Raw genomic sequence first — 57671 nt, forward strand, 5'->3', positions numbered from 1 at the left:
CTCACGCCTAACCTAGCCACCTTACTCACCGAGCAATCGCAAGCGCTGTGTTTAACGCATCAAGCCAAATACTTTGAGGATAGCGATTTATACGGCTGGTTTTTAGTGCTGGCGGCAACGAATCAGTTTGAAGTGAATCGTCATATTGCCGAATTGGCGATGGCACGCAATATCTTGGTTAATGTAGCCGATAATCCAGAAGCTTCCAGCTTTATTATGCCCGCCATAGTGGATCGTTCTCCGGTTACGATTGCCGTCTCTACCGGAGGTGCCTCTCCCGTATTAGCGCGGCAATTAAAAATGAAACTAGAAACCCTCATTCCTTCTAGTTGTGGACAATTGGCAGCGATTACTGAGGAATATCGCGACAAAGTTAAACAGCATTTTGCTACCCCAGAAGAGCGCAAACAATTTTGGGAGCAGGCGCTAAAAGGTGTGGTCGCCGAACTAGTCTACGCGGGGCAACTCACCCAAGCACGGGCGCAATTAGATCAAATGCTAGCCACACCTAGCACTAAACCCGATCTAGGTGAGGTATACCTAGTGGGTGCAGGGCCGGGGGATCCTGATTTACTCACATTCCGTGCATTACGCCTCATGCAGCAAGCCGATGTGGTGATTTATGACCGCTTAGTAGCCAAGTCGATTTTAGCCATGACTAATCCAGAGGCTAAACGTATTTATGTCGGTAAAGAAAAAGCCAACCATGCTGTAGGTCAGGACGGGATTAATGATTTACTGGTGCAAGAAGCCAAAGCGGGGCGACGTGTCCTACGTTTAAAAGGTGGTGATCCCTTTATTTTCGGACGCGGTGGGGAAGAAATTGAAACCCTCGCAGAGCATGGCATTCCCTTTCAGGTCGTCCCCGGTATTACCGCCGCCTCCGGTTGTGCCTCTTATGCGGGTATTCCTTTAACCCATAGGGATTATGCCCAATCCTGTACCTTTGCCACCGGGCACTTAAAAAATGGCAGCATTGATTTGGATTGGGACAAACTCGCCCAGCCTAAACAAACGGTGGTGTTTTATATGGGCTTAACGGGTATTGAAGTGATTAGTCGTGAATTGATTCAGCATGGTATGCCTGCTGATATGCCTGCCGCTTTAATCGAACAAGGCACTACACGCAATCAGCGGGTTCATATTGGCACCCTAGCCACTTTGCCTCAATTAGTACAAGAGCGGGATGTGCATGCTCCTACCTTAACTATTGTCGGTGAGGTAGTACGTCTACATGACAAACTCCATTGGTATCAACCGGAGCGCCATGTCACCGCGAGTGAATTTAGCCGCAATACCGCACGGGAATAAGTTGATGAATGAAGTACGCCTGAGTGTTGAGCAAGCTTTTAAACAGCATGATTTAATCCAAGGCCTCAGTGAGGGCAGTAGTTGCTCCGAGGCTGAGCCTTTTGCTCTACAGGTACTCGATGATAGTATGGAGCCGGAATTTAATACGGGTTGCATTATTATTATTGATCCTAGCGGTCATGCTAAAGAAGGCGCTTTTGTGTTTGCCAAAGATAATCAGGGTGAATATATCTTTCGGCGCTTACGCAGGATGAATAATGAATACTTTCTAGAGCCGCTTAATCCAGTCTATGAGACGCTTAAAATAAGCGGACTAAACCAAATTTCAGGCGTGATTACCCAACGAGCAGGTAAACGACGCTCCTATCACAAATGGTATGACTAATGATCAAACTCTACGGCATTGCAAATTGCGACACCATGAAAAAAGTCCGCCAATGGCTGACTGATCATGGTGTTGACTACGAATTTCACGATTATAAAAAACAAGGGGTGAACCCGGTACTGCTGCGTGAATGGGTAGCAGAATTAGGTTGGGAAGCACTGATTAATCGCAAAGGGACGACTTGGCGCAAATTACCAGACAATACACGCGAGCAAATGGATGAGACCCTAGCTATTGCCGTGATGGAAGATCAACCCAGTATTATTAAGCGCCCATTGTTAGATAACGGTAAGGAGCGGGTATTAGGTTTTGATGTGGAACGTTACCAACGCTTATTTTTGCATTAAACTACGCCGCCTCATTAACTAGCGAATGATCACTATGTCTGCCACCTTAGAACTGACTCAACAGCTCATTGCCCAGCCCTCCGTTACCCCGAATGATGCGACTTGCCAACAGATACTCGCCGAGCGCCTACACTCAGTAGGCTTTCAAGCCGAGCACCTACGCTTTCAGGACGTGGATAATCTGTGGTTACGCCGTGGTGAGGAGCGCCCCCTCTTTTGTTTTGCTGGGCATACCGATGTGGTTCCTACCGGCCCTTTAACTGAATGGAATAGCGAGCCTTTCAAACCTGAAATTCGGGATGGCCTACTCTATGGACGCGGTGCAGCGGATATGAAGGGTAGTATAGCTGCTTTCACTATCGCCGCAGAACGCTTTGTACAAGACTATCCTCACCATAAAGGCTCGATTGCCCTGCTATTGACTAGCGATGAAGAAGGGCCTTCGATTAATGGCACGGTTAAAGTCGTGGAAACACTCGAAGCTCGCCAAGAAAAAATCGATTGGTGCCTAGTGGGTGAACCCTCTAGTAATGAACGTTTAGGCGATACCATTAAAAATGGGCGGCGGGGTTCACTGTCTGGCTATTTAGTCGTAAAAGGTAAACAAGGGCATGTCGCCTATCCACAACGCGCTATTAATCCACTCCATAAACTCGCCCCCGCGATGGCTGCGTTAGTCGCTAAAACCTGGGATCAAGGCAATGCCTTCTTTCCGCCTACGACCTTTCAAATATCGAATTTACAATCCGGCACGGGGGCTAATAATGTGATTCCGGGTAAGGCGGAGGTATGGTTTAACTTTCGCTTTTCTACTGAAGTCACTGCTGACTATTTAAAACAAACCGTAGAGACACTACTCACTCACTATGGTTTAGAGTATGAACTGACTTGGACGCTATCGGGTCAGCCTTTCTTGACCGCTACAGGTGATCTAGTGAGCGCTACTCAAGCAGCCATTCGCGAGCATTGTGCTCTTGAAACCGAGTTATCCACTTCCGGTGGAACCTCCGATGGTCGCTTTATTGCCCCAACGGGAGCGCAAGTACTAGAACTAGGCCCTATCAATAAGACCATTCATCAAATCGATGAGTGTGTACCCGTACAAGATTTAGAAACACTGACCCAACTGTATTACACTATTCTCAAACGGCTATTAGCCTAATTAATCATTAATCCTATCCACTCTCTAGCTAGAGTCACTCCATTACGGTATCGGTTTGGATACTCTAGTTAGTCATTGACTCACTTACTTCAATGTTTTGCGCGGACGGCCTCGTTTACGTTTATAGACCTCTCCCTCTTGTAACTCAGCCGTTGCCCAATCTAATAAGGTCGTATGTAAATGGTCGGCTACCTCATGGAGTCGATCTTTAAGCGCGATACGATAGGATTCTTCACGTTTACGCGTAATATTAAGCGCCTCACGTAACTCCTCTAATTCTCTTTGATAATGCTCCTCGACCTCTTGTAATTGCTGGCGTAAATCGGCAATTTTCTCCTCTAAATGATCACGTAACTGCCGTTTTTCCTCTGCCGCTTGAGCACGTACCTCAGACAAAGAGGCTGAAGTTGCACCCTTAGGCCGACCACGCCGCCGTAATGGGATATTTAGACTAGGATAGTAATCAGTATTATTACCATCAACCCGCATTTGCTCAGACTGTCTCATTTTTTCAAACCACTCTACTTATTAGAATACTTCCACCTTGGAAATTCCCTCTTAACGAATAAATACTATACAAATTAAAAACCATTGTAAAATATCTTAAGTATTTCAAACCTTAATTATTGAGTGAAATTTACACCATTAATAGGTATTAATTATAGATAGTATCGATAGACGAAGCCCTACAACTCTTGAAAAAACTTAATCATCTAGCAATCTTTTTTCAAAATAATCATTTATATTGCTATAAAAAACTTTTCAGGCAGAAGACTAAATAATAAACTATGCAAAACTTCAGCAAAAATGAAGTAACTTTTTACAAGTGACCGTCACATTATTTTTTCAAATAACGTTTTAAATAAAAAATATTTATAATCAGTTAGTTATAATAGTGCTTATTAAATATTCTAATCAATAGGTTAAGCAAAACTTAACACAAAATTAATATAGCTATAATTCATCAAAAACAGCTTAATTTTCAACTAGTTTATGTGGTTTTATTCACCTAAAATTCAGTATTAGTGATCAATGACTCGCATTTAAGTCACATCGCGTCACATAAACAGAATTGTTAGGCAATTAAGATCCTTTTCAGCCAGTTAAAGTTAAGCTGCTCTTGGCATGGGCGTTGTCTGTCTAACGAGAGTATGAGAAGGTTAGCACCTTATTGATAAGGGGTTGTGATGGGTTAATCCGCCCGATCAATGGATCTAAGACGACTTATCCTAGGTCGATTTATAATGGAGAATAATATTGCCGCTCTCATCCTTGCGTTACTTAGCCTTGAGCTTAGCGATTAGCCCAGCGCTTACCTTGGCTGCGACTCCTGATAATTGGAAGGTGTGCCCACCTACGCCACGCGCTAATACTATTCCCAAACCCAGTCAGCTTGATCCCGAAGCCACTTACGTGGAAGCCGATAGTGCGCTTCTGCAAGAGCAAGGCGATTCCGTGCTAGAGGGCGATGTTATTATTGCTCAAACCAAACAAGCCCTACGCGCAGGCAGAGCCACCTATAACAAGCAAACTCAGCAAGTGAATGCTAGTGGTAAAGTACGCCTCGAAAGTGAAAAACTCGAAATCAATAGTGAGCGTATTAATTACAATCTAGGCACCGAGGCAGGGGAAATTTTTGATGTTTATTATCGTTTCCCTAGCTCCGATGCGCGGGGTCGTGGCGCTAAAATGATTCGTGAAGGTGAGCGTCTCACGCAACTCAACGCTGCTTCCTATACCACTTGCCCACCCCAAAATGAAAGCTGGCGCATTGAAGCCGATCAGATTGAACTGCATCATCAAGAAAATCGTGGGGTTGCACGTAAGGTCAAATTTAAAATTAAAGATATACCAGTTTTTTATTTCCCTTATTTTTCTTTTCCTTTGGAAAATAAGCGTAAATCCGGTTTTTTAGTCCCTGAATTTAAAAGTGATGATAACTCAGGGTTACAAATCAGCTTTCCCTATTACTTTAACTTAGCGCCTAATTATGATTTAACAGTGGCTCCCGCCGTATTAAGTCAACGTGGCTTATTAGTTAAAAATGAATTTCGCTACTTACAACCTCAGTATAAAGGCAAGTTTATTTTTAACTTTCTGCCTAGTGATCGTAAATATGAGGATAAGTTACGCTATCAGTTTGATATTGATCATAGTATGCAATTCGATCAAGGCAAAAAAGGCTCTCTGACCCTAAAAGCAGGCGGTGTCTCGGATAATGATTATATTGATGATTTTGGCGGCTCACTAGCGGCTACTAGCACAGTCAATCTTGAGCGTAAATTGACTTATAACTTAAACGGTAGGAATTGGTCATTCAATGCGGTAGCACAAGATTTCCAAATTTTAACTACCGATACAGATGCTTACACTCGCTTGCCGCAATTCACCTTTAACTTTACACCCAAGCAAAAACCTTTGGGTTTTCAGCTACAAACCGCTACCGATTACACTTATTTTTATAGTAAAAACCAACCTAAAACCCAACGCTTTCATACCAAAATAAAAGCGACTAAACCTATTGAAAAAGAATGGGGGTTTATTCGTCCGAGTATTAGTCTAGATCATACTAGTTATGCTATTGATCGCGATGATAAAAGTAATATTAGCCGTACACTACCGACTCTTAGTTTAGATAGTGGTTTAATTTTTGAAAAACGCCGGGCGGATAATATTATTCAGACCTTAGAGCCTCGTTTATTTTATACTTATACCCCCTATAAAAATCAGGCTGATATTCCTATTTTTGATACCTCAGAAAAAACCTTAACTTATGATGAGCTATTTACTGAAAATCGTTTTACGGGGAAAGATCGTATTAATGATGCCAATCGTTTAGCAACTTCACTGACTACCCGCTTTCAAGATACTAAAACCGGGCGTGAAAAATTACGGGCGAGTATTGGACAAATTACTTATTTTGATGATCGTCGAGTCACACTACCCGATCAAGACGCTCAAACGGGTAAACGCTCTGAAGTAGTCACAGAGTTATCCGGTGAATTAAATGCGCGGACGCGTGTGACGAGTAGTGTGTTTTATGATACCAAGACAGGCTCGCTGACTGCCTCCCAAGCCGAGCTGAACTATAAAGACCCGCGCGGGCGTTTATTGAATCTGACTTATGGCAAGCGCAAGGATAATTATGAGGCACTAGGCTTCACCACCCTGACGCCCATTAATAATCGCTGGAAGGCGGCAACAGGTTGGGATTATGACCTTAAAAATCAGCGTACCTTAGAAACGGTAGGCGGTGTACAATACGAAAGCTGTTGCTGGAAAACGCGCATCGCTGCCCATCGGTACTTACAAAGCGACTCTACCGACTATGACCAAGCTATTTTTCTAGAATTTGAGCTAAAAGGTCTAGGGAATTTTGGCAGCAGCGCACGAACCCTATTACAAAATCGTGTTACTGGCTTTGAGTAACCCTATATCACTTTGTCGTAAAGTATTGGTGAGTATTTAGGCTTTCGAGTACTTTATTATTAATCGCAACTCTAATTTTTTTGCGCCTTGAGTGCCCATTAAAACATTAGGAACTGTTATGAGTGTACGTCCGCGTATTGCCCTCACCTGTGGTGAACCTGCTGGTATTGGTCCAGATATTATTGCAACCCTAGCTAGTCGTATGACTTGGCCTGCCGATATGGTGGTAATTGGTGATCCTGATGTACTCGCTTCTCGTGCTAAGCGCTTAGGGCTTAATTTGCGTCTGCGCCCTTATCAACCCCATGAAGCTGTACGCCCCTGTCGAGCTGGCGAAATTTTTATTGATGCTGTGGATTGTCCGGCTCCCGTGATTGCTGGGCAGTTGAATGTGCAAAATGCTAAAGCCGTGTTACAAACTTTAGACCGTGCCACTCAGGGTTGTTTAAAGGGTGAATTCGCTGCCATGGTAACCGCCCCCCTCCATAAGGGGATTATTAATGATGCGGGTATCCCCTTTACGGGGCATACTGAATACCTTGCCGAATTAACTCGCGCCCCACTGCCGGTGATGTTATTGCTAGCAGGACGTTTACGGGTCGCTTTAGCCACCACGCATTTACCCCTTAAAGCCGTGAGTGAAGCCATTACTTATCAGGGCTTACAACAAGTCATTACTATTTTGGCTCATGATTTAGAGCGCCGCTTTGGCATTCCCAATCCCCGTATTTTGGTGTGTGGCCTGAATCCCCATGCGGGCGAAGGCGGACATTTGGGTCGGGAAGAGATTGATACCATTATTCCGGTGATTCGTGATCTGCAGCAGCAAGGTTTTAATGTAACAGGCCCTCTACCTGCGGATACCTTATTCACTCCACGTCATTTAGAAACTACTGATGCGGTATTAGCCATGTTTCATGATCAGGGTTTGCCGGTATTGAAATATGCTGGATTTGGGCAAGCGGTGAATATCACTTTAGGTTTGCCCATTATTCGTACCTCGGTTGATCATGGTACAGCATTAGATCTCGCTGGTACGGGTATGGCTGATACAGGAAGTATGTCAACCGCTATACAATTAGCCTTAGAGATTACGCAGCGGCAGGTAATGGCGCTATAATACCCAGAAATTAAAAGGGGCATCACTTGCAGATGCCCCAACCGCTAGGAGGATATGTGAAACCCACTGTGTTCAGCAGACTTCCTCTATTCCCCTCATCAATGCTATGACAGCTTCCTAAACCAAAAATTCCCTATTAAAATTAGAATTTTATAATATACTACTTAAGATACCGATTTTAGTCCTATTAAGCAATACCGTATACCCTTAAAATTACTCGGATTTTCCCACGATATTCCTAATCATTGCCCTTAGTTAGTGTATTTGAGATTAGGTTAACTTCTATCTTTTATGTCAGAATAACGCGCCTTAAATGAAAGCAAGCTGAAATTTGACATTCCTCAATGGTGAATATTTCAATAATTTTTATGATGACCCATAATGACTGATTATCTCCTCATTTTAGTTAGCACCGTGTGGGTGAATAACTTTGTGCTCTCCCAATTTCTGGGATTGTGTCCCTTTATGGGGGTATCACGCCGCCTTGATACTGCTATGGGTATGGGGTTAGCCACGACCTTTGTACTGACTCTCGCCTCTACCCTGAGTTATATGGTAAGTACTTATTTACTAGCGCCTTTTGGCTTAGACTACTTACGTACTATTAGCTTTATTTTAGTCATTGCCGCCATAGTAGGTTTCACCGAAATGGCCATTCGTAAAACCAGTCCTGTACTGCATAATGTGCTAGGTATCTATCTCCCATTGATTACCACCAACTGCGCAGTATTAGGTGTTTCGCTACTCAATGTACAAAAGCAACATAGCTTTATTGAGTCTGCACTATATGGAATGGGAGCCGCGTTAGGTTTTACCTTAGTGATGATTTTATTTGCCGGTATCCGTGAGCGTATTGCGGTCAGCGATGTACCTGAAGTCTTTCGAGGTAATGCGATTGGTTTAATTACAGCAGGTCTTATGGCCTTAGCCTTTATGGGCTTTTCAGGATTAGTTAAAACTTAATATGATCAGTGCGATTATTATTATCGGGAGCTTAGCCGCTATCTTAGGCTCCTTATTGGGTTATGCTGCGCTTAAATTTAAGGTCGAAGGCGATCCACTCGCGGATAAAATCGATAAGCTCTTACCCCAAACCCAATGCGGTCAATGTACCTTTCCGGGCTGTCGTCCCTATGCGGAGGCTATTGCGAAAGGCGAGGCGGATATTAATCAATGCCCCCCCGGCGGCGAAGATACGATGCAAGCACTCGCTGAATTATTAGGGGTAGAGCCTAAGCCTTTGGGTGAGGAACATGCCTCTAAACCGATCCCCCTCGTTGCCGTGATTGATGAGAACATTTGTATTGGTTGTACTTTGTGTATTAAAGCCTGCCCCGTGGATGCCATTGTAGGCACCTCTAAACTCATGCATACCGTTATTGAGAGTGAATGTACTGGCTGCAAACTGTGTTTACCGCCCTGCCCCGTGGACTGTATTAGTATGGAGCCTCAAACTATTGCCCCCGATACTTGGAAATGGCCTTATCCGGTCTATGAGCTACACCCTACGACGCCCACTCTCCCCGTGGAGCAAACCACATGAGCATCTGGGCTTTACCCGCCGGTTTGAAGCTTGCCGATTATCATAAAACCGCTTCTAGTCAGCACACGACTCAAACCCTCATTCCACAACAGGGGGAGCGCTTCATTATTCCCCTACAACAACATACGGGTACTAAACCCCATCTAGAGGTCGTAGTCGGTCAATATGTTTATAAGGGGCAGATACTGGCTAGACCTCAAGATAAAATCAGTGCTGCCATCCATGCCAGTACCTCCGGGGTTATTCTTGCCATTGAGCCACATACGATTGCCCATACGTCGGGCTTACCGGATTTATGTGTCGTCATTGAGGCCGATGGTTTAGAGGACTGGGGTAATAGTCGTTTTCCTAGCTTAGATTATTCGCATACTGATTTAGCGACTTTAGTCACGCGAGTACGTGACTGTGGTGTAGTAGGTTTAGGGGGGGCAGTCTTTCCAACCGATATCAAACTCAATGTCCCACAACCCATACCTACCCTCATTCTCAATGGGGCTGAATGCGAGCCTTATATTACCTGCGATGATCGCCTCATGCAGGAACATGCGGATGAGATTGTGGCAGGTGCTAAAATCATCATGCACATGCTACAAGCACAAGTGTGCAAAATTGGCATTGAAGATAATAAGCCTGCCGCTATTGCAGTCATGCAACAGGCGGTAGAAACCGCTCAACTACCTTCTATTGAAGTGGTGACGATTCCCACTATCTATCCCTCTGGTGCTAAAAAACAACTTACCTATATTCTAACCGGCAAAGAAGTACCGAGTGGTGGGCGCGGGGGTGATGCCGGTGCATTATGCGTCAATGTAGGTACTGCCCGTGCGGTCTATCAAGCAGTGGTAAAAGGCGAACCATTAATTAGTCGCTATGTGACGATTTCTGGGGATGCGATTAAGCAAGCGGGTAATTTTGACGTACCTTTCGGCCTCCCCATACAGCGCCTCGTGGATGCCGCTCAGGGCGCTACTGTAACCAATCCCGTACTCAGTATGGGTGGCTCAATGATGCCCCTGCCCTTACACTCTTCTACTACGCCTGTAGTCAAGGCAACAAATTGTGTATTAGTTCGCACGCCGCCTAAGCCCGAAACCATCATGCCCTGTATTCGTTGTGGACATTGTGCCGAGGTATGTCCGGTGAATTTACTCCCACAACAACTCTATTGGCATGCCCGCGCTAAAGATCTAGAGCAAACCGAGCGCTATCACCTCTTTGACTGTATTGAATGTGGCTGTTGTAGCTATGTATGCCCCAGCCATATTCCACTGGTGGACTATTACCGTTTTGCCAAAGCGGAAATTAAAACCCAACGCGAAACCCGTCAAAAAGCCGAGATAGCTAGAAGTCGTCATGAATTCCGCCAAGAACGCTTAGAACGCGCTCAGCGAGAAAAGGCAGAAAAACTCACCAAACATAAAACCACCCTACAAGACTCCGCCGCACAGACTTCCAGTACATCCCCCGAAATGGATGCTAAAAAAGCGGCGATTCAAGCTGCATTAGAACGCGCCAAAGCTAAAAAAGCGCAACAAGCGGCTACCGAAACCAGTCCCATCCCAGAGAATAAGGCATGAATCCAAACTACACCGTTGCTCAAGTAATGCAGCTCGTCTTATTAGCCCTGATTCCGGGCATTGCTCTGATGCTGTGGTTTTTTGGCTGGGGCGTATTGACTAATTTACTCATTGCCTGCCTATTAGCCGTCGCATTGGAATCTTTGCTTTTATATCTACGCAAGCGCCCGATTAAGCCCTTTTTATCCGATTATAGTGCTGTATTAACCGCCTGCTTATTAGCCCTAGCTTTACCTCCCTATGCGCCGTGGTGGGTCATTGCCGTGGGTATAGTCATGGCTATTATTATTGCCAAGCACTTATACGGTGGTTTGGGCTATAACGCTTTTAATCCCGCTATGGTCGGTTATGCTGCCCTTTTAGTCTCCTTCCCACTCGAAATGACGGTCTGGCCTGTGGCTAGTGGTGGTTTTGGGGTATTAGATTTTCATAGTACCCTGCTGCAAGTATTTGGCTCTGGTTTTAGCGGCTGGGATGCGTATACACATGCAACAGCGCTAGATAGTATGAAAACCGGGCTGAGTCTGCACCAAACGCCGAGCCAACTGTTACAAACTCAAAGCATGGGGCTATTAGGCGGTCAAGGCTGGGAATGGATAAACCTTGCCTATTTAATAGGAGGGGGTTGGTTGCTCTATAAGCGGATTATTACGTGGCATATTCCAGTGGCTATGCTGCTGGGTTTAAGCCTATTCGCGAGCCTATTTTGGTTATATAGCCCTGATAACTACCCCACCCCTATCTTTCATTTATTCAGCGGTGCCACCATGTTAGGGGCTTTTTTTATTGCCACCGATCCGGTCACTGCCAGCACTACCCCGGTGGGTAAGCTGGTCTTTGGTTTTAGTATTGGTGCCTTGCTCTATATCATTCGTACTTGGGGCGGCTATCCTGATGCGGTGGCCTTTGCGGTGATTGTAATGAATATGGCAGTTCCTTTGCTTGATACTTACACCCAACCTCGTATCTATGGGCAAAGGCGCGGTCTATGAAACTACCTAACCTTGTACTGCCTGTTTGGCTACAACACAGTGCCTTAGCACAATCTACGGTTTTTTTAACCGGATTTGCGCTGATTGGGGTGATTACCCTAGCCTTAGCCAATCATTTGACTAAAGAGCGGATTGCTGAAAATGAACAGCACACCTTGCTACAACGCTTTAGCACGATTATTGATCCTGCCCTATACAATAATCCCTTACTGTCTGATCGCATTATGGTGCCTGCACCTGAATTAGGTAGTGCCGATCCGGTAATCATTTACCGAGCACGACACGATCAAACACCCGTCGCCGCCCTTTTTGTAGTAACCGCTCCTGATGGTTATAGTGGGCGTATTCAGCTCGCCATAGGTGTAGATGCTAAGCAAAATCTATTGGGTGTTCGGGTACTCAAACACAAAGAAACACCGGGGCTTGGCGATAAAATCGAGGTAGAGCGCAGCAATTGGATTTTAGGGTTTAATCAAAAATCACTTAGTAATCCCACACTGGAGCACTGGAAAGTCCGCAAAGATGGGGGGGATTTTGATCAATTCACTGGCGCTACGATTACGCCTCGCGCCATTGTGGGCAGTGTGCGCCGAGTATTGGAGTGGTCAAGTACTCACTTTGAAGAATTATTCAAACGCCCCAGCGAACCGATCACAGGTAAACATTCATGAGCAATACTGACACGACTATTTATCGCAAAATCATTAAGGATGGCCTGTGGCATAATAATCCGGGTCTGGTGCAATTATTAGGCTTATGCCCCTTAATGGCAGTGACTACTAATTTTATTAATGGCTTTGGTTTGGGTATTGCGACACTAGTCGCTCTAGTCGCCTCGAATGTGGCGATTGCCATAGTACGCCATTGGATTCGTCCTGAAATTCGTATTCCGGTGTTTGTTTTGATTATTGCTGCGAATGTGACGCTGATTGAGTTACTCATGAATGCTTATTTTCATGAGCTTTATAATGTGCTGGGTCTGTTTATTGCGCTTATTGTCACGAACTGTATTGTGATTGGACGGGCTGAAATCTTTGCCTCGAAAAATACCCCACTACATACCTTGCTCGATAGCACCATGATGGGCTTAGGCTTTATGTTGGTCTTATGTGTATTAGGTGGATTGCGTGAATTAATTGCCCAAGGCACCTTATTCTCTCAAGCGCATTTGATGTTTGGCGAGAGTGCTAAAGCATTAACCTTAACCCTTGGCGCTAACTATCATGGTATGTTATTAGCCGCCCTTCCGCCGGGGGCTTTTATTGGACTGGGTTTTTTAGTAGCACTCAAAAATGGGATTGATACGTACTTAAAACAACGCTCTAAAACGACTCCTCTCAAAACGGCTCCTTTAACGACAGGAGAAGTAGCGTGAATGCGGCTCAACGTGCAGAGATGTTTCGTCGCTGGCAATTAGCCGATCCAGAGCCAAGTACTGAGCTGGAATATCTCTCACCGTTTGAATTACTTATAGCGGTCATTTTATCCGCACAGGCGACCGATAAAAGTGTGAATAAGGCCACAAAACCCTTATTTGCCATTGCTAATACCCCGGAAAAAATACTCGCTTTAGGCGTGGATGGGTTGAAAGACTATATCAGAACCATTGGTCTTTATAATAATAAGGCGGCTAATATTATAGCGACTTGCCAGCAACTGATTGAACATCATCACTCCCAAGTCCCTTCTGACCGCGCAGCCTTAGAAGCCCTCCCCGGTGTGGGACGCAAAACCGCTAATGTGATCTTAAATACCGCCTTTGGACAGCCGACTATGGCAGTAGACACACATATTTTTCGAGTATCCAATCGTACTGGGCTGGCACCGGGTAAAACAGTGTTGGCAGTAGAAAAAGCATTATTAAATAATATTCCGCCCGAATACTTGCTCCACGCCCATCACTGGCTGATTTTACACGGGCGTTATGTGTGTACCGCTCGCAAACCTCATTGTCCCACGTGTATAGTGGCTGATCTATGTGATTTCAAAGAGAAAACCGTATAATGCTGAGTTCTGATCGTACAACCTTGCGTCAGTTTTATAGTCAAACGTGGTCTAAAGCCCAACAAGGGCAAACGCTCAATGCCTTGGAGACACAAATTGCCCAAGTGATTAGTGAGCATCCCGAATATCACGCTTGGCTCAGTGAGCGGCATCTAGATACGGACTTTGCTCCTGAATGGGGACAAACCAATCCCTTTTTACATATGGGATTACATTTAGGCTTACGGGAGCAACTCGCAACTGATCGCCCAGCGGGAATTCACGCCTTGTATCAACAATTATTAGTACACTATGCTCCCCATGCCTTAGAGCATCAGATGATGGAGTGCTTAGCGGAAAGCTTATGGCAAGCACAACGTAATCAGCAATCCCCTGATGAGGCAGCCTATTTAGCGTGTCTAGAACAACTGAGGAAATTATGACAACAACACAAGTAATATACGGGCTGTTCACTGCTGTCGTATTAAGCAGCACTGTCTTCTTAAGTGGCTGCGGTGCGGCACCGGCTAGTAATAGCTATACCACGGCCCAAGCTGGCAAATTACAAGACGTCAAATTTGGTGAAATTATTAGTGTGCGCAAAATTATGATTGAGCAAAACAGCTCCCAAAATGGACAACAAGCGGGTGGCTTAATCGGTGGCTCAGCGGCTAAAGGTATCCTGCCCGGAGAAGGCACAAGCATGGTCGGCAGTGTTACTGGCGCGGTCGTGGGTGGTGCGGTAGGTACTATTATTGATCGTACCGTCAAAGCTCAACCCGGCCTTGAAATCACCTTAAAATTTGACGATGGTAAAGCAGCCGTCATTGTGCAATTGGATGATAATGAATTTAAAGCCGGTCAAAAGGTTAAGGTGGTCACTAGCGATGGTGTATCACGCGTTGCCCCCTTATAACCTAGCATGAGGTATCATCCGATACCTCCATCCTCACCTAGGAGTATTTGCCATGACTCAGCCCATTGCATTGAATAGCGCATTACATCAAACCATGCAAACGTGGCGGCGGGATATTCATCAGCATCCTGAAACGGCTTATGAAGAATTTCGTACTAGCGAAAAAGTGGCTCAACAACTCAAAGCCTTAGGCTTAGAGGTACACGAGCACATAGGGGGGACGGGAATCGTTGCTATTCTGCAAGGCTCTCAAGGTACGGGGCGACATATTGGCTTACGCGCGGATATGGATGCTTTGCCCCTCACTGAACTCAATACCTTTGCACATAAATCGTGTCATGAGGGCAAAATGCACGGCTGCGGTCATGACGGGCATACCACCATGTTATTAGGTGCGGCTACCTACTTAGCAGAACATAATGATTTTAAAGGGACTGTCTATTTTATTTTTCAGCCGGCGGAAGAAGGTTTTGCGGGTGCGAAACGCATGATTGAGGAAGGCTTATTCACCCGCTTCCCGATTGAGGAAGTGTATGGTATGCATAACTGGCCCGACTTACCTGCTGGACAGTTTGCCATTCACGCTGGTGCGGTGATGGCCTCGACCGACTCCTTTTATATCACTATCACCGGCAAAGGCGGACATGCGGCTATGCCTGATGGGGTAGTCGATCCTATTGTGGTGGCGGGGCAACTAATTCTCGCTATGCAGACGGTGGTATCCCGTAATCTTAGTCCGCTGCACAATGGTGTCGTCAGTATTACGCAAATTCATGGGGGTAGTGCGATTAATATTATTCCCGAAGATGTCAAACTTTGCGGCACTATTCGCACTCTTGCTGAGCAACAACGCACCCTAATCAAAGAGCGTCTTGCCCACATTGTCACCCAAACGGCTCAGACTTTTGGTGCTCAAGCAGATTTAACCATTAAATCACTCTACCCTGTGACTCAAAATACTGAGCAGGAAGCTGAATATTGTTATGAGGCGGCTAAAAGTTTGGTAGGCGATAGCAATACCTTATGGAATCCCTTGCCGAGTATGGCAGCCGAGGATTTTTCTTTTATGCTACAACAGCGTCCAGGTGCCTATATTTGGATTGGCAATGGTGGAACAACTCATACTAGACCCTTGCATAATCCTTACTATGATTTTAATGATGCCATACTGCCCCTTGGGGCTAGCTTTTGGGTGCGATTAGTTCAGGAGCGTTGTACCTGAAAACAGAATAGGAATATTCACTATGCGTATTCGGCTGAGAACTCAATGGAATAATCAAGAACGGGATATATCGCTAGAAGATACCGTCAGTGTATTAGCCTTTAATAGCTGGCGTATTGGTATGCAGTCTCTATTGGAAATTGAGAATGAAAATTTCCAAGTTGATACCCAAATGCAGCGTATCGCCGTCTTAGAAGAAATGATGGCGTTTTTAATCCACTTATTAGATCGTATTGCTTATAATAGTGTAATGGCTAGTGATCGTGAGGCATTAATTTCTGCATTTGCCCTGAAACTTGCCGATCATGTACATAATAATGCACAAGATTTTGCAGCAGGCGACCATCGTAATGATTTTATTAATAAGCTCAATACACGTTTAGCAGATTACTCCGAAACCACTTGGGCTACTATCGCACAAGAACCCGGTTTTTCTATGGGTTTAGCTTTTGGCAATCACATTGCTAATGCACTTGGCTCTAGAGATAATAAATGGGCTTTAGATTATATCCAGCAAGTATTAATGCCAGAAATGGTTAAGTTATTTAAGCAAGTACTAACTCGCATCGGTTTTATTAATAACTCAGTAAAGAGTTAGTCATGCTAAATCCTGCCCTTTTTGACTAGCTAGATAAGTCCAGCTCTCTCGCTCTATTTTCCAATAGGACTATAACGGTAAAATTGAATCATCGCTTGCGTCAGCAAAAACATAGCAATGGCACTAAGGATATGCCATAGATAATGCCATCCCAATACATAACCCTCATTTAGCAAAGTTACTTGGCATAGTGGCTGATCTAAAACATTAAATACTAATCCCCACGCTAGTAAAGCACTGGCTCCTGCTAACCAACGAGTCGCGGGATGATTGCGCTGGTATAATAGACGTGTCATTACCAATAATAGGATTAATGGAAACAAACCTAAGGCACTTGGCGGTAAGCAATAACCTAATTTACACGGCAAGATAGTCATTAAACTACCCAACAAACTTAGCCCTAGCGTAATAATTAATGCCGCTCTGTGTTGCAGGCGTAAAAAACGCGTCAATGCTAAATAAGTATATAGCGCACTAAAAGTTAGTAAAAATAAGAATAATAAGCCCTTATCCATGCGCTTATCTTGAGTATGTACCCCAAAATCCGCCATCCCTATTAAAATAATAAGTAGGGCTAAAACATACTGAACAACAGGGCGCTGATAAGATAAGCCTTGGGTACGAACTAAGATCCATAACCAAATACCTACAATAAACCATAACCCCGTAGTAACCACGTTCAGTGGTTCAGCCCATGTAGAAATATCGCTACCCCGCTCACAATAAGCAAAGAGGTATTGCAGCCCATCCATAGCCATCCTCATCTAATGATTAAGGCTACGGATTATAGCGGATCTGCTTAAAATTAATCCAACTGTGCGTTTATCTTACTGGATAAGAATAGCAACAGCCGCCTATTTTTTCGCCGTTCATTTTGCCACTGACTCTAAAGGAGACACGGCGTTTAGCTAAGGAACTGCGACACTGACCACTATACTTAATCGTCAAATTCACTTGATCCTTACCACGCGAGCCTTTGACCACGGTCACAGCCGCCACATTTTTAGCGCCATGCTCTTGATTTTTATAAGTAATGGGTACATTAACTGCGTAATCATTACCTTGATATAAATTAATAGACTTGGGTAAAATTTCAGCTTTCCAGAAAGGTGCAGTATTACCACAGACTAATACCCAGCTTCCTGAGGGTTTAGGAGCGGGCGCACGCGAGACGACTTCTTTTTCTTTAGCCTTAGCCTCTGGCTTTTGCTCTACTTTGGCTACGGCTGTCTTTTCAGTCTTATTAGATGTTTTAGTAGTCGTTTTGGCTTTATCAGCGGCAATATAACGCTGGTTTACCCAACCTACTTTATTTTGGTACTTAATTTCTGCCCAGACTGTCTTACCTACTTGCGCAGTTTTACCAGTAGCACTGACCTCAGTGGCATTAGTTGGGAGTTTATAAAGCACTTTGCCACTCATGCCCGGCTGTTGGCGCACATTTAAAGTATCACCAGTGGCTACCCCAACAATTTTATAAGTATCCGCCACAACAGATCCTAATCCCAACATACTGACTAATAAGCCCACTATCATCCGACGTTTTGACATGTAAGACACTCCTGTTTAATTTAAAAAGCTGAATCACTATGGATATCAGATAGTTCAAAAAAGGTTTGTGTCTTAAGTTATAGTGGATTTTTGACTAAATTGCTGTACAAGCTTGAAGCATATCACGGGGAGTGAGGAGAAATAGCTCCATCTAGATTCTACGAAATAGCGTTAATCAATAGATGGAGCCTTATGGAGAAGATAAAAGGAGACTAGTATTAAGACTTTTTAACCTTATCTACTGCATCTTTAGCAGCATCAGCGACTTGTTCCGCTTTTTTCTGTGCGGTTTCTGCAAACTCGCCGACTTCTTTTTTCGCATCCTCATAGACATCGGCTGCCTTAGCACTTAATTTTTCAGCCTCTTCTTTAATATCATCATACGCTTCACTGGCTTTAACTTTGGCTTCTTCATATGTTTCAGTGGCTTTCACCTTCGCTTCTTCATATGTTTCAGTCGCTTTCTCTTTCGCTTCTTCGTATGTTTCAGTGGCTTCTTGCTTAAACTCACCGAAATTTTGGCTGGCACGTTCGCTTAAGTCTTGAGTAGCCGTAGCTGACTCTGCTTTGGAAGCAGTATTCATACCGAGTACTTTATATAAAGCACAAAAGCCAAATAAACCGGTCGCCACCACAATAACACCAATCAAGGTGAGCCAAAAACTAGCATTCCACAAGCCCAGTACGGCTAATACGCCACCCACTGCAATACGAATATTGCGATCTTGTCTACCTACATTAAGCTCTAAAGCCATAGTTATCACTCCTTAGTATAATGGTAATCCAATAGATTGAGTTTAATCTTAGTCTGTATCGCGAATTAGTATAACAAATCCCTAGCTAATGCTAGGAATTAATTAGCACTGAACCTAGGGTACGTTAAGTGGGCAGTGGAGTCGATAAAACTCGTTCTAGCTCAGCCATCCCGGTAGGTAAATCTAATTTCACCCCAGAGGCACGCATACTAGAACCCAACGCATGTAGGGTACGGAATAAATTATGGGCGCGACTCTGCTCTCCCATCTGCCCAATGCGCAGAATATTCAAGCCAAACGCACCGGAAATTTCCACCTTATGCACTTGCGACATATAGTTACGTACATTATCTGCCGCAGCGTGCTCAGGTACGACAATACCAATCACGGAGTTTAAGCGATGGGGTTCTGCAATCAATAGCTCTAAACCCATGCCTTCAATACCTGCTTGTAAGGCGCGTGAACAACGTAAATGACGTCCAAAACGCTTAGTTAAGGTCTCTTCACACACCAAACGCAAAGCCTCATGCAACGCTAAAATACCCGATACTGGCGCGGTATAATGGTAGGAGCTTTGATTCCAAAAGCGATCGGCAAGTTGAGCATCTAAACACCAATGAAAGAGTAACTCTTGGCGATTAGCAATTTTTTTATTCCAAGCCTGCTCGGAAAAAGCGAGTAAGGATACCCCCGGAATGGATGACAGACCTTTTTGCCCGCCAGTAATAATCGCATCAATCCCCCAATTATCCATTTCCAAGGGCATGGTGCTGAGTGTACAGACCGCATCGACAATCACGAGGCAACCATAACGTTTACCTAGTTGAGCGACTTCGGCTAAATGCTTATTGTGTACCGTGTTGGAAGTTTCACCTTGTACTAGGGTAATCGCATCAAAATGCCCCGTTTGTAATACTCGCTCGACCTCGGCAACATCCACGCCCTCATTAGGACGGGTTTCTAAAATCACCGCCTCACCCCGTACTCGGCGCGTTAACTCGGCTAAGCGTTGGCTAAAATAGCCATTACAAATACACAATACCCGCTCATTGGGGCGAATTAAATTGGCAATTGCCATTTCCATCGCGGCAGATCCAGGGCCTGCCACACCTAGAACGTGTGAGGAGGAGGTTTGGAATACATAGCGCCCCATGTCTTTCACTTGGCGAATGACTTTACTCATCGTTTCGCCTAAATGATTAATTACAATAGAGTTTGCTGCCGCCACTTTTTGCGGGAGTGGAACAGGGCCAGCCCCCATCATCAAGAGTGGTTCTTCGGGTAGGATATGCTCTAGCGATACAATGCTAGGAATCGCAATAGACTGGTTCATCGTTTTAAGTGGCTCATTCAACAACTACAGAAACTCGCCGCAGCGAGGACAGATAAAGCGCTGGTAGTGCTTGGGTTAAAAAGTAAAGCTTATGGTGTGATCACCTGCTTAACCGCCCAGTAAACAGGCATTAAGGGATCAAATACCGTTAAACTACCTTGGCTAAGAGATAGAGCCTCTGGCACAGGCAATGGTTCATTATGGCGCTCTAGCACAAGCTGACCTTGATTGATAGGTAAGCCATAAAACCGTGCTCCATTATAGGAGGTAAAGCGCTCTAGCTGGTTTAACGCATTATTATTTTCAAATACTTGGGTGACAATACTTAAGGTATTCGCCACATTAAAAATCCCCGCACATCCGCAAGCACTTAATTTGGCCTGATCTAAATGGGGTGCGGAATCCGTACCGAGGAAAAAGCGAGCATCTCCTGAGGTTGCCGCCTCTACGAGGGCTAAACGATGAATTTCACGTTTAGCAACCGGCAAACAATAATAATGCGGCTTAATCCCTCCGACTAACATCGCATTACGATTAATTACCAAATGATGCGGTGTGAGCGTGGCGGCGGTGTATTGCGCACACGATTTCACATAGTCCACTCCATCTTTAGTCGTTAAATGCTCAAATACGACTTTGAGTTTAGGAAAACGAACACGCAGTGGTTGCAGCTTTTTCTCAATAAATACAGCTTCTCGATCAAAAATATCGACCTCAGGATCGACTACCTCGCCATGTACCAGCAAAGGCATACCAATCGCTTCCATGACCTCTAGTACCGGATACACCGCTTCAATATTTTTCACCCCAGCGGCTGAGTTTGTGGTCGCACCAGCGGGATAAAGCTTCACAGCCGTGACAACACCACTCAAAAACCCCTGTTTCACATCTTCAGGGTCGGTCTGTTCGGTGAGGTATAAGGTCATTAAGGGTTGAAAATGGCTATTAGCGGGTAAGGCGGCAGCAATTTCTTGGCGATAAACCAGCGCATCAGCGGTTTTGACTACAGGTGGTTGAAGGTTAGGCATCACAATCGCTCGCCCAAAATGCCGAGCGCTAAACGGCAATACCGCGTTTAAGAGTGCTCCGCTGCGTAAATGCACATGCCAATCATCAGGAAGAGTAATGGTGAGGGTTTTTGCTGTCATTGCTGCCTATCCGTTCCAACAAGGCCAAAGATTCTAGCAGAACTAGGCACAAAATAATGTAATCCTTTTGGTGCTATGCACAAAATTAGCGTTAGGCTTTATTTATAACCAACGTTTCCAATGCAAAATTAATAATACTCCAATCGTTATTCCCATCATACCCGCTAATACTTCAAAAAAACCAAAATGGGCACCTGACCCCGGAATATGCTCGAAGTTCATGCCATAAATACCCGCTAATAAATTTAAGGGTAGAAAAATAACGGAGGCAATAGTGAGCACGCGAATAACTTCATTAGTGCGTTGATTGGTGGCGGAGAAATAAATTTGTACTAAATTTTCTAAATCATTTTGCAGTGTTTCGGTATCACGACTGACACGGGTAAAATGTTCTAAAGCATCTCTTAAACGCACTTCAATACGCATATCTAACTGTAAAGCCGTTTCATCTAAAAAGGCATCCAGCGCTTCTTCTTGTGGCTCCACTGTTCCCATACGAAAATGGCGTAGTTGACTACTCGCCTGTAATAGCGAAGGCCAATCATTAAAACGTGAATCGGGATCGAGTAATTGTTTTTGCCAATGTTCTAATTGCTGAGCAAAAGGTACGCGTATACTGAGATATTGATCAGTGAACCACCCCAACAGCGAACCTAAAATACCAATCGTTGATAATGGGGTGCGCAGAGGTAATCCTCGCAACCATTTTGTTCGCAGCAGATGGCAATCGGTTTTTAGGGAGGTGTGTACACTCACTAATACGTTGCTGCTAATAAAGAAAACAACGGGCGAAGATTCGGCCTGAAAACTGCCTAGGTGTAAGGTGGTATGGGTTAAGGCACGAAAGACCAGCATCTCATAATCGTGAGTGGCATCATAAAAAGGAGGATGGTGAGCATTATGTGCATCTTTTATATGCTGCTCATAGAGTGGAAAGCCTAGTAGCTGCTCAACCGTTTTTTCCCACTCGGTATCAGGTGGGTAAATATCTACCCATAGAATACCCTCGGTTTGAATGGCTTGTTCAAGGCTCAGTGCTTGGGCACGCAAGGTATTAGGATCAAAATAGATAATATCCATCGGTATACCCTTACTCTTTATTCGATGGGCGCTAGCCTTTTTTTTAATAGCTACCAATAAAAAAGCCTCTGTATAACTTAATATAACAGAGGCTTGAAATGGTGGGCCCAGTAGGACTTGAACCTACGACCAAGGGATTATGAGTCCCCTGCTCTAACCAACTGAGCTATAGGCCCTATAGAGACTTAACTGTTCCAACTAACTTAGCGCTCACTGCCACCTAAGTTCGTATTAATAGGAATATCGCTATATTCCAAGAAGCTGCGTAGCATATCTGATCGGCTGGGATGACGCAACTTTCTCAATGCTTTTGCCTCAATTTGACGAATCCGCTCACGCGTTACATCAAACTGCTTGCCTACCTCTTCCAAGGTATGATCGGTATTCATATCAATACCGAAGCGCATACGCAATACCTTAGCTTCACGAGAGGTCAAGCTCGACAGCACTTCATGAGTAATTTCCGACAAACTCGAAGCGGTCGCTGAATCCAGTGGTGACTGAATATTACCATCCTCAATAAAATCACCTAAGTGCGAATCTTCATCATCACCAATCGGTGTTTCCATCGAAATCGGCTCTTTAGCAATTTTAAGTACCTTACGGATTTTATCCTCTGGCATCTCCATGGCTACGGCTAACTCTTCAGGTGTTGGCTCACGTCCCATTTCTTGCAGCAATTTACGCGAAATACGATTGAGCTTGTTAATGGTCTCAATCATATGCACCGGAATACGAATCGTGCGTGCCTGATCTGCAATAGAGCGGGTAATCGCTTGACGAATCCACCAAGTTGCATAGGTCGAAAACTTATAACCACGGCGGTATTCAAACTTATCCACGGCTTTCATGAGGCCGATATTGCCCTCTTGAATCAGGTCTAAGAATTGTAAGCCACGGTTAGTGTATTTTTTCGCAATGGAGATCACTAGACGCAAATTCGCCTCGACCATCTCTTTTTTGGCGCGGCGTGCTTTTGCCTCGCCTACCGACATACTGCGGTTAATTTCTTTGATCTGAGCCACAGTTAAACTGCACTCATCCTCAATATCCAGCAATTGTTTTTGAATACCAAAAGCTTGCGATTTTAGCGGCTCAAAACTGGCTTGGTATTTAGGATACTTAGCAATAAACTCATCCACCCAATTCATATTGGTTTCGTTTTGTGGGAAGGAGTCGATAAAGTCCTTACGTTGTACACCTGCGTGTTGTACCGTTAACTTCATCATGGCGCGTTCATTATAACGAATCCGCTCCACAATACCGTTTAGACGTTGGGTTAATTGGTCAATCACCAATTGTGCTAGACGAAACTCCATGAATTTAGCCGCAAGCTCTTCGCGTGCTTTTAAATATTCAGTGGCTTTCGTTTTGCCTTTAACCTTATTCAGTGCTTGTACTTGATCAAATAAAGCCTGTAGCTCAGCAAATTTAACCGCCGCTTCCTCAGGATCAGGCCCTGTATCGACGGGATCTGCTGTTGCGTCGACCTCTTCGTCCTCTTCTACGGCGACCACGCCCTCAGCATCGGCCTCAGCCGCTGCCTCTGCTAGCTCATCCTCTAATACAGCTAGGGGGAAAGGTGTTAATTCTTCGTCTGGATTAACAAAACCATTAATAATATCCGTCAGGCGTATTTCTTCGGTGGCTACCTTAGCATACATATCTAACAATACCTCGGTCGATGCGGGGTATTGTGCTAACGCCTTAAGAATCTCGTTTAAGCCTTCCTCAATCCGAATGGCAATCTGAATCTCGCCTTCCCGCGTTAATAGCTCGACCGTACCCATTTCGCGCATATACATACGCACAGGGTCGGTGGTGCGCCCAAAGTCACCATCAATATTAGCGAGTGCGGCAGCGGCTTCTTCAGTCGCCTCATCATCGGCTTGGACGGCCTCGTCGTTTAGGAGCAGAGAATCCGCATCAGGGGCATGCTCATAAACGGTAATTCCCATATCGTTGATCATCGCAACGATATCTTCGATTTGTTCAGGATCAACAATAGTGTCGGGTAAATGGTCATTGACCTCGGCATAAGTCAAGAAACCCTGCTCTTTACCCCGTGCGATTAACTCTTTTAATCCTGATTGTTGCTGTTCTGTTTGACTCATGCCCTGACTAACCTCAAAAATTGACGCGCGATTATAACACAAAACTCAAAAATGCAAGTCATATCCGATTATCGGTAGCTAAAATTATTTAGCGCGATGCCTTGCTGCTAGCAATGAACTTAAATCATGTTGTTCTTGTGTAGTTAGCTCGCTGGTTTGGGCACGATGGACTAATTGTTCTAACTGACGCTCCATCCCCTGTCGCACAACTTGCTGAATACTATCAATAAACTCTTGTTCTAACATCGCTAATTCTACCGGATGATTGAGCCAAGTAAGTGCTTTAGCTAGGTGAGGCTCATACTCGGTATTACGTAACCGTTCTACTAACCCTGCTGTTACTATATGGGGTTGTTCCTCAATGATTTCAATTAAAGTCAGCAATAAATCTATACCTGGTAGTGGAAAGCGGACTAACTGTTCTGGGTTCATCATATGCTTAATTAAACTAGGTTCATACAATAATCCAGCAATCACCAACCTTAAGGGGGTACGTTTAATACCTTGTTTTACCGCTTGATCTTTAGCACCCTCATAGGAGTTAGGTATAGGGGTATTAGGTAATGAGCGACTATTACGAATAATCGCCACCTCCACCCCCGTTAATTTACTCAGCTCATTAAATAGCTGCTCTTTTAATAATAACTCCGGCATCTGCCCTAATAAGCCTAAGGCAGTATCTAATAATTGCGCCCGCCCCTCTCGATTACCGAGATTAAAGCGCATTTTTAAATCCTCCAGCAAATAATCCGTTAAACTCAATGCCGAACTATATAACCCCTCAAAGGCCTCTGTTCCTATTTTGCGTACTAAACTATCAGGATCATCCCCTTGGGGTAAAAATAAAAACCGTACTTCACGGTCATCACGTAACTCTGGCAAACAGGTCTCTAGTGCTCGCCATGCAGCCTGCTTTCCTGCTCTATCCCCATCAAAGCAGAAAATAACCTCGGATACAGTTTTAAATAGGCGCTGTATATGCTCCGATGTGGTTGCCGTACCTAAGGTCGCCACTGCATAGTTAATTCCAAACTGGGCGAGGGCAATCACATCCATATACCCTTCCACCACTATTAAACGCTCTAACTGCCGTATCTGTTGACGCGCCTCATAAAAACCATAGAGTTCACGACCTTTATGAAATAAGGGTGTTTCTGGAGAATTCAAGTATTTAGGGGTTCCTTCACCTAATACTCGCCCCCCAAAACCAATCACGCGCCCCTGACGATCTCGAATCGGAAACATTAAACGCTCACGAAAACGATCGTAATAACGACCTTTATCATTTTTAATCTGCACCCCACCCTCGATTAATAGTGCAGTTTGTTGGGGAAAGGCTTTGCTCAGAATATCCCAACCCTCTGGTGCATAGCCCAATTGAAAACGCTCAATCAGCTCCGCACTCACCTCGCGTTGAGCTAGATAGTCCTGTGCTTTAGGGGCTTGGGGTAATTGTTGTTGATAAAACTTTGCCACTTGCTCCATAAGGGCATAAGTATCTAATTGTGCTTTTTGGGTTGTAGCTGTGCTGGCTTTATTTCCCTTTGTTTGCTCATAGGGGATTTCTAATCCTTGTGAGCGAGCTAATAATTCAATTGCCTCAATATAATCTAGATTTTCATATTCCATGAGAAAGCTAATAGCACTCCCATGTACCCCACAACCAAAGCAATGATAAAACTGTTTATTAGGACTTACGGTAAAAGAAGGGGTCTTTTCACTGTGAAAAGGACAGCAGGCCATATACTCTCGACCGTGTTTTTTTAAAGGCACACGACCATGAATAACATCCACAATGTCAACTTTAGCCAATAAATGATCGATGAACTCTCTAGGGATACGTCCCGCCATACAAAATCGTACCTATGTTGTCAACAAAATAGCGCTGAACGCCAAGTCGCGTTATTATGGAGGGCGAGGACGTCCTCCCTAAAAATCGAGACAAGGTGCTAGCCTTAACTTTGTCAATTGTTTCATAATAGCAACCCTTTTGTTGCCTGTAGGTTCCTATGAAATACGTTGATTTACCAGAAACGCAGGGCCTCTATGACCCCGCGTATGAACATGATGCCTGCGGCATGGGCTTTGTAGCACACCTAAAAGGCCAAAAATCTCACGCTATCGTTCAAGACGCACTGACTATTTTGGCTCATATGGAGCATCGTGGTGCGCATGGTTGTGAAGAAAACACCGGCGATGGTGCTGGGATTATGATCCAACTACCCCATGCTTTTTTTGCAGAAGAAGCCAAACGCTTAGGTTTTACCTTGCCTGCTAGCGGTGACTATGCCGTTGGAATGATTTTTCTCTCTCAAGATGCCTCCGCACGTAGCGATAGTGAAGCGACTTTTGCGCGTATTGTAAAGGAAGAAAATCTTGAGCTATTAGGCTGGCGCGATGTACCGACTAATCCAGCACCGATTGGTAAAAGTGCGTTGGAAGCTATGCCGGTGATTCGTCAGGCTTTTATTGCCCGCCCTGCCTCTACTCCAGCGGGCCTTGCGTTTGAGCGTAAACTTTATGTGATCCGCAAACGCACCCAAAATGCGATCAATCAAGCAGATACGCCTGACTCAAAACGAATTTATTTTAGCAGCCTATCTTCTCGGACGATTATCTATAAAGGCATGCTGACCACGGAACAAGTGCGTGAGTTTTACCCTGACCTCTCGAATCCTTTAGTAGAATCAGCGATAGCACTCATCCATTCACGTTTCTCGACCAATACCTTCCCAAGCTGGGAACGGGCGCATCCGAATCGTTACCTGATTCATAATGGTGAAATTAACACTATTCGCGGTAATGAAAATTGGATGAATGCGCGGGAAGCACTGATTAAAACCGAAGTATTCGGAACTGATGTTAATACCGTATTCCCTATTATTAATCCTCATGGTAGTGACTCCGCGCGTTTAGATAATGCCCTAGAGTTTTTATATCTCTCTGGCTACTCTCTACCTCACGCGATGATGATGATGATCCCAGAGCCTTGGTCAGGCCATGAGAGCATGTCAGCAGAGAAAAAGGCGTTTTATCAATACCATAGCTGCCTCATGGAGCCTTGGGATGGTCCTGCTGCCATGTGCTTTACGGATGGCACCCTAGTCGGTGCGACCTTAGATCGTAATGGTTTACGTCCTTCACGTTATTATTTAACTAGTGATGATGTGATTATTCTAGCCTCGGAAGTGGGAGTATTAGATAGTTTAGATCAAACTAAAATTATCTCTAAACAACGCCTGCAACCGGGTCGGATGTTGATTGTAGATACGGCAAAAGGTGAAATCACCTCGGATCAAGAGATTAAACACCAAATCGCCTCGGCTAAACCTTATGCGGCATGGTTAAAAGAAAATCTCATTGCCCTAGAAGACTTACCCGATGCAGAAGAAGTACCAGTCCCAGACCATGATACCCTGATTCAGCGTCAAAAAGCCTTTGGTTATACCTTTGAAGATATTCGTAAGGTGCTCGTACCAATGGCACGTGATGGTATTGACCCACTAGGAGCCATGGGTTGCGACTCACCTCTAGCGGTATTATCGGACAAACCTCAGCCACTATTTAACTACTTTAAGCAGTTATTTGCACAGGTCACTAACCCGCCGATTGATGCGATTCGGGAAGAGATTGTTACCTCTTCTTTGACGACTTTAGGCTCTGAAGGGGATATTACTCACCCCACCGCGCAAAGCTGCCGTCAAATTCTGCTGCAAACGCCGATTCTAGATAATGCCGACTTAATGAAAATTAAGCAGGTCAATCATACTGGCTTTAAGTGTGTGACCCTGCCGATTTTATTTAAGGCCAGCGAAGGTAATCAAGGCTTAGAACCTGCGTTAAAAGAGCTGTTTAATGCAGCGGATCACGCGATTGAGGGTGGTGCTAATATTCTAGTACTCTCGGATCGGGGTGTTGATGCGACACATGCGCCTATTCCGTCTTTATTAGCGGTTTCAGGTTTACACCATCACCTCATCCGCCATGGTAATCGTCCTAAAGTTAGCCTTATTATCGAGTCTGGCGAACCGCGTGAAGTACATCACTTCTCTACCCTGCTCGGCTATGGCGCACAAGCCATTAATCCTTATACCGCGTTTGAGTCCTTAGATGACTTAATTCGTGAAGGTTTAATGACGGGTTTAACCCACGACGAAGCCGTATATAAGTATGTGAAAGCGGTCACTAAAGGCGTGATTAAGGTCATGTCGAAGATCGGTATTTCAACCGTACAGTCTTATCGTGGCGCTCAGATTTTTGAAGCCTTAGGGGTACATAAATCGGTTGTTGATAGATATTTTACCGCGACTGCAACACGTATTGGCGGTATTACTCTTGAAGTCATTGCCGAAGAAACCTTGCGCCGTCATAAGCACGCCTATGGGCAGCATGATAGTGCCTTGCGTACCCTAAATTCTGGGGGAGTCTTCCAATGGCGTAGTGGTGAAGAAGAGCATCAATACAGTCCTGAAATCATTTACATGCTGCAAAAAGCCACGCGTGCGAATGACTACAACCTATTCAAGCAATATACCGCTAAATTAAATAATGACCCTGAGGTTAAATTTAATCTGCGTAACCTGCTCGAATTTAAATTTGCCGATCAGCCGATTCCCTTAGAGGAAGTAGAGCCAGTTGAGAATATTCTCAAGCGCTTTAAATCAGGGGCTATGTCATTTGGTTCCATCAGCCAAGAAGCGCATGAAGCTCTTGCTATTGCTATGAATCGCATTGGTGGTAAGTCTAATTCAGGCGAAGGTGGTGAAGATCCACGGCGTTATATTCCTGATGCTAATGGCGATTCACGTTCGAGTGCGATTAAGCAAGTGGCTTCAGGCCGGTTTGGAGTCAGCAGTTATTACCTGAATAATGCTAAAGAACTCCAAATTAAGCTGGCTCAAGGCGCGAAGCCAGGTGAAGGCGGTCAACTCCCCGGACGTAAAGTCTATCCATGGGTTGCCGAGGCACGGGGTACGACACCGGGTGTGGGTTTAATTTCGCCCCCACCGCATCATGATATTTACTCGATTGAGGATTTATCGCAGCTCATCTATGACCTGAAAAATGCTAATAAACATGCTCGGATTAATGTGAAATTAGTCTCTGAGGTGGGTGTTGGTACGATTGCAGCGGGTGTTGCTAAGGGTAAGGCCGATGTCATTCTAGTCTCTGGCTATGATGGTGGTACGGGTGCCTCGCCTAAAACCAGCTTGCAACATGCGGGTCTACCGTGGGAATTAGGCTTAGCAGAAACGCATCAAACCCTGATGCTCAATAATTTACGCAGCCGGGTACGGTTAGAAACGGATGGTAAATTAATGAGTGGGCGTGATGTGGTCATTGCTGCACTCTTAGGCGCTGAGGAATATGGCTTTGCCACTATGCCGCTGGTGTCTTTAGGCTGTGTAATGATGCGCGTCTGCCATCTCGATACGTGCCCGGTCGGTATTGCGACACAAAATCCTGAGTTACGTAAAAAATACTCCGGTGATCCGCAATATGTCGTCAATCTACTCACCTTTATCGCGCAAGAAATGCGTGAAATCATGGCAAAACTAGGTTTCCGTACTATTGATGAAATGATTGGTCGTACTGACAAGCTTTATCAAGCTACCTACAAAGGGCATTGGAAAGCACAAAATCTTGATTTAAGTGCCTTGTTATATAGCCCTAATGTGCCGGATTTAGATGGTATTTATTGCACGCGCACGCAAGATCATGGCATAGACAAAACCCTAGACGAGCGTGAAATTCTGCCTGCGTGTAAAGCGGCTATTGAGAGCGGTACACCTATGCAAGCGAGCTTCCCGATTCATAATATTGATCGGGTAGTCGGTACGATTACAGGTGCCGAAATTACGCGTAAATATGGTGCTAACGGTTTACCTGAGGACACGATTTACCTGAAATTTAATGGCTCCGCCGGACAAAGCTTTGGTGCTTTCACACCTCAAGGGATGACATTAGAGCTAGAAGGCGATACCAATGACTATATTGGTAAGGGTCTATCGGGTGGCAAGATTATTGTCTATCCGCCTAAAGATGCACACTATATCGCTGAAGACAATATTGTTGTGGGTAATGTGGCCTTCTTTGGTGCTAATTCGGGTGAAGCCTTTATTCGAGGTGTCGCGGGTGAACGTTTCTGTGTCCGTAATTCTGGCGTAAATGTCGTGGTTGAAGGGACAGGTGATCATGCCTGTGAATATATGACGGGCGGTCATGTTGTTGTCTTAGGCAAAGTCGGACGTAACTTTGGTGCGGGTATGTCAGGGGGTATTGCTTTTGTCTATGACCCTACAGGCATTTTAGCTGAAAGTGGTAATCGTGAGATGGTCACTTATAGCGCTCTTAGCGAAGAAGATGATATTGCTTTTGTCAAAACCATGATTGAAAAGCATGTACTCAACACCGGCAGTGCGCGTGGCAGCCAACTACTGAGCAACTGGGAACAAACCTTAAAAAGTTTTGTACGCGTCATGCCCAATGACTACAAACGGATGCTAGATACGGTTAAGTCATTTGAGCAACAGGGTATTACGGGTCAGGAAGCACTATTGGCAGCTTTCTATGCTAATAACAATGATGCTTCACGGGCAAGCGGTAACTAAGGAGTTTATGAATGGGCAAACCAACCGGCTTTATGGAGTTCAATCGGGAACTTCCACCTGACCGTGCGCCGCTTGAACGGATTAAAGATTGGCGCGAATTTCACTTACATTTCGATCATGAAGGTCAAGCACAAACTCAGGGCGCACGCTGCATGGAGTGTGGCGTTCCCTTTTGCCAAACTGGGCGCATATTACCCGGAGGGGCGAGTGGCTGTCCGGTGAATAATCTCATTCCAGAGTGGAATGATATGATTTATCAAGGCTTATGGCGTGAAGCGTATGAGCGCCTACGCATGACCAATAATTTCCCTGAGTTTACCGGGCGGGTCTGTCCAGCCCCTTGCGAAGGGTCATGCACTTTAGGCTTACATGAGCCACCCGTCACCATTAAGCTCAATGAAGTCACTATCATTGATAAAGCTTATGAGCATGGCTGGATAAAACCTCAACCGCCTGAAACACGTACAGGTAAAAAAGTTGCCGTAGTAGGCTCAGGCCCTTCAGGTCTAGCCTGTGCTGATCAGCTAAATAAAGCAGGTCACACAGTGACTGTGTTTGAGCGGGCTGATCGCATTGGCGGTCTACTCATGTACGGTATTCCCAATATGAAGCTGGACAAAGTCGATGTGGTACAACGTCGCGTTGACCTTATGGCGGCTGAAGGTGTGGAGTTCCGTACTGGTGTTGAAGTGGGTAAAAATATCAGCGCTCAACAACTGCGCTCTGACTATGATGCCGTCGTACTCTGCGCGGGTGCGACCCAAGGACGTGATTTACCCGTCCCCGGACGTGAGTTGAAAGGTGTGCATTTGGCTATGGAGTTCCTAACCAAGAACACCCGTAGCCTATTAGATTCTCATCTACAAGATGGGGCGTATATTTCCGCCGCTGGTAAGGATGTGATTGTGATTGGTGGTGGTGATACTGGCACAGATTGTGTGGCTACCTCGATTCGTCATGGTTGTCGCTCAGTGACCCAATTGGAAATCATGCCACGTCTGCCTGATCAACGTGCTCCGAGTAATCCTTGGCCTGAGTGGCCTATGGTTTACAAAGTAGACTATGGTCAAGAAGAAGCCGCAGCCGTGTTTGGTGCTGATCCTCGGAGCTATTTAGTCTCTACTAAGCAGTTCATAGGAGATGAGCAAGGTAACCTAAAAGCTATTCAAACCGTTGAGGTAAAATGGGAAAAAGGAGCCGATGGGCGGATGAATCTCGTTGAGGTAGAAGGCTCTATAAAAGAGCATCCTGCTCAATTAGTCTTATTAGCCATGGGTTTTACTGGCCCTGAAAAGACTTTAATTGGTGACTTAACCCTAGATACTGATCCACGTGGTAATGTCAAAGCGACCGAAGGGGTCTATGCGACTAATTTACCGGGGGTATTTGCCGCCGGTGATATGCGTCGCGGTCAAAGTTTAGTGGTCTGGGCGATTCGCGAAGGTCGTCAAGCCGCCCGTGAGTGTGATCGTTATTTAATGGGAACAACATCCCTACCCTAATCCATCACACTTTTTTAGGGCTAGCTCTTAATGAGCTAGCCTTAGATTACTAGGTATATTGGGGAGCACACCATTTAACTCTAATTGAAAATACACGCCAATACAGGCTAGCATGACAATTAAAGGTATTCCCACTAATCCCACTATTTGCCAAAACATTAAATTCCAATAGCCACGGCTCGCTGTCCGATAAGCCCAATAGGTTAAAATAGCGGTTAAAACCACAGAAAAAGCACCTAAAGCTAAAATGGCTAGCATTAACCAATCCATTCTATCTTGATAACCATTCCAAACTAATTGCGCCATGCGAAATGTGCCAAAGGTCAATATATAGCCCGGCACCAACATCCCTAACCAGCTCAACCAGAACACGACTTGTTGCCAGCGTTGATAAGCTGATACTGTCAATATATTCATAGCAATCTCCCTATTTCCAACAGCAATGTCACTGTTATAGCCTAAAGAGTGTTGCTGAGTACCTAAGGATTAGGTGCGTTGGTGTAAACCCTAAGATAGATGGTGTATTGAATTACTTATGCACCCATAAAAAAAGCGCCTAACTCAGAGGCGCTTTTTTACTTAAGAGATAAGCTAATCGATTAACGAAATGCTTAGCTACCATCCCCTACGATTTCTGGACGATTATTACGACCAATAACACGATAAATAACACCACCTAATGCAGCACCGATAAAAGGAGCAATCCAGAACAACCATAATTGTTGTAAGGCTGCACCCCCTACTATTAATGCAGGTCCTGTACTACGTGCAGGATTCACAGAAGTATTAGTTACCGGAATACTGATTAAATGAATCAAGGTTAAGCCTAAACCAATTGCTATAGGAGCAAAGCCTGCTGGTGCACGACCATCTGTTGCGCCTAAAATAATGATTAAGAACATACCTGTCATCACAACTTCCATTAAGAAGCCAGACATCATGCTGTATTTACCCGGTGATGCATCACCATAACCATTAGAAGCTAAGCCCCCAGCAATCACATCAGCACCAGGCTTACCACTAGCAATCATATAAAGAACAATGGCGGCTACTATCGCTCCGGCAACTTGAGCTGCCATATAAGGTAGCAAATCCCGTGCAGGGAAACGTCCACCGACAAATAAACCTAAGGATACTGCTGGATTTAAATGACAACCAGAAATATGCCCAATTGCATAAGCCATCGTTAATACGGTTAAACCGAAGGCGAATGACACACCTAATAGCCCAATACCTACATCAGGAAAAGCAGCCGCGAGTACCGCGCTACCGCAGCCTCCTAATACCAGCCAAAACGTACCGATAAACTCGGCTAATAAGCGGTTAATAAGATTCATATAATCTCCATATTGTTTCACTTTTAATACTCATCCTAAGATCTGGCTAGTAGCGGGGGGTTTATATTAATATCGCCCCGATGACCCACTAGCTACTACTGCCCACTCGTAGTAATAAGGCTAGATAAGACAGCATCTAGATTATAGAATAAATTTTACTCTATCTGACAAGACCTGTTGTACTAAATTTAGGAGCTAGGTATAGAACCCTTGCGATGATCTTTAAAATTTGAAGTTTCAATCGCCTAGGAACGGCGAACAGGTTTGTCTTTAATCTTGCCCCAGACTACCTAGCAGTAGCCGCAAAAGTTATACTGGTATAGCCCCTTCATTTATCGGAAACTTCATCGGGGGCAGAGATTAACCTAATCTACCGTTTCATGCTACCGTTAATGTGTAAGTCCTAATATTTATTTTATAGTATTGATAAGTAAGATGACGGATAAATAAAAATAATATCTTTCAAGAATTTAACTCAGCAAGAATTAGAAAGTAAGCACTGGATTTTAACCATGACTATAACCGTAAAAATAACGCCTACTGTTGACTATGATTTCGCTTTAGCACTAACGTACAGCAATATGCACTATTATTATGAAAAACATCAGATTGGCTGGGAAACACCCTGTTTTTTGAAAAATTGGCAAAAATCCGAAAACTTTGGTATTCACCACCAACAACAGTGCATTGGGGTAATACGTTTAGAAGAGGATGATCGAACCTGCTATCTAGCCGACCTACAACTACTTCCAGACCTACAAGGGCAAGGCATTGGTAGTTATGTATTACATTATATGAAGCAATTAGCGCAAATCCGCAAAAAACAACTCATGAGTTTATTGGTATTTGTGGATAATCCCGCGATGAATTTATATCGTCGCCATGGTTTTGAAGTCACTGAAAAGACTGAAGTATTAGCCCGAATGGAATGTCCACTTAATTAATATATTAAAGTGTGAAAGCGCTTATTTCTAAGGTACTCGCCTGCTCTTGTAAAGAGGGAAGATAATTTGTTAATGCTTCCCCTGTTGGCAAAACTAACTTTGGGTCTAAATCTAATAAAGGATAAACCACAAAAGCACGGGCGGTTAAATAGGGATGGGGAATAGTCAGTGTAGCGGTACTCATTATGCATTGCTCATACAAGAGTATATCTAAATCCAAAGTACGCGCCCCCCAACGTACGGATGACTCACGCTCACGCCCTTGCTGTTTTTCAATGGCTAACAATAATGCCAGCACCACCTCTGGCGTGAGTGTGGTATAGAAACTCGCTACCGCATTCCAATAGTCAGGTTGATTTTGTGGCCCTATGGGTTTAGAGCGATATAGGCGTGATACTCGCAGGGTATCAATAGCCGAGTGTGAGCGTAGTGTGGCAAGCGCTGAGCGCAGGATAGTAACCGAGTCGCCTAGATTACTACCCAAACCGATATAGACTAAATGCCGCTCAACATTTTCATCCATAGGGCACTAGCTCCGCCGCCGCCGCCGATTATTTCGGGTGCGAGAACGATCCGGTTTTTCACACAAAGCTACGCGTGCCTCACCCTCTGCCTCTTGAAAGGCTGTCCACCAAGCACAATCATCCGCCACCGGCTCACCCGCTTGCGCTCGCAAGCATAAGAAATCATAGGCGGCTCGAAAGCGATTATTATGCAATAACGCACTCGCACGGCGTAAATCGCGCACTCTAAAGCGTAACTGTAAGCCCCAAATTTCACGGGTAATATTACTAAAACGCCGAGGAATAGCCGTAAAATCAACTTGCTCGTTTAATACTTCACTCGCAGCAATTTGCATAGCCTGCATTTCAGGATAATCGTCTTCTTGAATCTGTAGCGCTAGAGTACTGACCTTATGCCACAGTAAAACGGCATATAAAAAAGGCGGCATCACAGACAAGCCCGAACGCACGCGTCGATCTGTATTATTCAACGATATTTCTAATAAACGCGCAAAAATACCCGTACTATCTTCATATAAGCTATCGTCAGTTACCGGCAATAAGAACGGCAGAATGTCATATTCGCGCAATAACTCAAAAGTACGTCTACCCGCACCGCTATGTAGCATTTTGAGAATTTCATCGAATAACCGTGCTGAAGCCACGCCATCTAATAACGGCGCCATGGGCAAGATCAAATCACGGGTTTCGGGGCTAATACTGAAATCTAATTTAGCCGCAAAACGCACGGCTCGCAGCATACGCACCGGGTCTTCACGGAAACGGCTTTCAGGGTCGCCGATGAGACGAATCCGTCGCTCTTCTAGATCGCGTAATCCCCCGACATAATCCAAAATTTCATTTTGAATCGGGTCATAGAACAGGGCATTAATGGTGAAATCACGCCGCCACACATCCTCTTCGAGGGTGCCATAGACATTGTCGTGGGTAATGCGCCCGTCATCATTGACTTGTCCTTGTCCCTCGGCACCACTGTCATGCGGTGCTCTGAAGGTCGCTACCTCAATATAATCGCGTCCAAAATAAATATGGGCTAAGCGGAAACGGCGTCCAATTAAACGGCAAGACGAAAACAAACGCCTCACCTGTTCAGGATGAGCGCTAGTGGCTATATCAAAATCCTTAGGGGTTTGCCCTAATAATAGGTCGCGCACACACCCCCCCACCAAATAGGCTTGATGGCCAGCTTGTTGCAATCTTTGTACAACCTCAAATGAGCGCTTACAAATTTTATCGGAGCTAATGGGATGTAATGAAGCAGGCAACTCCATAGTTTGCTCTATCATTACCTCTTCTTCTACTAATGGTTGATTATGGTCTGTCACTTAAAAACAACATCGACAGGTTGAAACTGGTGATATTACCACTATGTTGCGCGGACACCTAGAGGGAATCACTAGGGAAGATGGCCTTAGCCATCACAATTGCATCCTCACGCCCTATAGCAGCCGGATAATAACGCTTACGTAGCCCAACCTCATGAAACCCATGCTGCTGATAAAGTCGCAACGCGGGTTTATTGGAGGGACGTACTTCTAAAAAACAATTACTCATACCCCGCCCTTGGGCTAATTCCTCAATGGTGGCGAGTAATGCACTGCCTAAGCCTTGCTTTTGATACTGTGGATCAACACAAATATTTAAAATACTCAGCTCATCTATGACTAACATCAGTACAGCATACGCCATGATACGCTGGTTTTGCTCATAAACCCAACAATCATACTTATGTTTCAAACAATCCTTAAAGTTCGTCAATGACCAAGGATAAGGATAGGCACGCGCTTCAATGTCCATAATCGTTGGGAGATCGCTTTCCCCCATAGGGCGTAGTGCCAAAGGATGTGTCATGACCATGTTTGTGTTAATTGCCGAGCGATTTGTAAATCTTGCCAAGCCTTACGTTTATCCAACGGCTTACGCAGTAAATAGGCAGGATGATACGTCACCACTACCGGTGTTTTAGTACTAGGCAGAGTATGCACTTGCCCGCGTAGCCGCCCTAAAGGTGCATCGGTATTGAGTAAATGCTGTGCGGCAATGCGCCCTACCACTAAAATCAATTTAGGTTGTATTAGCTCAATTTGCCGTTCTAAATAGCCACGACATAAGGTTACTTCTTCCACTGAAGGATCGCGATTATTCGGCGGACGACATTTGAGCATATTGAGAATATAAACTTGCTCTCGCTGAAGACCAATAGCGGCTAACATACTGGTCAGTAGTTGCCCCGCTCGCCCGACAAAGGGTTCACCTTGCCGATCTTCATCGGCTCCGGGGGCTTCGCCTACTATCAGCCAATCAGCCTGTACATGCCCCGTGCCAAACACGGTCTTCGTGCGTGTTTTAGCTAAGCTACAACGGGTACAGGTACTCACCGCCTGTTGTAACGCTTCCCAGTCTAAATCAGCACTCGATATGATCTGTGCTTTAGCACTTGATGGTACTTCAACAGACTTAGAGTGAGGAGTAATAATGGCAGGCTCATCCGCCAAAGTCGCTAAATGTAACGACTCTGGCATAGGCGTATGCGCTTGAGTAGGCGGCTCTAGTACTTCAATTGCCACTGGCAACGCCATTTCTGCCTTGGGTCTCCACACCGGAATCCCCATGGCAGCTAAATAACGACTTTGCTCAGCAGCATTCATTAGCACTTATACCGAATGTTGAGGATGTTCACGCTCATCCTGAGTCACGAGCTTATTCAGAGCATCCACATAGGCTTTGGCTGAGGCAATCACAATGTCTGTATCAGCGCCATGTCCATGCACCATACGTCCAGCCTTTTCTAGGCGTACCGTTACCTCACCCTGTGCATCCGTGCCACTGGTAATTGCATTTACCGAATAAAGCTGTAAATCAGCGGTTTCTTTCGTAATCGCACGGATAGCACTATACACCGCATCCACGGGGCCACTGCCTTGAGCCTCGGCACTTAACTCTTGACCTTGTACTTTTAATACCACCAGAGCATTAGGTGTTTCACCTGTTGCTGAACATACCGAACTCGATACCAATTCATAGGTATCGGTCGCTTGATGCGCCTCTGTTTCTAGCACTAGGATACGCAAATCTTCGTCATAGATATCATGCTTGCGATCCGCGAGATCTTTAAAACGGGAAAAGGCCGCATTTAACGCCTCTTCTGTTGCTAGCTCTATACCCAACTCTTGCAAGCGGGTTTTTAAGGCATTACGCCCAGAGTGTTTACCTAAAACAATCTTATTATCCGACCAGCCCACATCCTGCGCCCGCATAATTTCATAGGTTTCGCGATGTTTAAGCACACCATCTTGATGAATACCGGACTCATGCGCGAAGGCATTGGCTCCTACAATAGCTTTATTCGGCTGTACCACAAACCCGGTCACACCCGATACTAAGCGCGAGGTCGGCACAATATGTTGAGTAACAATACGGGTTTCGACTGGAAATACATCAGGACGGGTACGAATCGCCATCACAACTTCTTCTAGAGAGGCATTACCTGCCCGCTCGCCTAAACCATTAATAGTACACTCGACTTGACGCGCCCCCTGCATCACAGCCGCCAAGGAGTTACCTACTGCCAAACCTAAATCATTATGACAATGCACGGAAAAAATCGCTTGATCGGCATTAGGTATAGTTTGAATCAAACGCCCTACCATATCGCCAAACACATGCGGGATTTGATAGCCTACGGTGTCGGGGATATTAATAGTCCGAGCGCCCGCTTTAATCGCTTGCTCGATAATCCGGCATAAGAACTCAAACTCGGAGCGCCCGGCGTCTTCACAAGAGAACTCGACATCATCGGTATAGTTACGCGCTTTTTTCACCGCATAAATGGCTTGCTCCACCACTGCATCAGGCTCCATACGCAATTTGTTTTGCATATGAATCGGTGAGGTCGCGATAAAAGTATGAATCCGCCCCGATGCTGCCGGCTTAATCGCTTCTGCAGCACGTTCAATATCTTTATCTAAGGCACGCGCTAAGCCACACACAGTACTTTCACGGACGATTTGAGCAATGGCTTTGACCGCCTCAAAGTCATCTGGGCTAGCAATAGGAAAACCTGCCTCAATGACATCAACGCGCATTTGCTCTAGCATTTTAGCAATACGAATTTTTTCGTCGCGGGTCATCGATGCTCCCGGACTTTGCTCGCCATCACGCAAGGTGGTATCAAATATAATCAAACGATCTTTAGACATGATAAAACTCTCAATACACTGCCAATTCAACAAATAATCATTAATCCCTCAAAGGGAGCGCGTATAACCTCGCCAGAGCATAACAGATTATAATGCCCGAACGGGCAGTCGCAGGTGCAGTGCAGCCAATAAGCCTACTAACTGATTGATATAATCAGCTACGCTTATAGTATTGGCATATTGGCTAGTCATGATGGATTCGTGGGCTTTTGAATAAGTAGAACTGCAAGCTACCGCAAAAATGCTAAAAGCTCAAGCCTCCTCCCCTTTTTTCCGCCGCTGTATACGTTTATAACGACGATACAACCACATCACCGGCCCTGAAGCTGCATAAACTAAAAACACGGTAAAAATAACGGTTGGTGGATGAATCGTGGCTAAGGATAAACCTAAGATAATCAAAACCCCAACCACAAAGGGGACTTTATTACGAAAATCAATATCTTTAAAGCTATAATAGCTGAAATTACTCACCATCAAGAGTCCAGAGGTCAGGGTGATCAGCAAAGCAGGAAACATAAAATGACTCCCTAGCACCTCGCTATCATAAAATACCCACACGGTGCCAATCATCAAGGCCGCCGCCGCAGGACTCGGTAAACCAGAAAAGAAACGTTTATCTGTTTTACCCACCATAGTATTAAAACGTGCCAAACGTAAGGCCGCACAAGCCACATAAATAAACGCCACCAACCAACCTGCTTTTCCCCAGGCAATGCCTAACTCTTTTAAGTGCATAAGTGCCCATTGATACATCAGTAGGCCGGGCGCTAAGCCAAACGATACCAAGTCAGCCAAGCTATCATATTCCGCCCCAAAAGCACTTTGGGTATTGGTCATTCGTGCTACCCGTCCGTCAAGGCCATCCAGAATCATAGCAATGAATACTGCCACGGCGGCTAATTCATACTTCCCTTGTATCGCCGCGACTATGGAATAAAAGCCGGCAAAAAGTGCCGCTGTTGTAAAGAGATTAGGTAAAATGTAGAGGCCACGGCGACGTTTTTCTTCTTCGCTGAGTGTTGGTATATCGTTTGGTTCCAAAATGATGCCCTCGTATATAGATAAAAGCTGCTCACGATGAGTTTAGCATCTAGAGTAAGCTGGAGGTATAGCAGGAGGTGACTGTAGTCATCTTATTGCGCTGTTAGGGGAATTTAATGGGTAGGTTTAGTGAAAAGTAGGCAGCATAAAAAAACGGGCCAAGTCCCCCCAGCCCGTCTAGTCAAAATATCCGTCTGCTTAAGCAGCTCTTATTATTATTCTTGCTAGATCAACTAATTATGTTGTTAACTGATCTATGAGAGGCATTATACGGGGGATAGGTTAATAAGGCTTGAATGTTATCCAGAATTTAGCGTTGCCGATGAAAAGTCAACACCAACACATCGCGCCACGCCGGTACAGTATTATCTTGAGGCTCAATCTCTGTCACGCCATGATAGACCTTTGCATCATTAATCAACAGTAAATCACCACGTTGGCTTAGGGTCGCCTGTTCCAAAGGCTGCATGGCATTATCAAATAACTGACTCTCCCCACCGACAATATTGTGCCGATCTAAGAGCATCACTAAGATATAGTCTGCACCATCTTTATGTACGCCTTCGGGGGTGGGCTTACCGGCTTCATGCGCTTGCGCCAAAATACGGAATTGATGCGCCTGAATCCGCCAAGTCTGCTGCAAGGCTCGCGCCCCAAACTGCTCAATACACCACTGCACAATACGCTTAAAGGCTACATTACTAACCGTCGTTGCTAGCCACGGGCGAAAATGGCGATTAAACCCGCCGTGTACTTTATTGTAATGACTGCTTTGATAATGCGGCTCATGTGGCAATAAAGTTAAGCGCCCCCCGCTCCACTGAAACACCGAATAACGCCGCAGCCGATAGCTACCCCCATCACGTAAAAAGGGATCAATACAAAGCTGTCTCCAACTCTTAACAAAACGCTGATAGGCGTTAGCACTAAACTGTACTAATTGGCGTTGAAGTGGCTGGTTAGCACCGATTTCTAATTGATAACCGGAGGTTTGTAGTAACTGCTTCACGATCTCTCTGCTAAAAAATAGGTAAAAGGGTAGATTAGAATTAAAGGTTAGAAATAAGATTAGAGCTATAGCGGCAATTGAGCAATGAGTACCGCCCGTCTAGGAGCTGGATAGCCTTCAACCGTCACATTGCGATCATTAGGATCCAGAAAATCAGCCAGCGACTCAAAACGCATCCACGGGGTGCGCCGTTGCTCTTCTAGGCTGGTTAACCCCACCTCTACCGTGCGAATATTGATAAAACCTAGGCGGCGTAACCATAGCTCTAACATAGTAGTAGAAGGAATAAACCACACATTACGCATTTTACCATAACGATCTTCTGGCATTAATACCGTGCGCTCATCACCCTCTACCACTAAGGTTTCCAATACCAACTCGCCCCCCGCACGCAATACCCCTTTCAGCTCTTGCAAATGCTGTAGTGGCGAGCGGCGATGATACAATACCCCCATAGAGAATACCGTATCAAAGCCCTCACCTTCCTTGAGCATGGGCAAATCTTCGCTTTTAAGTGGTAAATAATAGACCGGCTCATGGGGCAAATAGTGCCGTACACAGTGAAATTGCATCAAAAAAAATAGGCTAGGATCAATTCCCAACACTAATTTAGCCCCAGCACCCCGCATACGCCATAAGTGATAACCACTGCCACACCCCACATCTAAAATCGTGCGCCCAGTTAAATCACTTAAATGTGGCAATACACGCTGCCATTTCCAATCCGAGCGCCACTCGGTATCAATATGAATCCCGAATAGATTAAACGGCCCCTTGCGCCACGGAATAAAAGTTTCCAAACAGTGACGTAATAGTGGTTGCTGCTCAGCAGTTAAATCTTGAGCAGCCCCTACTTGAATACAATCCGTATTGAGATCCACCTGCGAAGGAGTAACGACTGGCAAACGGGCTAGAGCCTGTAACCACTCCTCACGCTTACCGTGCGGCGCATTCAGCACTTCACTGATTTGTACGGGTAATTGAGTACGCCATTGCTCCGCCCATGGCAACCCACTCAATGCCTGATCGACTTGCTGAAAATAAGCTGTTAAATCCATGGCCTATTTCACCGCAATAAAGGAGCTAAAACTCAAACCTTGAAACCACTGATACACCTGTTTAAATCCTATAGCTTGCAAACGCTCAATATGTTGAGCACTCGTTTCTGGAATCAATACATGCTCTAGTGCATTACGCTTTTGGCTAATTTCCAGCTCGGAATAGCCATTGCCTCGCTTAAAGGCCATATAGAGATCGGTCAGAAAAGCTTGTTCACTGTCTTCTGCAAAGCGCAGTTTCTCCGACAAAATCAATACACCATTAGGGACTAAAGCTTGATACAAACGTTCTAATAACGCTTGGCGATCAGCAGGGGGTAGAAACTGCAAGGTAAAATTCAGCACTATTACCGAGGCTGGCTCAAAGCTTAGCTCGCGAATATCCGCACATAACACGGTTACGGGCTGGCGTGGTAGATGGCGCTGCAACACTTGCTCACAACGCGCCACCATGGCGGGCGAATTATCCACTCCGACAAATTGCACTTGTTCTGCTTGGGTGCGTGAAGCCAACGCTAAGGTTGCAGCTCCTAATGAACAGCCCAAATCATACACATGGGTATTCGACTGAATAAACGTCTGCCCCATTACGCCTAATAAGGTCAAAATGGTCTCATAGCCCGGCACTGAGCGGCGAATCATATCGGGGAATACATCCGCTACGGCAGCATTAAAGGTGAAATCCACTACCTGAGGCAAAGGTTCAGCATAAACCTGATCGCGACTCATACCGAATTACCCAACCACACGGTATCAGCGGTCAAACGCCCGAAATCAATCGCTTCACCCGTGCGCTGTCCCGCATCAGGACTCATGAAATATAAATAAGGCCCTACCACATTTTCAGGCCGTACTAGAGTATTTTGATTTTCCCCCGGATAGTGCATGGTACGCAGTGAGGTACGCACGGGGCCGGTATTAATCCGATTTACCCGAATGAAATGGGGAGGGGTATCGTATTCGGTCATCACTAAATCGGTTAAGGCATCCAAGGCCGCTTTAGAGGCACCATAACCGCCATAGTAGGGTTTACTCGTAGCATCACTCGATACCACAATGGCGGGATCAGGGGCTTTTTCTAATAAGGGTAGGCAATTTTTCAAAATCAAGAAATTAGCATGCACATTAATAGTGAACATTTCTGCCCATAAATCAACCTCATGTAGCTTAATCGGCATAAAGGCCGCTAACCACGCCGCATTGAGCACCAAACCATCCAAGCGCCCAAAGTTTTCAGTGATTTTTTCTGCCATTAGCGCGTAATCATCTTGATTCGCCTTGCCTAAATCCAAGGGATAAATAGCCGGTTCGGGGTAGTCCGCCGCCACAATTTTGTCATAGGTGGCCTCTAGTGCAGGAACGTTTTTATCCAATAGCACCACGGTTGCGCCAAATCGTGCATAAGCCACTGCCACCGCATGACCAATCCCACTAGCTGCTCCTGTCACTACAATCACCCGATCCTGCAATACCGGGCTGTCAGGCACATAATTGAGTAGTTCCTGTAACATACTAACTCCACAAAGCTTAAGCTCTAAAGGGGCAATATTTTAGTGCTAAAACCGCCTAAACACCTAGTAGATCTCAATAATTTAATCTAGTCCGCTATCTTGGATGAAAAACTCAAGGCGGTAAAATAATAGCCTGTTTATAATGAATAAGGTTTTGATATATTTTGGCTTAAAATAGATTTTTTAATTGATTTTTTGATCTAAAAACTGCTTATTTAGTTTATTAATAAAGGGGAATATCATGAAGCTAAAGATAACCATTCTATCGTTATTATGGTTAGGTAGTACAATTGCCTATGCAGATAGTACCTCCAACACTTTAAATCCATCTCCATTAGCTTCTACTTCTAAGCAGCCAATTAGACAGCAAATGCCCTTAGCCATAATGCGAGCGCAAGTAGCGGGTCTAATTTCAGCGATGCCATTAAAAACGGAACGTTTAAAGCAAGCTGCAAAATATTTTAATGAAAATAAAGATGATATGGCACAGGCTGCTTTAGATAGCGCTGTGATTATCCAAGAGCAAGAACAGTTATTAAAATTACCTGATAGTGCTTCTAGACAGATGCAATTAAATAGCATAACTGATGAGTTAATATTATTAGCTCACCTAATAGAACTAGACTCTAAGTTAGAAGATGAACGCTTTCCTAAAGCTAATCAGTATTTTAAGCAAGCCATTCAGTATAATAGGAATAGTGGCTACCTAGATCAATATGCGCAATTTTTACAAAGAAATAATCAATTTCAGCAAGCCGAAGCTATTAGCACAGAAGCCATTGAAAATCAACGTAAAAAGATAACCTCTCAATCTAGCAACCCAGAGGATCTATTTAGCTTAGTGATCTTACTTAATCACTTAGCAGGAACTAAAGAAGATTTAAAAAAATACGATGAAGCTTACCTCATCTATAAGGAAGCACTTAATACTACCAAACAGCTCATTGCTCTAGATCCTGCTTATTTTTCACGACTAGCCTTTGTATTTGATAGCTTATCTCAATTGCTAGTAGTTGATAATAGTTATAAAACCAACGTAGAAAAAGACTATAGGAAAATCATTGACTCTATACATCTGCTAGCCAAGGATAAACCAAAAGAATATCTACCTATTCTTAGCAAGCTAGAAAGCGATTTAGCGTTTATAAAGAATGGAAGATGAAATAGGTTAGGTCAACATCATCAGGACTGAAACGATTGACACATTTTTTGTGAAACTCTGATGATCAAAGGTGATGTTCTCTCTCTTTGTGCAACTGCAAATTAATGCCTGTGCAGTTGTTATACACGTAATACTTGCTCCTCTAGTAAACGCAATTTAGAAAGTAGATTGCTTAGCAATGAATCAACTATCACTCAAAGCGCTTGCAATGATAATAAAATTCGTGAGTTAGCGATTAATTCTATTGACAAGATCACTCAGTAGTGTAGAGATACCGTGAGAGTGTTAGCAGCACTCAAAGCACTTGCAGTCATTCACTAAAGTGGCAAGCAAAATGCATCTTAACGGGTAGCTGGTGTAATTTTTTGCCTCACTATTAACCCCCTCTTTCAACATCCCCTTAGGAAGGAGCCTTTTACAATGAGCAGTGTTATTGATTTTTTAAACACGATCTTCTGGAGCTATGTGCTCATCTATGGCTTATTAGCTGTTGGTATTTTTTTTACAATCCGCCTAGGATTTATTCAATTCGTGCATTTTGGTGAGTTGTTTCGCAGTGTTTTGCGTGCGCCTACTACCGATAAAAATGGTATTTCTCCCTTTCAAGCCTTAACGGTTTCACTGGCCTCGCGGGTAGGTACAGGTAACTTAGCCGGTGTTGCTGTCGCTATTTATTTAGGCGGCCCTGGTGCTATTTTCTGGATGTGGATGGTGGCTTTAGTCGGTATGGCGACTGCTTACTCCGAATCTGCTCTGGCTCAACTGTATAAAATCAAAGGCCCTGAAGGTAATTATCGCGGTGGCCCTGCTTTTTATATCGCTAGAGGTTTAGGCCTACCTTGGCTCGGTGCTATTTTTGCGGTCTGTCTGATCTTATCCTTTGGTTTAGTGTTCAATGCGGTGCAAGCTAACTCGATTGCAGAGGCCTTTGAGGGTGCATTCGGTTTACCTAAACTGGTCACTGGACTGGTTATTGCGGGCTTAGCAGGTGTCATCATTTTTGGCGGGATTAAGAAAATTGCTCAAGTCGCTGAAATTGTGGTGCCGTTTATGGCAGGTGGTTATTTATTACTGGCTGTTTATGTATTAATCGTCAATATCACCGATGTTCCTCATGTATTGTGGACTATTGTTAGTAGTGCCTTTGGTTTCAATGAAGCCGTCGGCGGTGTAGCCGGTGGTATTATCGCTGCGATGTTAAATGGTATCAAACGCGGTCTATTCTCCAATGAAGCCGGTATGGGTTCTGCACCTAATATTGCAGCAGTAGCCACTCCGGTTCCTCATCACCCTTCTAGCCAAGGCTTTGTACAAGCGCTTGGGGTATTTATTGATACTATTTTAGTCTGTACTGCAACAGCTACTATGATTTTATTATCCGGTGTCTTAGAACCCGGCTCAGGTGTTACCGGAACCCAACTCACCCAACAAGCATTGAGTGTTCATATTGGTGCAGCAGGGCATTATTTCATTGCCATTGCTATCTTCTTCTTTGCCTTTACCTCCGTCATTGGTAACTATAGCTATGCTGAAAATGCCATGGTCTACTTAGGCTTAGGTGATAAACCCAAACTCATGGTATTACGTGGCATTCTATTGGCGATGGTCGTTTGGGGTTCGATCCAAACCATCCAAACCGTCTTTGATCTGGCGGATGCATCCATGGGATTAATGGCAACTATTAACTTAATTGCGATTGTTTTACTCTCTGGCACAGTTGTTAAATTAACCAATGATTACTTTGCTCAACGCAAACTGGGTAAAGAACCTACCTTTAACCCTCATGATTACCCTGAGCTAAAAGGTAAAATTGACCAATCTATTTGGGATGGACAATAACTAAGCTAATCATCTCCCTCTCTTATTGAGAGGGAGGTCTGTTGGGCGTATTATAAGGCTTAGCGTATTATCTTTTGCAACTTCACCTACGCCTCTACCTCTTCGTTAAAACCATGCCATACTTTCTAACCATAGCTCATTAGGAAGTCAGTGATATGGTCACTATTTATAATCTCAAACCTATATTTCAAAACTTATTAAAGCCACTGCTTAATAAGATAGCAAAATTAGGCATTACTCCCAACCAAATTACTCTCACTACTTTAGTATTCTGTGTCTTTGTTGGTTTAATGCTAGCCTATACTCAAGGCGCGAAATGGTTATTAATCCTACTACCACTAATCCTATTGTTACGCATGGCATTAAATGCCTTAGATGGAATGTTGGCTAAAACTTATCAATTACAAACCCCACTAGGCGCTATGCTCAACGAATTAGGGGATGTTATTGCTGATGCAGCATTATATTTACCCTTTGCCCTTATTCCTTTTATCTCCCCGACGCTTATTGTAATCTTCGTTATTACCGCCTTACTCACTGAAATGGCAGGCCTATTAGGTAAAACTCGCCGTTACGAAGGTCCTATGGGCAAGAGTGACCGTGCCTTTTTAATGGGTACTTTAGGTTTACTCATAGGCTTAGATTTATTACCTATGACTTGGGTCAATCCTATTTTAATAATAGCTATTGCACTCAATAGCTGGACTATTATTAATCGCTGCCGTAAGGGTTTAATAGCATGATAGATTCACTTATTGGATTATTTCATAGTAAAAGTGGCGTAGTATTATTAATGACTTATGCTGTACTCATGTTAGCCACCTTAATCATTACCTTAGTAAAAACCTATAAAACACCCGAACTCATAGCACGAATTCAATCATGGTGGTGGATTATTAGTTTATTTACGCTAGGCGTTATGCTGAATAATACCCTAGCTCTATTTTTCTTTGGCCTAGTAAGTTATTTAGCATTAAAAGAATACTTTACCTTAATACCTTCACGGCGTGCTGATCGACGTATTATTTTTTATGCGTATCTAGCTATTATCATACAATACCTTTTTGCTCATATGCAGTGGTATGGTATGTTTATTATCTGGATACCTGTTTATTTATTCTTATTCCTACCCTTTTGCCAAGTACTCAATGGTGAAACACAAGGATTTTTAGCCAATACCAGCCGCATACACTGGGGGCTAATGATGTTTGTTTTTGGTCTTAGTCATTTAGCCTATTTACTTAACTTAACTAACCCTAGTAATAACCTAGCTATTACGGGTACAGATTTAGTCCTTTATGTCGTATTACTCACCGAAGCTAATGATATATTACAATATTTATGGGGTAAACGTTTTGGTAAGCATAAAATTGTACCTAAAGTGAGTCCTAATAAAACAGTAGAAGGTTTTATCGGTGCCTTTATGTGTACAACGCTATTGGCATTATTCTTCTCTTTTCTGACTCCCTTTGAGTGGTATCAAGCATTATTAGTAGGTATGTTAATTAGTAGTGCTGGTTTTATTGGTGATGTGGTCATTTCCATGATTAAGCGCGAGGTTAATGTAAAAGACAGTGGCAGCTTACTTCCCGGACATGGTGGCATCTTGGATCGAGTGGATAGCCTCACTTATACCGCACCACTATTTTTTCATTATGTTTATTACTTATACTATTAGTTAGGTTATTAGTATGTTAAAACTCTTATTTTTCATACTCATTGTACGTCCCTTTTTGCTCTTAGTAACAGGAGTGCATATTCAAGGTCGTAATAATCTATCAACGACTGAATCTAGCATTTTAGTCGCTAATCATAATAGCCATCTGGATACTTTAATACTAATGAGTTTATATCCACTCAATCAGCTCAGTAAAGTTCGTCCTATTGCAGCCGCTGATTACTTTTTAAAGAATAAATGGCTAGCTTGGTTTTCACTGACTGTACTAGGTATTATTCCATTAAAACGTCAAGATAATGCGGATCGCTCCCAACTATTTACTGATATCAAAGCTGCTTTAAATCAGGGGCATAGTGTTATTATTTTTCCTGAGGGTAGTCGAGGTGAGGCTAATACGCTGGCTCCTTTTAAATCCGGTATTGCTCATTTAGCCAAAGACTTTCCTCAGACGCCAGTTATTCCGATTTATATGCATGGCACCGGCAAAGTATTGCCAAAAGGTGAAAAACTACTCGTCCCCTTTGGTATAGATGTTATGATCGGCAAGCCGCTTTATTACACCGCACAAACGACTAAGAGTGATTTTATGCAGCACTTAGAACAGAGTATTCGTGGTTTACAGCAATCATTACTAGGGATATAACGCTATGAAAACAGGACAATTTACCGCTTCAGAAGGCAATATATTATTCTATCGTGTATGGGATACAGACGCTCAAAGCAATGGCAAAATCGTCGTACTACTCCATCGCGGACACGAACACTCCGAGCGCTTAAGCGCGGTCGCCGAAGTGCTGGTTCAAGCAGGCTATAGCGTCTATGCCTTTGATAATCGCGGGCATGGTCATAGTAAAACAGCAGCCTGTTATGAATTTATGCAAATGGTACGCGACTTAGATACTTTTGTGCAGTTTATTTGCAAAGAAACACATAAAAATCAAAATGATATATTTATACTAGCTAATTCAGTAGGAGCCGTTATAGCCGCGACTTGGGTACATGATTACGCCCCTCAAATTGCGGGTATGGCATTATTAGCACCTGCGTTCAAAATTAAATTATATGTACCTTTAGCGAAACCAGCATTAGATCTTGCCATTCGCTTTAAGCCTAAATTAGAAGTTAAATCTTATGTTAAAGCCCGATTTTTAACCCATAATCGTGCAGAACAAGAGCGCTATAATAATGATAAACTGATTAACCCCTCTATTCCTGCACGACAATTAACGACTCTATTAGACACAGCCCAGCGAATTATTCAGGATGCTTATTTAATCGTAGCCCCTACTTTAGTGATTAGTGCGGGACAAGATTATGTTGTTGATAATGCAGCACAATTACAATTTTATGAAACATTATCCTCTCCGTTGAAAAAGCATCTGATTTTAGATGGTTTTTATCATGGCATTTTATATGAGCACGGTGCTGATAAAGTCATGAATAGTATTTTAGAATTTATCCAAATATGCTTTAAAGCCCCCGTATTGCAAATGCGCGATAACCTAGTCGTGTTAACCCAATGGGAGCGTAATCAAATTGCTGGTGGTAAAACCTCTCTAACCCGCAAACTTTCTTATCAAGCTCAACGCTATATGATGCAGCGTCTAGGTTTTTTAAGTGATGGTATGCAAGTAGGTTTAAAATATGGCTTTGACTCAGGTGTAGCTTTAGATCATATTTATAAAAATAAACCTAGTGGTCTAGGTATTATTGGGCGTGCTATTGATAAGCAATATTTAAATGCTATTGGCTGGCGTGGTATTAGGCAGCGTAAAGTCCATTTACAACAAATGCTTAAAGAAGCGATTTTACAGCTCCAAATTCAAGGTAAAGAGGTTAGTATTGTTGATATTGCCGGCGGCCCTGCTCGTTATCTCATGGAGCTGGCTCAGGCTTTACCTGATATTCAGATTCAAGTACGCGACTATCAAGAGCAAAATCTAGCTGAGGGAAGAACACTGGTGCGTCAGCTTAATTTAACTAATATTAATTACCTAGCGGCTGACGCTTTTGATTATGCCAGCTATCAAAATCAAACGATACGCCCTAATATTGTGATTGTTTCTGGGGTATTTGAATTATTTAGTAGTAATAATTTAATCAAAAAAGCCATTGAGGGGATTGCATACTGGCTACAACCTAATGGTTATGTCATTTACACCGGGCAACCTTGGCATCCGCAATTAGAGCAAATTGCCCAAGTACTCGGTAATCATCAAAAACAACGTTGGATTATGCGCCGCCGCAGTCAATATGAATTAGATAGCCTATTTAGTGACTATGGTTTTAAAAAGCTCCAAATGCAAATAGATAACTGGGGTATTTTTACTGTCTCACTAGCCCAACTAACCACAGATAACTCTATTAAATGAGATACCTACACTCATTTAGCTCCGATATGAATACACCGGCTTTAGTTAAAGAGCGATTGTTATGGTGTATTTATTTAGGTATCACTTTTTTCCTACTGTACGGAGCTGCTAATCACTATGCTGCTCTCACAGCGCCTCATCCTGCTATTTATATGGAGTGGGAGCATAATATTCCTTTTATTGCTCTCTTCATTATTCCCTATATGGCCTCGGATCTTATGTTTATCCTAGCCTTTAGCTTAAAACAATCGCGCTTAGAACTAAGAATCCTAGCTGCACGAGTGCTCTTTATCATAGTAGTATCGGTGCTTTGCTTTATCCTATTACCTTTGCAATTTGCTTTTACTAAACCACCGATTCAAGAATACGCTTTACTATTTAATCTACTGCAAGCGGATTTACCTTATAATCAATTACCTTCTCTACATGTCAGCTTTGCGATTATTTTATATAGCTCTATGAGTAGGCATACTCCCTCTAAATTTATTAAGAGCTTATTAGCAGTTAGCTTTATTCTAATTATTATTTCCACTCTATTAGTCTATCAACATCATTTCTGGGATATTCCGACTGGTGCCTTAGTCGGCTTTGGTGCTATTTATCTTATTCGCCATAACCCCAACTCTACTATAGTGCGCTGCTTTAGTACTCCGCGCCATTTAAAAATGGCACTCTACTATCTAGTCGCTACCATTATCTTACTAGTCTTGGCTTTTAATTTTAAAATACTAGCACCTATATGGCTTTATTTAGCTATGTGTACTTTAGCCGTCAGTATTGTCTATGCCTTTGGTTTCAATCAGGCTTTAGTGAATAAGCGAGATAAGCCTAGCATCTTACAATGGCTAGTATTTTTACCCTATTTTATCGGTACTTATTTCAATTGGCGCTTATATCAAAATCTACCGATACTCAAACCCTTAGTAAGTAATATCTATATAGGTAGACAGCCTAGCACCCATGAATATAATGCTCTAACTCAAGCGGGTATTAAACATATTATTAATCTCGCGCCTGAGCAAGTCTTTCAAAAAACTCACTTAACTCAAACACGCTTGGCTTTATTAGATTTGACCATACCAGCCCCTGAGCGTATTCATCAAGCTGTATTAGCACTAGAGCACTCTAAGCAAGAGCTCACTTATTTACACTGTGCTTTAGGACTAGCTCGCACGGGAATTATTGCAGGAGCCTATTTAATCTATCAGGGTTATCCTCGCGATGAGCTAGAAGCTCTCATTCAAGCGGCACAACCTCGATTCAAGGCCAAACCTTATACTCAAGTGGCTTGGGATTTATATGAAGATTATTTAAAAGATAATGCTAAGATAAAAACTTGAATATTATGAGAGGTAGTATAGGCGGTAAGAATACCGCCTTATAGTTAGTGCTATGTTACTTTTTTAAAAAATCTATTGTACTGTTGCGGGCTTACTCTCTCCCTGAGAGTAATAGTCGTACTTGTCTAAAATATCACGGGTAAAGCGCCAGGCTTCGTTATAGGATAAACCACTCCTTTCGGGAATAATTATTTTTACGTATAAATCCGTACCATATTGATTTTTTAAAGCACTTAATTCGCTGTGTAATGTCGTACCATCCACCGTCCTATAAACAAACTCACTGGGTTTACGAATTTGATAGCCGCCTCTTTGATAGACGACTTCGACTACCTGTTTATTTTTCGGTGAACGCGCGGGACGTATTAATTTTTGGTATTTACGATCTAGTTCATCTAGTTCGCCTTGTAACTTACTTAAGGCGGCTGTCGAACTAGTCTTTAAGGTATTGGCCTCGGTGGTTAAGCGCTGCACTTCCTGCTCTAACTCGGTCGTCTGCGTTTGGCGTTCGGTGAGTTGATCACGCAGGGTTTGCGTGGTGTTTAAAGCCGCACTTAATTCCTGCTCTAAGGTTTGAGTGCGTTGATTGGCAGCGCTGAGCTGAGTTTGGCTGGTTTGCTGGGATTGACGTGCTTGCTCTAGCTCTTGGGTCAGTGTTTCTGTTTTAGCCCGATTGCGTAATAGCTCATACTCGACCGAAGCGGCGCGATTTTTGTAGTAATCTAATTGCTCCTCTAAGGTCGCATTGGCTTTTAGTTGCTCCTCCACCTGCTGAGAGGCTTGTTGCTCGGCTTGAATGCTATTGCGTAATTGGCTGACTAGGCGGGTATTGCTCAATACCACGGTGAGGGTAATGAGCAAAAACGCCATGGTGACGACCATCATAATATCGCTAAAGGAAGGCCAGAAACTGCCTTCATGATCATCGTGAGTCTCTTGTCCCCAGCTCATCTGCGTGTCCCTTGTAAAATGGTATCCGCAGGGGTAAGTTGTTTAGGCTCTGATTTCGCTACAGCAGCAGGCGCACTGCTATTCGGTGGCAAACGAAAGCCCTCACGTAATGTATCTCGAATATCCTGAATCGTATGACTGCTATACTGCACCCCCTGATGTAAGTCAGCCACTGCCACTTGTAAGCGCTCACCTGCTTGTAAAAAGCGATCCTGTACCCGTGTCACTAATTCTGCCGCTTGGCGTAATTGTATCGCTAACGTGCCGACTTGTTGCACTAGGGTGCTTTCCCCTATCTGGAAGCGTGGCAGGATATACACCATGGTAACATCCTCAATATTACTTTGTAATTCAGTACGGATATCTTGTAAGCGTAAATGCAAATAAGAAAATAAGGTATAGCAAATAATCGCAGTCACAGTCGTACTCAGCGCCGTAGACATACTGTGAATAATCGCCCCCATCGGTGCGGTATCTTCAGGATGATTAAAGAGTTGTGCCGCTCCCACTAACGCCAAAGATAACGACACGACGGTGCCAAATACCCCGGTTAGGATTAACGTGTTATGGATAAAGCGCACTAAGGTAAATTCTGTTGCTAATTTAGCTTGTAGGCTAGAGGCCAATGCATTTTGATCCGGCATCGCCTGCTGTTGCGCAATCGTTTGCACCATATCATAACGCTCTACAATCAGCGCCCCATAGGATAGCCCATAGGCAGGATTCTCATCGCCTTGCTCAGCACGCCGCGCAAAATGCCAAATGACCCGCTGCTCCTGAGCAAAATCTAATAGCAACCAGCTCATGCGGATTAATCCCAATATAAATAAGCACAGGGTAAAACCATTCAATAAGATACCAATATCAATACCCCATGTGGTTTTCTGTCCTGTTTGAAAAAAACTTAATAGCTGCTGCCCGAATAAGCCCCCACCTAATAAACCAATCCCTAATAGTCCAAGTATTAAAACCAAAGTGGTGTAACAGTGTCGTTGCACAGGTTTCACAATATATCTCCGCTGCCATGCGTTAAATCAGAAGATGACTCCATATCACTCACTAAAGGGCGAGGCTGGACACTTAAGGTGTCTAAGGTATCAAGTTTACGTTCGGATGAAATCCCAAGCTCCGATAAGCGCTTAGCGCTAGGTATGACGTGACGCTCCAACGAACCGACTAAACGATTATAACTCTCTACACTTTGCCCTAATTGCCGCCCCGTGGCTTGGATATGAGTCGTTAATATACTCAGACGCTTATGTAACTCCTCCCCAAGGGTACGAATCTGACTCGCATTCGCTGTCAATGCCGCCTGCTTCCACCCAAAAGCAACTGCCCGTAGTAATGCCATAAGTGTAGCAGGTGATGCCAAAATCACCCGTGCTTCTAATGCTTCTGCTAATAAGGATTTATCCTGTTCTAATGCCGCCCCCAAAAAAGCCTCTCCAGGGACAAACAGCACCACAAAATCGGGCGCTTGTTGAAATTGCTCCCAATAACGCTTAGCGGCTAGTATCTTGACATGCTCCCTTAAACTACGAGCATGTTTTTGCAAATAATTTACCCGCGTTAACTCATCGCCAGCATCCATGGCCTCTAGATAAGCATCCATCGGGGCTTTAGCATCAACAATTAATTCTCGCGCATCCGGCAGGCGCACCACCATATCAGGACGAATCGTGCGCTCATCATTACTGCGCTGCACTTGTAGGGCAAAATCACAGTGCTCGGTCATGCCTGCTAGCTCGACAATACGCTTTAAACTTAACTCCCCCCATTGCCCACGTGCAGTGGGATTTTTTAAAGCGCTTGCTAGCTTAGTCGTTTCTTGGCGTAGCGTGACTTGATCGATGCTTAGAGCGCGTAATTGCTCCCCTAGGATACTAAAGGAAACCTCACGAGCGCGTTCCATGGCATAAAGGTGTTGTTCTGTTTTTTCGAGCGCTTGGCGAATGGGGTCGACTAAATACTCAATCGATTGTTGGCGTTGCTCTAGATCTGCTTTCGACTCGGCCTGAAAGCGCCCTAAATTGGCTTGCGCGAGCTGGATAAATTGCTCATTATTTTCCCGCAATGCCCGTTGTGATAAGGCAGCAAAGGCATTATTCATCCGATCTTGGGCATCATCTAACATGAGCATACGCTCTTCATGCAATTGCTCTTCGGCTTGGAGGCGATAGGTTAAGCGCTCAATTTCATGGCGAGCACTCTCTAAAGCACGCCCATAAATCCAATACCCAATCGCTAGCCCTAACCCTACTGCCAACACCACTAATAATAAAGCGCTATAGATATCCAAGGCTTACACCACTCATCGCCTTAGGATTTTAGTGCGTGGCATGTGGCATCAGCCAATGCATTAAATCGACAGGCTGCTGTAATACACCTTGTGCGCCCCAAGTATCTAATTGATCGTCTGCCCCAATATAGCCATAGGCGGCAATTAATGCTTTCATGCCCGCACGATTCGCCGCCTCAATATCACGCTCAGCATCACCAATATAAATACAGTGTTCCGGTGCTACCTCACACTGTGCAGCGGCATAAAGCAACGGTTCGGGGTGGGGTTTAGCAACTGCTAGCGTATCACCACTCACCACACTATAAGCACGATCCCTCAGTCTTAATTCGTCTAATAGGGCTAAGGTCAGCAGTGAGGGTTTATTAGTGACCACCCCCCACGGAATTTCCAACGCTTCTAAACGCTCTAATACTAAATCGATACCGGTAAATAACTGACTATCCACACAAATATTAGCGGCATAATGATCAAGGAATAAGCGAGTTCGGTGACGCAATTGTTCATCGGTCATTTCCGCACCAAAACCTAGTTTTAATAAAGCCCCAGCACCATGTGAGGCGGCTGGGCGAGCTTGGGCTAGGGTTAAAGTCTCACGTCCCTCTAAGCGTAATACTGCGTTTAAGGCATTAACCAAATCCGGTGCGGTATCGACTAAAGTACCGTCTAAATCAAACAATACGCCTTGAGGTAGTGAATAGGCGGTTTTATTCATGAACTGTTATCCCTTATTGACTGCTTGCTAGTAGTTTAGACATACGTTAACGAGGATCAAGGAGAGAGTCTAGTAGTAAAGCTAATCCGACCTGTAATCGTTTAAGTACTCATTACCTAGCCTATTGTGACTATAATTTCTTGTTAATAGTAAATCTAGTGGATTGATATTTATGACATTTCTTAAGCATGCCTTCAGTGTATCATTACTAAGTTTGAGTCTCCTGAGTGTGGCAACACCGACTCAAGCACTAACAACGATGACCAGCAAACCTATTAAAATGGAGCAATTAGTAGGCAAAGGGCGCTGGACAGCCATTGAGATTTGGGCATCTACTTGCTCCATTTGTCGTCAAACCATGCATAATTTTATTGAGATTGATCAGCGCCTACCGGCTATTGATGTATTTGGTATTTCCACTGATGATCAAGAAGGCAAACAAGATGCTTTGCACTTTATCCAGCAAAATAAAATGCGTTTTCCCAATTTCCTCAGTAGCTCAGCAGAAATGAGGAGCTATTTGGCTCGGCACGCCGAAGCCTTTCTGGGTACACCGACCCTATTATTATTCTCACCACAAGGCAAACTCGTTGCTGTTCAGCCAGGCCCCGTTACGTTGACTGAACTGAGAGATTTTATTAACGCACAATAATGTGTTACCACCCTAAATCTTTTAGGGTGGGCCAAAGCTCCTTTAGTCCGCCGCATCGGGTATGGTAATATTCAGCTCTAACACATCATAGCTGGTTCCCTTTTCAAACTGTACTTGTACCTGTCCCTCATCGACTGCGACATATTTACGAATCACCTCCATAATATCGCGCCGTAATTGGGGCAAAAAATCAGGCCCCGATCGGTCAATACGCTCATGAGCAATGAGAATTTGTAACCGTTCCTTTGCTACTTTCGCAGAATCCTGCTTAGAGTTCCTAAAAAAGCTAAACAATCCCATCGGTCAACCTCCAAATAGACGTTTGAGGAATCCCTTCTTCTCAATAGCTAAAAAGCGA

At 44.2% G+C, this 57671-nt stretch carries 55 protein-coding genes and 1 tRNA gene (2 of these 56 cut by a window edge); 28 read left to right on the plus strand and 28 right to left on the minus strand.

Annotated elements, in window-relative coordinates:
- The 4 genes in view from cysG to dapE are tightly spaced (at most 34 nt apart) and all read left to right on the plus strand, a layout consistent with a single transcriptional unit that may run on beyond the window.
- Positions 1 to 1311, plus strand: partial view of a siroheme synthase CysG gene (gene cysG / locus A3IK_RS0107065; protein ID WP_020559276.1) — the 3' portion only. The gene continues 132 nt to the left of window position 1, outside the view; the window shows 1311 of its 1443 coding nt (coding positions 133–1443); its start codon lies beyond the left edge, outside the window; the stop codon is at positions 1309 to 1311.
- 4 nt (positions 1312 to 1315) lie between these two features.
- Entirely contained in the window at positions 1316 to 1696 is a 381-nt protein-coding gene (locus tag A3IK_RS0107070) for a S24 family peptidase (RefSeq protein WP_020559277.1), read from the plus strand.
- The gene (locus tag A3IK_RS0107075; protein WP_020559278.1) at positions 1696 to 2043 is read left to right on the plus strand and encodes an ArsC family reductase; all 348 of its coding nucleotides are present in this window, start codon (positions 1696 to 1698) and stop codon (positions 2041 to 2043) included. The genes A3IK_RS0107070 and A3IK_RS0107075 overlap by 1 nt, the downstream gene beginning before the upstream one ends.
- 34 nt (positions 2044 to 2077) lie before the next feature.
- Complete coding sequence (dapE, locus tag A3IK_RS0107080; protein WP_020559279.1) at positions 2078 to 3205, plus strand: succinyl-diaminopimelate desuccinylase; 1128 nt, start codon at positions 2078 to 2080, stop codon at positions 3203 to 3205.
- A gap of 84 nt (positions 3206 to 3289) precedes the next feature.
- On the opposite strand, the gene A3IK_RS0107085 is transcribed toward dapE, so the two are convergent.
- On the minus strand, positions 3290 to 3712 hold the full coding sequence (locus A3IK_RS0107085) for a hypothetical protein (protein WP_020559280.1): 423 nt from the start codon (positions 3710 to 3712) through the stop codon (positions 3290 to 3292).
- A 750-nt stretch (positions 3713 to 4462) separates the two neighbouring features.
- On the opposite strand from A3IK_RS0107085, the gene A3IK_RS0107090 reads away from it, so the two are divergent.
- The 13 genes from A3IK_RS0107090 to A3IK_RS0107150 all read left to right on the plus strand — a co-directional run bounded on the left by A3IK_RS0107090 (position 4463) and on the right by A3IK_RS0107150 (position 16585).
- Positions 4463 to 6634, plus strand: a complete 2172-nt coding sequence (locus A3IK_RS0107090) for an LPS-assembly protein LptD (RefSeq protein ID WP_020559281.1) — start codon at positions 4463 to 4465, stop codon at positions 6632 to 6634.
- Between the two features lie 118 nt (positions 6635 to 6752).
- Positions 6753 to 7754 carry a 4-hydroxythreonine-4-phosphate dehydrogenase PdxA gene (pdxA, locus tag A3IK_RS0107095; RefSeq protein WP_020559282.1) on the plus strand — a complete coding sequence of 334 codons (1002 nt, stop codon included), beginning with the start codon at positions 6753 to 6755 and terminating at the stop codon, positions 7752 to 7754.
- A gap of 381 nt (positions 7755 to 8135) precedes the next feature.
- Positions 8136 to 8717 (plus strand): electron transport complex subunit RsxA, encoded by a 582-nt coding sequence (gene rsxA, locus A3IK_RS0107100; protein ID WP_020559283.1) that lies wholly within the window; start codon positions 8136 to 8138, stop codon positions 8715 to 8717.
- Position 8718: 1 nt separating this feature from the next.
- Positions 8719 to 9297: an electron transport complex subunit RsxB gene (gene rsxB / locus A3IK_RS0107105; protein ID WP_020559284.1), complete on the plus strand. Its 579-nt coding sequence runs from the start codon at positions 8719 to 8721 to the stop codon at positions 9295 to 9297.
- Positions 9294 to 10874, plus strand: a complete 1581-nt coding sequence (gene rsxC, locus A3IK_RS0107110; protein WP_020559285.1) for an electron transport complex subunit RsxC — start codon at positions 9294 to 9296, stop codon at positions 10872 to 10874. The genes rsxB and rsxC overlap by 4 nt, the downstream gene beginning before the upstream one ends.
- A complete protein-coding gene (gene rsxD / locus A3IK_RS0107115; RefSeq protein ID WP_020559286.1) occupies positions 10871 to 11866 on the plus strand; it encodes an electron transport complex subunit RsxD in 996 nt (331 codons plus the stop codon). The genes rsxC and rsxD overlap by 4 nt, the downstream gene beginning before the upstream one ends.
- A complete protein-coding gene (gene rsxG / locus A3IK_RS0107120) occupies positions 11863 to 12537 on the plus strand; it encodes an electron transport complex subunit RsxG (protein WP_020559287.1) in 675 nt (224 codons plus the stop codon). The genes rsxD and rsxG overlap by 4 nt, the downstream gene beginning before the upstream one ends.
- A complete protein-coding gene (locus A3IK_RS0107125; RefSeq protein WP_020559288.1) occupies positions 12534 to 13241 on the plus strand; it encodes an electron transport complex subunit E in 708 nt (235 codons plus the stop codon). Before rsxG ends, A3IK_RS0107125 begins: the two co-directional genes overlap by 4 nt.
- Complete coding sequence (gene nth / locus A3IK_RS0107130; RefSeq protein ID WP_020559289.1) at positions 13238 to 13870, plus strand: endonuclease III; 633 nt, start codon at positions 13238 to 13240, stop codon at positions 13868 to 13870. Before A3IK_RS0107125 ends, nth begins: the two co-directional genes overlap by 4 nt.
- A complete protein-coding gene (locus A3IK_RS0107135) occupies positions 13870 to 14292 on the plus strand; it encodes a DUF1841 family protein (RefSeq protein ID WP_020559290.1) in 423 nt (140 codons plus the stop codon). The genes nth and A3IK_RS0107135 overlap by 1 nt, the downstream gene beginning before the upstream one ends.
- Positions 14289 to 14765, plus strand: coding sequence for an outer membrane lipoprotein (locus tag A3IK_RS0107140; RefSeq protein WP_020559291.1), 477 nt, complete (start codon positions 14289 to 14291; stop codon positions 14763 to 14765). The genes A3IK_RS0107135 and A3IK_RS0107140 overlap by 4 nt, the downstream gene beginning before the upstream one ends.
- Positions 14766 to 14817: 52 nt before the next feature.
- Positions 14818 to 15987: a M20 aminoacylase family protein gene (locus A3IK_RS0107145; protein WP_020559292.1), complete on the plus strand. Its 1170-nt coding sequence runs from the start codon at positions 14818 to 14820 to the stop codon at positions 15985 to 15987.
- A gap of 22 nt (positions 15988 to 16009) precedes the next feature.
- Positions 16010 to 16585 (plus strand): hypothetical protein, encoded by a 576-nt coding sequence (locus tag A3IK_RS0107150; protein WP_020559293.1) that lies wholly within the window; start codon positions 16010 to 16012, stop codon positions 16583 to 16585.
- 53 nt (positions 16586 to 16638) lie between these two features.
- On the opposite strand, the gene A3IK_RS0107155 is transcribed toward A3IK_RS0107150, so the two are convergent.
- The 9 genes from A3IK_RS0107155 to dnaG all read right to left on the minus strand — a co-directional run bounded on the left by A3IK_RS0107155 (position 16639) and on the right by dnaG (position 26417).
- On the minus strand, positions 16639 to 17337 hold the full coding sequence (locus tag A3IK_RS0107155) for a hypothetical protein (protein WP_020559294.1): 699 nt from the start codon (positions 17335 to 17337) through the stop codon (positions 16639 to 16641).
- Between the two features lie 70 nt (positions 17338 to 17407).
- On the minus strand, positions 17408 to 18136 hold the full coding sequence (locus tag A3IK_RS0107160; RefSeq protein WP_020559295.1) for an SH3 domain-containing protein: 729 nt from the start codon (positions 18134 to 18136) through the stop codon (positions 17408 to 17410).
- Positions 18137 to 18354: 218 nt separating this feature from the next.
- Complete coding sequence (locus A3IK_RS20765; RefSeq protein ID WP_020559296.1) at positions 18355 to 18891, minus strand: YgaP family membrane protein; 537 nt, start codon at positions 18889 to 18891, stop codon at positions 18355 to 18357.
- Between the two features lie 124 nt (positions 18892 to 19015).
- Positions 19016 to 20224, minus strand: a complete 1209-nt coding sequence (locus A3IK_RS0107175) for a pyridoxal-phosphate-dependent aminotransferase family protein (RefSeq protein WP_020559297.1) — start codon at positions 20222 to 20224, stop codon at positions 19016 to 19018.
- Positions 20225 to 20313: 89 nt separating this feature from the next.
- Entirely contained in the window at positions 20314 to 21372 is a 1059-nt protein-coding gene (gene pyrC / locus A3IK_RS0107180) for a dihydroorotase (RefSeq protein ID WP_020559298.1), read from the minus strand.
- A 102-nt stretch (positions 21373 to 21474) separates the two neighbouring features.
- Positions 21475 to 22452, minus strand: coding sequence for a magnesium transporter CorA family protein (locus A3IK_RS20770; protein ID WP_026220860.1), 978 nt, complete (start codon positions 22450 to 22452; stop codon positions 21475 to 21477).
- A 99-nt stretch (positions 22453 to 22551) separates the two neighbouring features.
- Positions 22552 to 22628: transfer RNA gene (locus tag A3IK_RS0107190), tRNA-Ile, on the minus strand.
- 27 nt (positions 22629 to 22655) lie between these two features.
- Positions 22656 to 24566: an RNA polymerase sigma factor RpoD gene (gene rpoD / locus A3IK_RS0107195; protein WP_020559299.1), complete on the minus strand. Its 1911-nt coding sequence runs from the start codon at positions 24564 to 24566 to the stop codon at positions 22656 to 22658.
- An 84-nt stretch (positions 24567 to 24650) separates the two neighbouring features.
- The gene (gene dnaG / locus A3IK_RS0107200; protein ID WP_020559300.1) at positions 24651 to 26417 is read right to left on the minus strand and encodes a DNA primase; all 1767 of its coding nucleotides are present in this window, start codon (positions 26415 to 26417) and stop codon (positions 24651 to 24653) included.
- 158 nt (positions 26418 to 26575) lie between these two features.
- Between dnaG and gltB the strand changes: the two genes are divergently transcribed.
- Together gltB and A3IK_RS0107210 are read left to right on the plus strand one after the other, a co-directional pair.
- Entirely contained in the window at positions 26576 to 31177 is a 4602-nt protein-coding gene (gene gltB / locus A3IK_RS0107205; protein WP_020559301.1) for a glutamate synthase large subunit, read from the plus strand.
- Positions 31178 to 31188: 11 nt separating this feature from the next.
- A complete protein-coding gene (locus tag A3IK_RS0107210; RefSeq protein ID WP_020559302.1) occupies positions 31189 to 32679 on the plus strand; it encodes a glutamate synthase subunit beta in 1491 nt (496 codons plus the stop codon).
- A gap of 27 nt (positions 32680 to 32706) precedes the next feature.
- On the opposite strand, the gene A3IK_RS0107215 is transcribed toward A3IK_RS0107210, so the two are convergent.
- On the minus strand, positions 32707 to 33096 hold the full coding sequence (locus A3IK_RS0107215) for a hypothetical protein (protein WP_020559303.1): 390 nt from the start codon (positions 33094 to 33096) through the stop codon (positions 32707 to 32709).
- 194 nt (positions 33097 to 33290) lie between these two features.
- On the minus strand, positions 33291 to 34016 hold the full coding sequence (gene aqpZ / locus A3IK_RS0107220; protein WP_020559304.1) for an aquaporin Z: 726 nt from the start codon (positions 34014 to 34016) through the stop codon (positions 33291 to 33293).
- A gap of 512 nt (positions 34017 to 34528) precedes the next feature.
- Here aqpZ and A3IK_RS18825 point away from each other — a divergent pair.
- On the plus strand, positions 34529 to 34960 hold the full coding sequence (locus A3IK_RS18825) for a GNAT family N-acetyltransferase (RefSeq protein ID WP_020559305.1): 432 nt from the start codon (positions 34529 to 34531) through the stop codon (positions 34958 to 34960).
- 4 nt (positions 34961 to 34964) lie between these two features.
- On the opposite strand, the gene folK is transcribed toward A3IK_RS18825, so the two are convergent.
- The 10 genes from folK to A3IK_RS0107275 form a co-directional block, all read right to left on the minus strand.
- The gene (folK, locus tag A3IK_RS0107230; protein WP_020559306.1) at positions 34965 to 35483 is read right to left on the minus strand and encodes a 2-amino-4-hydroxy-6-hydroxymethyldihydropteridine diphosphokinase; all 519 of its coding nucleotides are present in this window, start codon (positions 35481 to 35483) and stop codon (positions 34965 to 34967) included.
- A gap of 6 nt (positions 35484 to 35489) precedes the next feature.
- Positions 35490 to 36770: a polynucleotide adenylyltransferase PcnB gene (pcnB, locus tag A3IK_RS0107235; RefSeq protein WP_020559307.1), complete on the minus strand. Its 1281-nt coding sequence runs from the start codon at positions 36768 to 36770 to the stop codon at positions 35490 to 35492.
- 97 nt (positions 36771 to 36867) lie between these two features.
- Positions 36868 to 37341 carry a ribosomal protein S18-alanine N-acetyltransferase gene (gene rimI, locus A3IK_RS0107240; protein ID WP_020559308.1) on the minus strand — a complete coding sequence of 158 codons (474 nt, stop codon included), beginning with the start codon at positions 37339 to 37341 and terminating at the stop codon, positions 36868 to 36870.
- Complete coding sequence (locus A3IK_RS0107245) at positions 37332 to 38132, minus strand: uracil-DNA glycosylase (protein ID WP_020559309.1); 801 nt, start codon at positions 38130 to 38132, stop codon at positions 37332 to 37334. Before A3IK_RS0107245 ends, rimI begins: the two co-directional genes overlap by 10 nt.
- A gap of 6 nt (positions 38133 to 38138) precedes the next feature.
- Entirely contained in the window at positions 38139 to 39683 is a 1545-nt protein-coding gene (locus A3IK_RS0107250; protein WP_020559310.1) for a 2-isopropylmalate synthase, read from the minus strand.
- A gap of 252 nt (positions 39684 to 39935) precedes the next feature.
- Positions 39936 to 40727: a CDP-diacylglycerol--serine O-phosphatidyltransferase gene (pssA, locus tag A3IK_RS0107255; RefSeq protein ID WP_020559311.1), complete on the minus strand. Its 792-nt coding sequence runs from the start codon at positions 40725 to 40727 to the stop codon at positions 39936 to 39938.
- A gap of 310 nt (positions 40728 to 41037) precedes the next feature.
- Positions 41038 to 41736, minus strand: coding sequence for a 2OG-Fe dioxygenase family protein (locus A3IK_RS0107260; protein ID WP_020559312.1), 699 nt, complete (start codon positions 41734 to 41736; stop codon positions 41038 to 41040).
- A 65-nt stretch (positions 41737 to 41801) separates the two neighbouring features.
- The gene (gene cmoB / locus A3IK_RS0107265) at positions 41802 to 42794 is read right to left on the minus strand and encodes a tRNA 5-methoxyuridine(34)/uridine 5-oxyacetic acid(34) synthase CmoB (protein WP_020559313.1); all 993 of its coding nucleotides are present in this window, start codon (positions 42792 to 42794) and stop codon (positions 41802 to 41804) included.
- A gap of 3 nt (positions 42795 to 42797) precedes the next feature.
- Complete coding sequence (cmoA, locus tag A3IK_RS0107270) at positions 42798 to 43523, minus strand: carboxy-S-adenosyl-L-methionine synthase CmoA (RefSeq protein ID WP_020559314.1); 726 nt, start codon at positions 43521 to 43523, stop codon at positions 42798 to 42800.
- Positions 43520 to 44305, minus strand: coding sequence for an SDR family NAD(P)-dependent oxidoreductase (locus tag A3IK_RS0107275; RefSeq protein ID WP_020559315.1), 786 nt, complete (start codon positions 44303 to 44305; stop codon positions 43520 to 43522). The genes cmoA and A3IK_RS0107275 overlap by 4 nt, the downstream gene beginning before the upstream one ends.
- Before the next feature lie 241 nt (positions 44306 to 44546).
- Here A3IK_RS0107275 and A3IK_RS0107280 point away from each other — a divergent pair, with 241 nt between their 5' ends.
- The 7 genes from A3IK_RS0107280 (at position 44547) to A3IK_RS0107310 (ending at position 52696) form a co-directional block, all read left to right on the plus strand.
- Positions 44547 to 45467, plus strand: coding sequence for a tetratricopeptide repeat protein (locus A3IK_RS0107280; protein WP_020559316.1), 921 nt, complete (start codon positions 44547 to 44549; stop codon positions 45465 to 45467).
- Positions 45468 to 45887: 420 nt separating this feature from the next.
- Positions 45888 to 47306, plus strand: a complete 1419-nt coding sequence (locus A3IK_RS0107285) for an alanine/glycine:cation symporter family protein (RefSeq protein WP_020559317.1) — start codon at positions 45888 to 45890, stop codon at positions 47304 to 47306.
- Between the two features lie 155 nt (positions 47307 to 47461).
- Positions 47462 to 48049, plus strand: coding sequence for a CDP-alcohol phosphatidyltransferase family protein (locus A3IK_RS0107290; RefSeq protein ID WP_020559318.1), 588 nt, complete (start codon positions 47462 to 47464; stop codon positions 48047 to 48049).
- On the plus strand, positions 48046 to 48984 hold the full coding sequence (locus A3IK_RS0107295) for a phosphatidate cytidylyltransferase (RefSeq protein ID WP_020559319.1): 939 nt from the start codon (positions 48046 to 48048) through the stop codon (positions 48982 to 48984). The genes A3IK_RS0107290 and A3IK_RS0107295 overlap by 4 nt, the downstream gene beginning before the upstream one ends.
- 13 nt (positions 48985 to 48997) lie before the next feature.
- The gene (locus A3IK_RS0107300; protein ID WP_020559320.1) at positions 48998 to 49627 is read left to right on the plus strand and encodes a lysophospholipid acyltransferase family protein; all 630 of its coding nucleotides are present in this window, start codon (positions 48998 to 49000) and stop codon (positions 49625 to 49627) included.
- Between the two features lie 4 nt (positions 49628 to 49631).
- Positions 49632 to 51356 carry a bifunctional alpha/beta hydrolase/class I SAM-dependent methyltransferase gene (locus tag A3IK_RS0107305; RefSeq protein ID WP_020559321.1) on the plus strand — a complete coding sequence of 575 codons (1725 nt, stop codon included), beginning with the start codon at positions 49632 to 49634 and terminating at the stop codon, positions 51354 to 51356.
- Positions 51357 to 51382: 26 nt separating this feature from the next.
- A complete protein-coding gene (locus A3IK_RS0107310) occupies positions 51383 to 52696 on the plus strand; it encodes a phosphatase domain-containing putative toxin (RefSeq protein WP_020559322.1) in 1314 nt (437 codons plus the stop codon).
- Positions 52697 to 52768: 72 nt separating this feature from the next.
- Here the strand turns inward: A3IK_RS0107310 and A3IK_RS18830 are convergent, their stop codons facing one another.
- Genes A3IK_RS18830 through A3IK_RS0107330 form a run of 4 tightly spaced genes read right to left on the minus strand, consistent with a single transcriptional unit; the run spans position 52769 to position 56661 of the window.
- A complete protein-coding gene (locus A3IK_RS18830) occupies positions 52769 to 53647 on the minus strand; it encodes a hypothetical protein (RefSeq protein WP_020559323.1) in 879 nt (292 codons plus the stop codon).
- Positions 53644 to 54654: a hypothetical protein gene (locus tag A3IK_RS18835; protein ID WP_020559324.1), complete on the minus strand. Its 1011-nt coding sequence runs from the start codon at positions 54652 to 54654 to the stop codon at positions 53644 to 53646. The genes A3IK_RS18830 and A3IK_RS18835 overlap by 4 nt, the downstream gene beginning before the upstream one ends.
- On the minus strand, positions 54651 to 55946 hold the full coding sequence (locus tag A3IK_RS0107325) for a DNA recombination protein RmuC (RefSeq protein WP_020559325.1): 1296 nt from the start codon (positions 55944 to 55946) through the stop codon (positions 54651 to 54653). The genes A3IK_RS18835 and A3IK_RS0107325 overlap by 4 nt, the downstream gene beginning before the upstream one ends.
- A gap of 28 nt (positions 55947 to 55974) precedes the next feature.
- Positions 55975 to 56661 (minus strand): HAD family hydrolase, encoded by a 687-nt coding sequence (locus A3IK_RS0107330; RefSeq protein ID WP_020559326.1) that lies wholly within the window; start codon positions 56659 to 56661, stop codon positions 55975 to 55977.
- A gap of 172 nt (positions 56662 to 56833) precedes the next feature.
- Between A3IK_RS0107330 and A3IK_RS0107335 the strand changes: the two genes are divergently transcribed.
- Positions 56834 to 57313, plus strand: coding sequence for a TlpA family protein disulfide reductase (locus A3IK_RS0107335; RefSeq protein ID WP_020559327.1), 480 nt, complete (start codon positions 56834 to 56836; stop codon positions 57311 to 57313).
- 42 nt (positions 57314 to 57355) lie between these two features.
- Here A3IK_RS0107335 and minE read toward each other — a convergent pair whose 3' ends face one another.
- Both minE and minD read right to left on the minus strand, forming a co-directional pair.
- Complete coding sequence (gene minE / locus A3IK_RS0107340; protein ID WP_020559328.1) at positions 57356 to 57613, minus strand: cell division topological specificity factor MinE; 258 nt, start codon at positions 57611 to 57613, stop codon at positions 57356 to 57358.
- 3 nt (positions 57614 to 57616) lie between these two features.
- A protein-coding gene (gene minD, locus A3IK_RS0107345) for a septum site-determining protein MinD (RefSeq protein ID WP_020559329.1) crosses the window boundary here: on the minus strand, positions 57617 to 57671 show its 3' end. It continues 755 nt past the right edge of the window; 55 of the gene's 810 nt are visible here — the last part of the coding sequence; the start codon falls outside the window, past its right edge; it ends in the stop codon at positions 57617 to 57619.

The sequence above is a fragment of the Thiofilum flexile DSM 14609 genome (genome assembly GCF_000380185.1).
GTDB classification, from domain to species: domain Bacteria; phylum Pseudomonadota; class Gammaproteobacteria; order Thiotrichales; family Thiotrichaceae; genus Thiofilum; species Thiofilum flexile.

What these genes read in the sequence shown, in the direction of transcription:
- cmoB (WP_020559313.1), bottom strand. Translation starts at nt 42,794, where the DNA reads ATGGATTTAACAGCTTATTTTCAGCAAGTCGATCAGGCATTGAGTGGG.
- pcnB (WP_020559307.1), bottom strand. Translation starts at nt 36,770, where the DNA reads ATGATAGAGCAAACTATGGAGTTGCCTGCTTCATTACATCCCATTAGC.
- rsxC (WP_020559285.1), top strand. Translation starts at nt 9,294, where the DNA reads ATGAGCATCTGGGCTTTACCCGCCGGTTTGAAGCTTGCCGATTATCAT.
- rpoD (WP_020559299.1), bottom strand. Translation starts at nt 24,566, where the DNA reads ATGAGTCAAACAGAACAGCAACAATCAGGATTAAAAGAGTTAATCGCA.
- A3IK_RS0107305 (WP_020559321.1), top strand. Translation starts at nt 49,632, where the DNA reads ATGAAAACAGGACAATTTACCGCTTCAGAAGGCAATATATTATTCTAT.
- A3IK_RS20770 (WP_026220860.1), bottom strand. Translation starts at nt 22,452, where the DNA reads ATGGATATTATCTATTTTGATCCTAATACCTTGCGTGCCCAAGCACTG.
- A3IK_RS0107275 (WP_020559315.1), bottom strand. Translation starts at nt 44,305, where the DNA reads ATGTTACAGGAACTACTCAATTATGTGCCTGACAGCCCGGTATTGCAG.
- rsxA (WP_020559283.1), top strand. Translation starts at nt 8,136, where the DNA reads ATGACTGATTATCTCCTCATTTTAGTTAGCACCGTGTGGGTGAATAAC.
- minE (WP_020559328.1), bottom strand. Translation starts at nt 57,613, where the DNA reads ATGGGATTGTTTAGCTTTTTTAGGAACTCTAAGCAGGATTCTGCGAAA.
- rsxG (WP_020559287.1), top strand. Translation starts at nt 11,863, where the DNA reads ATGAAACTACCTAACCTTGTACTGCCTGTTTGGCTACAACACAGTGCC.
- A3IK_RS0107075 (WP_020559278.1), top strand. Translation starts at nt 1,696, where the DNA reads ATGATCAAACTCTACGGCATTGCAAATTGCGACACCATGAAAAAAGTC.
- A3IK_RS0107250 (WP_020559310.1), bottom strand. Translation starts at nt 39,683, where the DNA reads ATGTCTAAAGATCGTTTGATTATATTTGATACCACCTTGCGTGATGGC.
- A3IK_RS0107150 (WP_020559293.1), top strand. Translation starts at nt 16,010, where the DNA reads ATGCGTATTCGGCTGAGAACTCAATGGAATAATCAAGAACGGGATATA.
- rimI (WP_020559308.1), bottom strand. Translation starts at nt 37,341, where the DNA reads ATGGTCATGACACATCCTTTGGCACTACGCCCTATGGGGGAAAGCGAT.
- A3IK_RS0107175 (WP_020559297.1), bottom strand. Translation starts at nt 20,224, where the DNA reads ATGAACCAGTCTATTGCGATTCCTAGCATTGTATCGCTAGAGCATATC.
- A3IK_RS0107160 (WP_020559295.1), bottom strand. Translation starts at nt 18,136, where the DNA reads ATGTCAAAACGTCGGATGATAGTGGGCTTATTAGTCAGTATGTTGGGA.
- A3IK_RS0107310 (WP_020559322.1), top strand. Translation starts at nt 51,383, where the DNA reads ATGAATACACCGGCTTTAGTTAAAGAGCGATTGTTATGGTGTATTTAT.
- A3IK_RS0107285 (WP_020559317.1), top strand. Translation starts at nt 45,888, where the DNA reads ATGAGCAGTGTTATTGATTTTTTAAACACGATCTTCTGGAGCTATGTG.
- A3IK_RS0107155 (WP_020559294.1), bottom strand. Translation starts at nt 17,337, where the DNA reads ATGGATGGGCTGCAATACCTCTTTGCTTATTGTGAGCGGGGTAGCGAT.
- rsxB (WP_020559284.1), top strand. Translation starts at nt 8,719, where the DNA reads ATGATCAGTGCGATTATTATTATCGGGAGCTTAGCCGCTATCTTAGGC.
- aqpZ (WP_020559304.1), bottom strand. Translation starts at nt 34,016, where the DNA reads ATGAATCTTATTAACCGCTTATTAGCCGAGTTTATCGGTACGTTTTGG.
- A3IK_RS0107280 (WP_020559316.1), top strand. Translation starts at nt 44,547, where the DNA reads ATGAAGCTAAAGATAACCATTCTATCGTTATTATGGTTAGGTAGTACA.
- A3IK_RS0107330 (WP_020559326.1), bottom strand. Translation starts at nt 56,661, where the DNA reads ATGAATAAAACCGCCTATTCACTACCTCAAGGCGTATTGTTTGATTTA.
- dapE (WP_020559279.1), top strand. Translation starts at nt 2,078, where the DNA reads ATGTCTGCCACCTTAGAACTGACTCAACAGCTCATTGCCCAGCCCTCC.
- A3IK_RS0107245 (WP_020559309.1), bottom strand. Translation starts at nt 38,132, where the DNA reads ATGAATGCTGCTGAGCAAAGTCGTTATTTAGCTGCCATGGGGATTCCG.
- A3IK_RS0107125 (WP_020559288.1), top strand. Translation starts at nt 12,534, where the DNA reads ATGAGCAATACTGACACGACTATTTATCGCAAAATCATTAAGGATGGC.
- pdxA (WP_020559282.1), top strand. Translation starts at nt 6,753, where the DNA reads ATGAGTGTACGTCCGCGTATTGCCCTCACCTGTGGTGAACCTGCTGGT.
- A3IK_RS0107135 (WP_020559290.1), top strand. Translation starts at nt 13,870, where the DNA reads ATGCTGAGTTCTGATCGTACAACCTTGCGTCAGTTTTATAGTCAAACG.
- A3IK_RS20765 (WP_020559296.1), bottom strand. Translation starts at nt 18,891, where the DNA reads ATGGCTTTAGAGCTTAATGTAGGTAGACAAGATCGCAATATTCGTATT.
- A3IK_RS0107140 (WP_020559291.1), top strand. Translation starts at nt 14,289, where the DNA reads ATGACAACAACACAAGTAATATACGGGCTGTTCACTGCTGTCGTATTA.
- dnaG (WP_020559300.1), bottom strand. Translation starts at nt 26,417, where the DNA reads ATGGCGGGACGTATCCCTAGAGAGTTCATCGATCATTTATTGGCTAAA.
- rsxD (WP_020559286.1), top strand. Translation starts at nt 10,871, where the DNA reads ATGAATCCAAACTACACCGTTGCTCAAGTAATGCAGCTCGTCTTATTA.
- A3IK_RS0107215 (WP_020559303.1), bottom strand. Translation starts at nt 33,096, where the DNA reads ATGAATATATTGACAGTATCAGCTTATCAACGCTGGCAACAAGTCGTG.
- A3IK_RS0107335 (WP_020559327.1), top strand. Translation starts at nt 56,834, where the DNA reads ATGACATTTCTTAAGCATGCCTTCAGTGTATCATTACTAAGTTTGAGT.
- A3IK_RS18825 (WP_020559305.1), top strand. Translation starts at nt 34,529, where the DNA reads ATGACTATAACCGTAAAAATAACGCCTACTGTTGACTATGATTTCGCT.
- A3IK_RS0107290 (WP_020559318.1), top strand. Translation starts at nt 47,462, where the DNA reads ATGGTCACTATTTATAATCTCAAACCTATATTTCAAAACTTATTAAAG.
- A3IK_RS0107210 (WP_020559302.1), top strand. Translation starts at nt 31,189, where the DNA reads ATGGGCAAACCAACCGGCTTTATGGAGTTCAATCGGGAACTTCCACCT.
- folK (WP_020559306.1), bottom strand. Translation starts at nt 35,483, where the DNA reads ATGGATGAAAATGTTGAGCGGCATTTAGTCTATATCGGTTTGGGTAGT.
- A3IK_RS0107295 (WP_020559319.1), top strand. Translation starts at nt 48,046, where the DNA reads ATGATAGATTCACTTATTGGATTATTTCATAGTAAAAGTGGCGTAGTA.
- A3IK_RS0107145 (WP_020559292.1), top strand. Translation starts at nt 14,818, where the DNA reads ATGACTCAGCCCATTGCATTGAATAGCGCATTACATCAAACCATGCAA.
- A3IK_RS0107070 (WP_020559277.1), top strand. Translation starts at nt 1,316, where the DNA reads ATGAATGAAGTACGCCTGAGTGTTGAGCAAGCTTTTAAACAGCATGAT.
- A3IK_RS0107300 (WP_020559320.1), top strand. Translation starts at nt 48,998, where the DNA reads ATGTTAAAACTCTTATTTTTCATACTCATTGTACGTCCCTTTTTGCTC.
- A3IK_RS0107085 (WP_020559280.1), bottom strand. Translation starts at nt 3,712, where the DNA reads ATGAGACAGTCTGAGCAAATGCGGGTTGATGGTAATAATACTGATTAC.
- cmoA (WP_020559314.1), bottom strand. Translation starts at nt 43,523, where the DNA reads ATGAGTCGCGATCAGGTTTATGCTGAACCTTTGCCTCAGGTAGTGGAT.
- gltB (WP_020559301.1), top strand. Translation starts at nt 26,576, where the DNA reads ATGAAATACGTTGATTTACCAGAAACGCAGGGCCTCTATGACCCCGCG.
- A3IK_RS18830 (WP_020559323.1), bottom strand. Translation starts at nt 53,647, where the DNA reads ATGAGCTGGGGACAAGAGACTCACGATGATCATGAAGGCAGTTTCTGG.
- pyrC (WP_020559298.1), bottom strand. Translation starts at nt 21,372, where the DNA reads ATGACAGCAAAAACCCTCACCATTACTCTTCCTGATGATTGGCATGTG.